The sequence below is a fragment of the Devosia sp. genome (assembly GCF_035944845.1).
In the GTDB taxonomy this organism is placed as follows: Bacteria; Pseudomonadota; Alphaproteobacteria; order Rhizobiales; family Devosiaceae; genus Devosia_A.
This window is the reverse complement of sequence record NZ_DASZAW010000071.1, coordinates 1-56,710: the sequence shown is the minus strand read 5'-3', so window position 1 is coordinate 56,710 and position 56,710 is coordinate 1. Positions and strand designations below refer to the sequence as shown.

Below are 56,710 nucleotides of genomic sequence, written 5' to 3'. Positions count from 1 at the left end.
GGTTTTCGGCCGGACGGTGGAAGAACTCGGCGATATCGACGAGTTGCTTGAGGTCCTTCGGCACGCCGAGATCATAGCCGTACTTGGCTTTGAAGTTCGCCATCTCGGTGGGATCTTCGAACCAGTCCTTGCGGTAGGCCCAGCCGACGGCATCGCCCTCGAGCGGCACCGACCAGTACGTACCCGATCCACCCGGATATTCCGAATAGAACTGCATGGTGGCCGGAGCCATCTTGGTGGTGAGGTTGTGAGTTTTGACGAACTCGGTGAGGTCGACGTAGTGGCCACCGGTCGAGCCGGCGCCCAGCCACTGACTGTCGCCGACCACGAGGTCATAGGCCGAACCCTGGGCGTTGAATTCGGTGAACGCCTTGGTCTGGAAATCGGGCCATGGCACCGTCTCGACGGTGACGGTGACGCCGGTCTCTGCCTGATAATCGTTGACCAGTTCCTGCAGGTAGTTGGCCGGATCCCATTCGGCCCAGAGTATTGTCAGTTCCTGCGCCAGCACAGATGTGCTGGACGCAAGCATCAGGCCCAAACCGGCCAGCATGCCCTTGGTAGCAGTGCGCATTATGGTCCTCCCTCTAGCGCTTCCGACGGCCGGCAGATGCGGCACCGACCGAAGCCCCTCCTCCGTGCCGGGGGCCTTCACAGCAGCGAACCGGCAAGAAGCTCTCCCAAGCTTCGACGACCGGCCGTTCTCTCGCGACGTGTGGGTATTGTCCCTCATCGCCGGCCCCACCTCGTCAGCCTCTCCCAAGGCCTCGCGCGGTTGCCGGCTTCGGCGCCCCTCAGCGCCCGTCGCACTTGATCCTCCTCCTGATCGACGTGCGTCAACACTACAATTTCAACGTTTTATCAGCTCCGTCAAGCTAACATGCTAGCATTTTTGCAAGTCGCCACCATCAGGAGGAAAATAGTTTCCCACGCTCGTTCAGGCCGAAGACTCCGCCACCGCCGCGCGGACTAGCGCGGTAGCCGCCCACGTCGCGACTTCGGCAGTTTCGTCGAACTCGAGCCCCCACAAGTCTTTGAGAACAATAAGAACTTCCAGACCGTAGACCAGCGAGAGCGCCTTGGCCAGGCGCTGAAACTTGGCTTCCGGCAGTTTATTCTTGAGTGGCGCTATCGCCATTTGCAAGAGCTCGACACGATGGCCGCGTTTGAATGGCGGCTCGGCGCCAAGCGTACCGGCGCGACGCTGCGCCCACTGCTCGAGCGACAGTTTCAGGGCCGCCTTGAAGGTCGCCTCGAACTCGGCGACCCGCGGCATGGTCAGCGCCAGAAGGTCGAGCACGCGGGTTTCGGGATCCTCGCTGGCGCTCTGCCAGTTGAGTATCGGGCCAAGCCCCTCGTTGACCACGGCATGCACCAAGGCAGCCTGGCTCGGGAAATAGCGATAGGCAGTGGCGCGCGACACCTCGGCAGCTTCGGCAACATCGCTCACCGACGGCGTCTGCCCTCGCTGCATCAGCGCGATGGCCGTTTCCAGCATGAGTTTGCGAGTGCGCGCCCGAGCGCCTTTGGGCTCCGAAACCTGCTGTTCGTGGGGCTGTGAGACGTCCATATCGAAATGATACGCACATCTCAAAATGCTTTGCAATGGCGGCGGAGCTCTGCCATGACAAGGCGATGAGAGCGTCGGCGGGGGTGACCCGAACGGCGTCGGGAGGGGTGCGATGAAGCGCATCTACGTGGTCGGGACGGCTGATACCAAGGGCGAGGAACTGGCCTTCCTTGCCGAGAAGATCCGTGCACTGGGCGCCGATCCGCTGGTGGTCGACGTCGGCATCCGCGCCCCGACCATTCCGCCAGAAGTCGACGCAGCCGACGTGGCCAAGTTCGGACCACCCGGACTGCTTGAGGGCACCGATCGCGGCGTTGCCGTCGCCGGCATGGCAGAGGCGTTCGCCCAATTTGTCATAACCCGTGATGATATCGCCGGAATGGTCGGCATCGGCGGCGGCGGCGGGACCTCGATCATCACATCAGGGATGCGGAAGCTGCCGATCGGGCTGCCCAAGGTGATGGTCTCCACCCTCGCCTCGGGCGATGTCGGGCCCTATGTCGGGGTCAGCGATATCATGATGATGCCGTCGGTGACCGACCTCGCCGGGCTCAACCGGATATCGCGTGTTATCCTCTCCAACGCGGCGCTCGCCGTGGTGGCGATGAGCGCCAACCCGACGATGGTGGAGCCGGCGACCAAGCTGGCGGTCGGGCTCACCATGTTCGGGGTGACGACGCCGGCGGTGACGCAGATCGTCGAACGCCTCACCGGGGCCGTCGAGCCGCTGGTCTTCCATGCCACCGGCACCGGCGGCAAGACCATGGAAATGCTGGTCGATTCCGGCCTGGTCGGGGCACTGATCGACGTCACCACCACCGAGGTATGCGACTACCTGCTCGGCGGCGTGCTGCCAGCCGGGCCGGAGCGCTTCGACTGCCTGTCGCGACGGCCGGTGCCCTATGTCGGATCGGTCGGGGCCTGCGACATGGTCAACTTCTGGGCACCCGAGACGGTGCCGTCGCACTATGCCGGCCGGCTGTTGTACTCACACAACGCCAACGTGACGCTGATGCGGACCACGGGCGACGAGTGCCGGGCGATCGGCGAATGGATCGGCGGCAAGCTCAATGCCGCATTGGGGCCGGTGCGGTTCCTGGTGCCGCTGCGCGGCGTGTCGGCGCTCGATATCGAGGGCGGCGCGTTCCGCGATGCCGAGGCCGACGCCGAACTGTTCGATGCGATCGAGCGGACGGTGCAATGGAACGGTGACCGACAGCTGATCCGGCTCGACTGCCACATCAACGACCCCAGGTTTGCCGAGGCGGCAGTCAGCGCCTTCCACGAAATCACGTCAAAATAACCTATTGGGAGACAGCATGGCTGCCATCGCGCGCGCCGAAATCCTCAGAAAATTCCACGACATGGTGGCTCGCGGCCAGCCGATCGTCGGCGGCGGAGCGGGCACCGGCATTTCGGCCAAGGCCGAGGAAGCCGGCGGCATCGACCTGATCATCATCTACAATTCCGGGCGCTACCGCATGGCCGGGCGCGGCTCGGCGGCCGGTTTGCTCGCCTACGGCAATGCCAACGAGATCGTCAAGGACATGGCGCGCGAGGTGCTGCCGGTGGTCAAGCGCACCCCGGTCCTGGCCGGGGTGAACGGCACCGATCCGTTCGTCTTGATGCCGCAGTTCCTCGCCGAACTCAAAGCCATGGGCTTTTCGGGGGTGCAGAACTTTCCGACCATCGGGCTGTTCGACGGGGTGATGCGGGTCAGCTTCGAGGAGACCGGCATGGGCTATGGCCTCGAGGTCGAGATGATCGCCGAAGCCCACAAGCTGGACCTCTTGACCACGCCCTACGTGTTCAACCCGGACGAAGCGGTGGCGATGACCAAGGCCGGGGCCGACATCATCGTTGCCCATATGGGGGTGACGACCGGTGGCGCGATCGGGGCAACGGCGGCGAAATCGCTGGAACAGTGCGTGACGGAGATCGAGGCGATCGCCGCGGCGGCGCGTGGGGTCCGCGACGACGTGATCGTCCTCTGCCATGGCGGGCCGATCGCGATGCCTGAAGATGCCAAGTTCATTCTCGACCGGGTGAAGGGCTGCCACGGGTTCTATGGCGCGAGCTCGATGGAACGGCTGCCGGTGGAAGTGGCGATCAAGGCACAGGTTGAGGGATTCAAGGGACTGAAGAGCGGCAGTCGGCAGTAGGCAGTCGGCAATCGGCAGTCGCAATGTTCCGGGCGATTGCCGAGTACCCGGTTCCTACTGCCTACTGCCGACCGACTGCCGACTGCCGATGAGGAAGAAACCATGACCGAGAACAATTTCGTCTATCCGCGCGATGTCAGCGCGTTCGGGTTCGATTGGGGGAAGCTGGCGCTGACGGTGGCGCCTGAGGTGAACGGAGCGAAGCGGTTTTCGGGCGGCGTGGTGGATCTGCCGCCCGGCCAGGGGCATAGCCGGCACAACCATCCGGGTGCCGAGGAGATCATCTTCGTGATCTCCGGCGAAGGTGAGCAGATGGTCGAGACGCCGGAAGGGGTGCCGGTGGTGCAGAAGGTCGGACCGGGCTGCACCGTGTTCGTGCCGGAGGACCGATTCCATTCGACCCTCAATACCGGCACCCAGCCGATGCAGCTGTTCGTGGTCTATTCGCCGGCCGGACCGGAGCTCGGATTGCGCGATCTCAAGGATTTTCGGCTCATCCCTAAAACAGAGTGAGCTTACGTTTCCACTTCCAAGTAACAACGCCACGCTTTACCCTGAGACAGGGCGTGGTGACTCCGCCTAGGAAGCGGAAATGGAACATGTTTTGTCGCGCCGCCTGGCGGCGGTGTTGTGTGCGGACGTAGCGGGATACAGCGCCCTGGTGGGTGCTGACGAATCCGGCACCGTTGCTGCGCTGAAGGGACACCAGACCGCCGTGCTCCAGCTGCTGCAGCGGCATGGCGGGCGGGTGGTCGACCTCGCCGGCGACGGCATCGTGGCAGAATTTTCCAGCACCGTGTCAGCGGTCGAGGCCGCCGTGGCCATGCAGGCGCTGATGGCCGAGCGCAACGCCGACGTGCCGGTGGGCAAGCGGCTGATCTTTCGCGTCGGCGTCAACCAGGGCGATGTGGTGCACGATGATTCCCATATCTATGGCGACGGCATCAACGTCGCAGCGCGGCTGCAGCAGATCGGCGAGCCGGGTGGCGTCTACGTGTCGGGCAAGGTGTTCGAGGAAGTCCGCGACCGGATGAAGACCGGGTTCCGCGACCTGGGGGAACGTGAGCTGAAGAACATCGCCCGGCCGGTGCGGGTGTTCGAGGTGGTGACCGGCGCCGGCCGAAGTACCAGGTCACCGGAGTTCGGTCCGGTGACGCCGCGGCGGCCGACGGTCGCCGTGCTGCCGTTCGACAATATGGGTGGCGACAGCGAGCAGGAATACTTCGCCGACGGGGTGGTGGAAGACATCATCACCGCGCTGAGCCGGTTCCGCGATTTCGCGGTGGTCGCCCGCAATTCGAGCTTCGTCTACAAGGGCCGCGCCGTCGATGTTCGGCAGGTGGGGCGCGAATTGGGGGTGCGCTACGTGCTCGAGGGCAGTGTACGAAAGGCCCGCGACCGGCTGCGGATCACCGCCCAGCTGGTGGATGCGACCACCGGCGCGCACCTGTGGGCCGACAAGTTCGACGGCAAGCTCGATGACGTGTTCGAGTTCCAGGACCAGATCACGCTCAAGGTCGCGTCGGTCGCCGAACCGACCATCCGCTGGGCCGAGATCGAGCGCTCGCGGCGCGAGCGGCCGGACAGCGTCGAGGCGTACGACCTGTACCTGCGCGCCCTGCCGATGCACCTGTCGCAGACACGCGACGCCAATGCCGATGCCATCGCGCTGCTGCTCAGGGCTATCGAGCTCGAACCGAACAACCCGACCTTCCTCGTCTATGCCGGTAACGCGATGCTGCATCGCGCCACCATGGGCTGGCCGGCGATCGGCGACGACGACACGGCACGCGGCATCGAGCTGGTGGAGCGGGCGCTGGCCAATGCGCGCGACGATGCGGTGGCGCTGTCGCTGAGCTCGATGATGCTGATCCATAACCTGCGCGATTACGATCGCGGGCTGTTGCTGACGCAGCGGGCAGTGGAGGCAAACCCCAACAACCTGACGGTGATGATCTTTGCCGGGATCACCCATCTCCATATCGGCAATGTCGACGATGCGATCGCCTTCAGCGAGCATGCCATCCGGCTCAGCCCGAGCCTCGATGGCGCCCACTGGCCGCTGACGGCCATCTCGCACGCGCAGATGATCAAGGGCAATTACGAGGAAGCGCTGGTCTGGGCCAAGCGTTCGGTGTCGGCCAACCCGAGTTATGTATGCACCTACTGGATGCTGGTCGCCGCCAATGCACACCTGGGACGGCTGGACGAGGCCAAGCGACATCTTGCGACGCTGAAGCGGCTGTCGCCGGGGGTTACCATCGCCCAGGTCTGGGCGGCGCAGCCGCAGAAGGATGCATCGCGGACGCAGGCGATCCTCGACGGACTGCGGCTGGCGGGCGTCGCCGAGACGTGATCGCTTCGCGTCGCTCACGATCGGACTGCACCAGTTGCTCCACCACCTCGATGTCATCCCTGCGAAAGCAGCGACCCAACCCGCCGCCTGCGCCAGCTGATGAATGGGTCCCTGCTTTCGCAGGGATGACAGCCGGTGGGTCGGCGAGACCGTAAGACCAGCCCTCCGACGTGTCGCAGCCGCCGTCATGGCATATGGTCACAATAGGTTCATATGGAACGGGCACCCCTCCCCGCGAGCTATCCATGGGTGCACCGATGAACGACGAACATGCCAAGGCTTCGGAAGCCAAGACCCCGGCCGAACTCGAGCGGATCAAGCAGGCGATCGCCGACGACTTCGACGAAGAGCTGGAAATGCAGATGGAGGACGACCGGCTCGACGAGCTGGTCGCCGAAGGCATGTCCGGCCCGGCGGAAGAGACGCTCGACCGGAAGGTGTACTTCCGCGAACTGTTCCGCCTGCAGCACGAGCTGGTGAAGCTGCAGGACTGGGTGCAGTACAAGAAGCTGAAGATGCTGGTGATCTTCGAAGGTCGCGATTCCGCCGGCAAGGGTGGCGCCATCAAGCGGGTGACGCAGCGGCTCAACCCGCGCACCTGCCGGGTCGTGGCGTTACCGGCTCCTACCAACAAAGAACAGGGCCAGTGGTACTTCCAGCGCTATGTGCCGCATCTTCCCTCTGCCGGTGAAATGGTGCTGTTCGACCGCTCCTGGTACAACCGCGCCGGTGTCGAGCGGGTGATGGGCTTCTGCAACCCCGAACAGTTGGAAGAATTCTTCCAGACCGTGCCGGACTTCGAGCGCATGCTGGTCCGCTCCGGCATCATCCTCGTCAAGTACTGGTTTTCGATCACTGACGAGGAGCAGGAATTCCGCTTCAAGATGCGCATCCACGACCCGCTGAAGCAGTGGAAGCTCAGCCCCATGGACCTCGAGAGCCGGGTGCACTGGGAAGACTATACCCGCGCCAAGGAAGAGATGTTCGACCGCACCCATACGGACGAAGCTCCGTGGTGGGTGGTGCAAGCGGTGGACAAGAAGCGGGCGCGACTGAACATGATCTCCCACCTCCTCAGCCAGGTGAACTACGAAGACGTGCCCAAGCAGGACGTGCAACTGCCCGACCGCGTGCGGCACGCCGACTACGTGCGGCATGCGGTGAAGCCGGAGCTCTATGTGCCGGAGGTGTATTAGCGCCTGCTCTACCAGGCGAGCGCGTCCTGGCGCCCGTCGAATTCGACGGGATTGACCAGAAGTTAGGACTCCGCCGTCAAGCTTGACCAATGAACTGGCGCTATGTCGATCGGCCGCTTGATCGGGTGGCACAGGGCTTTGGCCGAACCGCGACAGCGGAGCACTTTGCTGAAGACGAGCGAGGATACCTGCGGCCACGGGGGGCGTGGCGGGAATGGCTGCTGGAGAGACCCCACCTCGCCCGGGATGACGGTGGAGCATTCTCCTTTGTCGCGGCTTTCGAGCCGACGCAGGCCCACGCCGAGTACCGCATTGCCGGAGCCCTGCTCCTCTATGTGGATGATGATCTCATTGTCGAGCTCGGTTGGCGCGAGCATCTTGGCCTCGGGCCGCCCGTGAGCGGTTGGCGCTATGGCTTCCCGGCGAGCGATGTTCCCGAACAATTCGAAATCCTCTTGCAGCGGACCGAGCACAAGGGACGCGAATTCACGGTTCGCCGTATTCCCGAACGGGTAACGCGAAGAGTCGCAGATGCGGCACTGGAGGGATGGCCGGCCTGGCCGGCCCAGGGGAGTCGCACCATTTTCGGCTATGCCGGCGACCACCTGATCAACGAGCTGTGGTTTACGGTGCCGTACGCATTTCGGCGGCAAACCTGGCCAGAAAGAGCAGTTTCGTCCATTGATGGCTGGCTCATGAAGCCCAACTGATCAAAGGGCGCTCGACGCATCGAATGTCGAATCCCCGAACTCCTCGTCGACCATCCCGTGACAACCACAGGAGATGGTCATGGACTGGACGCGGATGGGCGTGGATCGGACTGGCGAGGACTCGATGGAGCGGCTGGCGGCGAAGCGGGCCTGGCTGCTCGGGGTCGGGACCAGGATCGAAAGCAGCGATGACGAGTTACGGCATCTCATCGCCTTGAAGCGGGCCGAGGTGAGGGGTATGCCTCTCGTTCCTGTTTTTGCGAAGGTTTTCCAATGGCTCAGGGCAACAACCCAATCGATCCGGTCAAACTCGACAAGCTCGCGGAAGTCGCGATCAAGGTGGGGCTCCAGCTCCAGCCCGGTCAGGACCTGGTCCTGACCGCCCCGATGGCGGCGCTGCCGCTGGTCCGCAAGATCGCCGAGCATGCTTACAAGGCTGGTGCCGGCATCGTGCAGCCGATCTTTTCGGACGAGGAGATTACCCTCAACCGCTACCGCTACGCCGCTGACGCCAGCTTCGACAAGGCGCCGGGCTGGCTGTTCGAGGGCATGGCCAAGGCATTCGACGGCAACGCGGCGCGACTCGCCATCTCCGGCGACAACCCGATGATGCTGGCGGGCGAAGATCCGGCCAAGGTGGCGCGTGCCAACCGCGCGACCTCGATGGCCTACAAGCCGGCGCTGGAAAAGATCACCGGCTTCGACATCAACTGGAACATCGTCTCCTACCCCAATGCCAGCTGGGCCAAGCTGGTGTTCCCCGACGATGCGGAAGAGGTGGCAGTCAAGAAGCTGGCTGACGCGATCTTTGCGGCGAGCCGGGTCGACGTCGAGGATCCGATCGGCGCCTGGAAGGCGCACAACGCCAAGCTCAAGGAGCGCTGGACCTGGCTCAACGGCCAGCAGTTCGCATCGCTCCATTATGTCGGGCCTGGCACCGATCTCACCATCGGGCTTGCCGACGAGCACCGCTGGAAGGGCGGCGCGTCCGAGGCCAAGAACGGCATTACCTGCAACCCGAACATTCCGACCGAAGAAGTGTTCACCACGCCGCACAGCAAGCGCGTCGAGGGTTATGTCCGTTCGACCAAGCCGCTCAGCCACAACGGCACGCTGATCGCCGATATCGAAGTGAAGTTCGAAGCCGGCCGGATCGTCGAGGCCAAGGCGTCGAAAGGCGAGGCGGTGCTGCAGAAGGTGCTCGATACCGATGAAGGCTCGCGCCGGCTGGGCGAAGTGGCGCTGGTGCCGCACTCGTCGCCGATCAGCAAAAGCGGTGTGCTGTTCTACAACACGCTGTTCGACGAAAATGCCGCCAGCCACATCGCGCTCGGTCAATGCTATGCCGATTGCTTCATCAACGGCACCAAGATGAGCCCCGATGAAATCGCCAGGCGCGGCGGCAACAAGAGCCTGATCCACATCGACTGGATGATCGGCTCGGACAAGATCGATATCGATGGCATCAAGGCCGACGGCTCGAAGGTGCCGGTGATGCGCAAGGGCGAGTGGGCCTGATCGAGAGGACGCCGGACCCCCGCGTTCAGCGAACCTTAACCAAAGGCGCAGTTGTCATCACGGCGGCGAAGTTTCGCCGCCGTTCAATGCGTTGCGATTAATGTTTTGGCGCGTTTCGGCTGCTTAGCATCCTCGTGAGGTTGAGGATCGCATGCGCAACACAGGCACCGTGTCGAGGGGCACACCGCCGGCCGAGGCTGCGGCAGAGACGCTGCGCCAGATCGGCAACGCCACCGGCATTTCGGTGTGGACCTGGCACGCCTTGACCGACCGGGTCTACCATTCGGCCACCATCCGCGGCGAAGCACTCGACGAGGGCGTACCGCTTGCGACGACGCTCGCCAACCTCGATGCCTCGGATCGGGCGCGGGTGCGGCGGCGGATGCAGGCAGCGGTGCGCAGCGGCAAAGCCGGTGTCTTCCGGTTCCGCAGCCTGCCGGTCGGTGGGGCGGCCCGTGAATACAGCGCCGCACACTTTCCGCTCGGGCCCAATGAAGTGCAGGTGATCGTGCAGGACGTCACGCGCACGACACTGGCCGAGCGGGCGCTGCGCGAAAGCGAGGATCATTACCGCACTGCCGTCGACCTCAACCCCGAGGTGATGTGGCTGGCCGACCCCCAAGGCAACATCATCGAGTTCGGGCCGCGCTGGCTGGAGATGGTCGAGCTCAACGCCGAGCAGACGCTCGGCCAGGGCTGGGCCAGCGTGGTGCACCCCGATGACCTCGGGCCCACCTTGGCCGAGTGGACGCGGTCGCTCGAGAGCGGCGAGCCGCTCGATATCACCTATCGGATCCGGCTCAGGAGCGGCGACTACCGCTGGATGCGGGCGCGGGCGGCGGCGCGGCGCGACCAATCGGGGGCGATCGTGCGCTGGTACGGCACGCTCGAGGATATCCATGACCGACGGGTGGCGGAGGCGGCGCTGCGCGAAAGCGAGGAATTCGCCCGTTCGATCCTCGAAGCGAGCACCATGGCGATCGAGGTGCTGGATGGCGACGGCCGGCTGATCTTCATGAACGGGCCCGGAATCCGGATCATGGAGGTCGACGACTTCGAGGCGATCCGGGGGCTGCCGTTCGAGCAGTTCTGGCCACAAGACCAGCGCGCGGTGATCCGCGGGGCGATCGCGGCGGCGCAGCAGGGCCAGACGGTGCGCCACACGTTGTTTGGGCCGACGGCCAAGGGCAAGGCCCGCTGGTGGGATATCAGCGTATCGCCGATCCTCGGCGCCAACGGCGATGTCGCGCGGCTCTTGGCGCTGTCGCGCGATGTGACCGAAGCCAAGCAGAACGAGGCCGAGGTGGTGGCCGGGGCGAAGCGGCTCGAATACCTGGCGCGGCACGACACCCTGACGGGGCTGCCCAACCGGATGCATTTCCAGGAAGGGATGGATGCGGCGCTGGTGGGGCTGGGCGGCACGTCGCTGGCAGTGCTGTCGATCGACCTCGACGACTTCAAGCTGGTCAATGATACGCTGGGGCACCTCGCCGGCGACCTGCTGCTGCGCGAAGTCGGGGGACGGCTGAACCGCTGTGCCGCGAAACGCGACCTGGTGGCTCGGCTCGGCGGTGACGAGTTTGCGCTGCTGATGCCGGTTGATCGCCCGGAAGATGCAGCAGTGACGGCACAGGCAATCCTTGCCGCGCTGGCCATTCCGTTTGAGATCGAGGGCGAAACGGTGAGTATCGGCGCCAGCATCGGCATTGCCATCGCGCCGCGCGACGGGCTCAGCACCGAGAGCCTCCTGCAATACGCCGACGTGGCGCTCTATCGGGTGAAGAGCGACAAGGGCCGCGATTTTCGTTTTTTCGAGCCGGCCATGGACCAGGCGCTGCGCGAACGGCGCGAAATGAAACGCGACCTGTCGCTGGCGCTGGGTCGAGGCGAACTGTCGGTGGTGTACCAGCCGCAGATCGACATCGGCAGCAGTAGGCTGGTCGGCTTCGAAGCGCTGCTGCGCTGGGATTGCGCGGCGCACGGATCGGTGTCGCCGATGATGTTCATTCCGCTCGCCGAAGAGAGCGGGCTGATCGACGCGATCGGTGCGTTCGTCCTGCGCCAAGCCTGTGCCGAAGCAGCGCATTGGCCTGAAACGCTATCACTGGCGGTGAACCTGTCGCCGGCGCAGTTTCGCAACCGCGCCGTGGTCCGCACGGTGGCCGATGCGCTGGAGCAGACCGGCTTCAAACCGGCGCGACTGGAACTGGAGATTACCGAGTCGGTGCTGTTCGACGAAAGCGCCGAGGCGCTGGCCTCGCTCGAGGAACTGCACCGGATGGGGATCCGGGTGGCGCTCGATGATTTCGGTACTGGCTATTCGTCGCTGAGCTACCTGCGGCGCTTCGCTTTCGACAAGATCAAGATCGACCGCTCGTTCGTCGCCGACCTGCCGGGGGCCGAGGACTCGGCGGCGATCGTGCGCGCCATCATCGGGCTTGGGCGGTCGCTGAAGACCCGGGTGACGGCCGAGGGCGTCGAAAGCTGGGAACAGTTGCTGATGCTGAGGGCGGAGGGCTGCAACGAAGCGCAGGGCTATCTGTTCAGCCGGCCATTGCCACAAGCCGAGGCCAGGAAGCTGGCCGAGAGCGGCTTGCCGACGAAGCCCGCGACGGCCCAGCGGCGGCAAAGGCGGGCCTGATACACACCAATACTTAACGGGCGCTCGGCTAGCGTTCGCCAAACACCCCTTTCTGCCCGGTCATACACCCAATGTTCGACAAGCAGTTGATCGCCACGCCATCGGAATCGCTCGCCGAGGTGGAACCGACCCCTGCCCTGACCGATGCCGAGCGCGCCCTGCAACTTTACGAAGCGCATGAGGGTTACGCCCAGTGGAAGGTGATCTTCCCCGGTACGGTGGTGATGTCGGAGCGGGTGGCCGCGATGTACGGACTTGCCGCCGAAGGCCCTGTGCCGCTGCAGGAAATGGTGAAGCTCTACCTCGCAGAAGATCGCGGCAAGCTGCTGGCGCTGATTGCGCAGGCCCTGCAGGATCGGCGCGGCTTCCGCTGCCGGCTGCGGGTCGAGCGGCGTGACGGCGGGCTCAGGATGATCGAGTCGATCGCCGACCTCAGGGTCCGCGATGGGCGGGTGATCGAACTGTTCGGCATGAGCCGCGACGTGACAGCGGAGATGGAGCGCGAGCTGCAGGTGCAGGGCCGGCTGAAACTGGTGCAGGACCTGGTCGGCGACATGCCGGCGCCGATTGCGGTGCTGGACGACAAGCTGCGGGTGCTGGACTGCTCGCTCTACTGGCTGAAGGCGCACCGGTTCGTCGAGCGGCGCGAGGTGATCGGCAAGACCATCGCGCAGCTGTTCCCCGAGACGCCGGCGGAGCAGATCGCCGAATATGAGGCGGCGCTGCGGGGCCAGACGGTCAAGACGCGACGAACCTTTGCCAGCCCGACGAGTGGTGCAGCGACGCAGTTCGCGGCGGTGCTGACGCCATGGTACGTTGCCGAGCGCAAGGTCGGGGGCGTCACGCTGGTGGTCGGCTGGTCGGAAATCGCCACCACCAAGCGGTCGGCGCCGGTCGCTGCGCCAGTCGAGGATTTCGACGGCTCGCTGCTCGATATGCTGAAGAACGTCAGCTGAGTTAAGATCGATGGGCCGGCGTGCGCCGCCCTCGCGCCGACTTGCATAGCGGCCCCAATTCACCGATTGATGCGGCATGAACCTGCCGCCGCTCCCGATCGATGAGGCCCTGCCCCGGCTGATGGCCGCACTGTCGGCCGGACCCTATGCTGTGCTGGTGGCGCCGCCGGGCGCCGGCAAGACGACGCGGGTGCCCCTGGCGCTGCTCGAGGCGCCTTGGCGAGGCGACGGCAAGATCGTCATGCTGGAGCCGCGGCGGCTGGCGGCTCGGGCCGCGGCGCGTCGGATGGCGCAATCACTCGACGACGAAGTTGGCGGGGTCGTCGGCTACCGGGTGCGGCTTGACGCCAAGGTATCGAAGCGCACACGCATCGAAGTGGTGACCGAAGGCGTATTCACCCGGATGATCCTCGACGATCCGGAGCTCAGCGGCATCGCCGCGGTGCTGTTCGACGAGTTCCATGAGCGCAGCCTCGATGCCGACCTGGGCCTGGCGCTGGCGCTCGATGCGGCAGCGCTGCGCGATGACCTCAGGGTGCTGGTGATGTCGGCGACGATCGACGGCGCACGGGTAGCGCAACTGCTCGACGGGGCGCCGGTGGTGGTCTCCGAAGGGCGGGCCTTTCCGGTGGAGACGATCTGGCGCGACCGCGACCCGTTGCAGAGGCTGGAGGACCAGGTGACGAGCGTGGTGCTCGAAGCATTGCGGGCGCAGCCGGGCTCGGCGCTGGTGTTCCTGCCCGGGCAGGCGGAGATCGGGCGGGTCGCGGAGCGGCTGACGGGGCGCGTCCCCGCCGATGTCGATATCGCGCCGCTCTACGGGCAACTGACGCCGGAGGAGCAGGACCGTGCGGTGCAGCCGGCCCGCGCCGGCCGGCGCAAGGTGGTGCTGGCCACCTCGATCGCCGAGACCTCGCTGACCATCGAGGGGGTGCGCATCGTCGTCGACAGCGGACTTCGCCGCGCGCCGGCCTATGAACCGGCCACCGGGCTGTCGGTGCTCGAAACACGAAAAGTCTCGCGCGCCTCCGCCGACCAGCGGCGCGGGCGCGCCGGCCGCGTCGAGCCGGGCGTCTGTTACCGGCTGTGGGGCGAAGGCCAGCAGGCGGCGCTGCAGGCATTCGATGCACCGGAGATACTGGAAGCCGATCTCTCGGGACTGGCACTCGACCTCGCCGGCTGGGGCGTGAGCGACCCGAACCAGCTCCGGTTTCTCGACCCGCCGCCGGGACCAGCCTGGAACGAAGCGGTCGGACTGCTCAAGGGGCTCGAAGCGCTCGACGACAGCGGGCGGATCACCAGCGAAGGCAAGGCGCTGGCGCGCTTGCCGCTGCACCCACGCCTGGGGCACATGATCCATCGCGCGGCTGACGAGGACGACGCGCTGACCGCGGCGCAGCTGGCTGTGCTGCTTGGCGAGCGCGGGCTCGGCGGCGACGGCACCGACCTGATGCACCGGCTCGAGCGGTTCGGACGCGAGCGCGGCAAGCGCGCCGACGAGGCACATGGGCTGGCGCGGCGCTGGGCCGGGATGGTCGGCAATACCGGCGCGGGCGGCGAGGTCGGACGGCACCTGGCGCGAGCCTATCCCGACCGGGTGGCGCAGCAAGCCGGGGCACGCGGCCGCTTCCGGCTGGCCAATGGGCGGCAGGCGAGCCTCGAGGACACCGATGCGCTGGCGAGTGCACCCTACCTGGTGGTGGCCGACATTACCGGCGCGGCGGCGAGCGGGCGGATCCGGGCGGCGGCGGCGATCGAGCGGGCAACGATCGAAGAGCTGTTCGCCACGGAGATCGTCGACGAAGTGGCGATGGCGTTCGACCGTGGGGCGCGCAGCGTGCGGGCGCGACGGCTGCGGCGACTGGGAGCATTGCGGCTGGACGAGGCGCCAGTTGCAATTGCCGACCCGCAGAAGGCGGCCGAGGCGCTGGCCGAGGGCATAGCCGGGCTCGGGGTCGGCGTCCTGCCCTGGACCAAGGAACAAAAGGCGTTGCGGGAGCGGGCGGGCTATCTGCGCGCAACATTGGGCGAGGATTGGCCGGACCTGTCAGATGCGGGGCTGGCGGCCGACATGGGCTGGCTGGTGCCTGTCATCGTCGGCAAGACGGCGCTGAGCGAGGTCGGCGCCGACGATCTCGGCGCGGCGCTAGAGTGGATGCTGCCCTGGGCGCGGCGCCAGGAAATCGAACGGCTGCTGCCCAGTCATTTCGATGCGCCGTCGGGATCGCACCTGCCGATCGACTATGGCGCCGAGAACGGCCCGGCGCTCGAGGTGCGGGTGCAGGAGCTGTTCGGGCTCGACCGGCATCCGAGTGTCGCCGGCGGCAAGGTACCATTGCTGCTGGTGCTGCTCAGTCCGGCGCATCGGCCGATCCAGACGACGCGCGACCTGCCCGGCTTCTGGCGCGGCAGCTGGAAGGATGTCGCCAAGGACCTGAAGGGCCGCTACCCGCGGCATTACTGGCCGGAGAACCCGCTGGAGGCGGCAGCGACGGCGCGAGCGAAGCCGCGGGGGACGTGAGGGGAACGACTGATAGAGACGGCCCCCTCCCGGCCTCCCCCATGAAGGGGGAGGTGCAGAGTCGGGGCCCGAGCTTCGATCGTGCCAATTACTCAAGGCGGCACCTCCCCCTTTATGGGGGAGGATGGGAGGGGGCCGTCTCCATCAGTCTGCCTAAGCCGGCCCCGCCGCCCGCAGCACCGCCAGGAACTCCGCGCCGTAGCGCTTTAGCTTTGACTCCCCGATGCCGTTGATCGTGCCGAGTTCGGCCATGGTCTGCGGACGTTCCAGCGCCATGGCGCGCAAGGTCGTGTCGTGGAACACGACGTAAGGCGGCACGCCCTGGGATTTGGCGAGACTGGCGCGTTCCGAACGCAGCGCCTCGAACAGCGATTGCGCGGCCGGCGGCAACTGCACGGCGTTCTGCAGGGCGCGGCGGGTTTCCGTGGCGCGGCGTGGGCGATCCCGGCGCAGGGTGATCTTGCGTTCGCCGCGGAACACTTCGCGCGAGCCTTCGCCGAGGTGCAGCGCGCCGAAGGAATGGTCGACGGTGATCAGCCCCATGGCGGTCAACTGGCGGATCACCGATTGCCAGGAGCGCTGGTCGAGATCCTTGCCCTGCCCGAACACCGGCTGATCCTGGTGGCTGAACTGGGTGACCTTGTCGGTGACCTTGCCGAGCAGCACGTCGACGATGTGCCCGGCGCCGAAGCGTTGGCCGGTGCGGTAGACGCAGGCCAGCGCCTTGATGGCGGCGTCCGACCCATCCCAGGTTTCCACCGGCGACACGCAGGTATCGCAATTGTTGCAGTTGCCGGGATGCGGCTCGCCGAAATGCGCGAGGATCGCCTTGCGGCGGCATTCCGGGGTTTCGCAGACGGCCAGCAGCGCGGTGAGTTTCAGCCGTTCGACCCGCTTCACCTCGTCAGGGGCGTTGCCCTCGTCGATCATGCGGCGGCGCTGGGCCACGTCGGCCATGCCGTAGCACATCCAGGCTTCGGCCGGCAGGCCGTCGCGGCCGGCGCGGCCGGTCTCCTGGTAATAGGCCTCGATCGAGGATGGCAGGTCCATATGGGCGACGTAGCGCACGTCGGGCTTGTCGATGCCCATGCCGAAGGCGACGGTGGCGACGAGGCAGAGCGACTCTTCCTTGAGGAAGGCATCCTGGTTGGCCGCCCGATCCCTGGCGTTCATCCCGGCATGATAGGGCAGCGCGCGGATGCCCTGCTTGTTCAGCCATTCGGCGGTCGAGTCGACCTTGGCGCGGCTCAGGCAATAGACGATGCCGGAATTGCCGGTGTGGCGCGCAAGGAAGCTCTTGAGCTGCGCCCGGGCATTGTCGCGCTCGACGATCGAGTAGCTGATATTGGGGCGATCGAAACTGGTGGTGAAGATGCGCGCATCGGTGAGACCAAGCCGCTCGACAATATCGTCGCGGGTGGTCGGGTCGGCTGTCGCGGTGAGCGCAATGCGCGGTACGCCTGGGTAGTCGGCGGCGATCGAGGCGAGTTCGCGATACTCGGGGCGAAAATCGTGGCCCCACTGGCTGACGCAATGCGCCTCGTCGATGGCGATGAGCGAGATGTCGACGCCCTGCATCATCGACTTGAAGCCAGGCAGCACCAGCCGTTCGGGAGCGACGTAGAGCAGGTCGAGCTTACCGGATTTGAGATCGCGGAACGTGCGGGAGGACTCTTCGGACGAGACCGAGGAGTTGAGCGTCGCAGCGTTGACGCCGGCCTGCTTCAGCGCCTCGACCTGGTCGCGCATCAGCGCGATGAGCGGCGAGACGACGATGCCGACCCCCTGGCGCGCCAGCGCCGGAACCTGGAAGCACATCGACTTGCCGGCGCCGGTCGGGAACAGCACCACCGCGTCGCCGCCAGCGGTAACATGGCGGACAACATCCTCCTGCTGGCCGCGAAAACTCTGGTGCCCGAAGACGGTGCGCAGGATTTCAGCGGGGTCGCGAGGCGGGGTGTCGAAGAGCGACTCAAGCATGGCGGCATAGAGCCAAGCGCCGGGGTGGTGGGTCAAGGGTTTGTTGGTGGAGGGTGCCCCACCCCACCCAGCTTCGCTAGGCGGCTTAGCCGCCAAGCTGCGCTGCCCTCCCCATCAAGGGGAGGGAGAAGATGAGCCGAGAGCTTACAGTCAGGTCTCCCTCCCCCTTGTGGGGAGGGATCAAGGGTGGGGGTGGCCCCACCCTCCGGCGATCCCTACTTCTGATCGATGAACGCCAGCGCCGTCTCGACCAGCTTGGGTGAGGTCATCATGGTGTAGTGGGTGATGCCGGGGAGGATGGCGAGGCGGTTCTGGTTCATGCCGGAGCCGTCCCACAATGCATCCTGCAGGCCGCCGCCGAGCAGTTCGAAGAACTTCGCCGAGTGGCTGGTGCGGACGGCGTCCCAATCGCCATAGACCAGTTGGGTCGGAACCTTGAGGTTCGGCACGTCGGCGGAGAAGTCATAGTCCTTGCCCATATACTGCATCTGGTCGAGCAGCTTGGGGAAGTTCACCTCCGGGTCGGGGTTCACAGCAGCAAAGCCCTGATAGAGCGGCGAGGGCTTCATCATCTCGAACTGGCTGGAATTGAGACCGCGCATACCCTGCTGGTTGTAGTCGTGCCAGCCGGAGAAGGCGAAGGGGGCCGAGGCGATGACCAGCTTGTCGACCAGTTCGGGGTGAGCGAGCGCCAGACGGAGGCCGATGGTGCCACCCATCGAATAGCCGACGACATCGACCTTCTCGAGCCCCAGCGACTTGATGACTTCGGCGACGTCGGCGGCCATGTTGTCGAACGTCATCGGCCGGTCGAGCGGCCCGGTATGGCCGTGCCCCTGGGCTTCGACGGCGATCACCTGATGGGTGGCGGCGAGGCCGGAGAGCACCGGGCCGAAGTTGTCGATGGTCATCAGGCCGCCATGCAGCAGGACGAGCGGGGCGCCCTCGCCATAGGTGGCGTAGTAGACTTTGCCGCCGGTGACGGGGACGTAGCCGGATGTGGTTGCGGTGAGCATGGGAGCAGTTCCTTGTTGAGCGATTGCATTGAGGACCGGCATGGCGGAAGCAAAGCCGGTGAGAATGGCGAGGGCAAGGACGGTACGACGTAGCATTGGAGGTCTCCTTGGGTTGGGTATGGCTCCGCCGGGCCCGCGAGATGGCGGGTTGGCGAAGGTTGATTGGATCGTGTGCTTGGCGCCCCTCACCCGGCCCGGCGGTGCCGGGCCACCCTCTCCCCAGCGGGGCGAGGGGAAGAGAGGCCGGTGACTAACTGGTTAGCACTTCGATGGCCTTCTGGACGCGGCGCAACCTCGTCTCCGGGGCCTTGGCGCCTTCGATGGCGGTGACCTGCGCCTTCTTGAGGCTGGGGGCGAGTTTGTTCCAGGCGGCCAAAGCAACAGGATCGGCGTCCAGCGCGGCCTGCAGGTCGCCGGGCGCTTCGACGACGCGGGGCTGATCGTCGAGGGTGAGTTCGACCTCGTGCGTCTCGTTACCCTTGACCCCGGTGATGCCGCGGATCTCGGCGCTGACGCCGACCAGCAGGTATTCCCCCATGGTGGCCACTTTGCTGCGCCAGGTGTGGCCGGCGAGGGTGACGACGACCAGCGGGTTCTTGCCGCCATTCAGCGCGTCGCGCACCGCCGGCGGCACGATGATGCCGGTATTGTTGCCGGAGAGGAGGATGGCGGTGGTGAACTTCATCTCGATGCTCCAGTCGCAAGGTGGGCGGCGAGCTTGTCGAAGCTCTCCAGCACACCCTCGCGGAAGCCGCGGCGGACGATGGCGTCCTTGTTGGCGGCGGTGTCGAAATAGGCATCCAGCGTCAGCCGGGTGCGACCGTTACCGAGGTCGGTGAGGGTGATGACCCGCAGAAAGCTCGGCGGCGGATTGCTGCCGAAGGCTTCCGCCTCCAGCTGGCGGTTGCGATAGACGATGCGCTCGGGCGGGCTCACCTCGATGAACTCGCTGTCGGCGGGGTAGTCCCTGCCGTCGGGGCCGCGCATCACGTGGTACCAGCGGCCACCGGGGCGAAGGTCGAGCTCCACCACCGGGTTGGTGAAGCCCTTAGGACCCCACCACTGGCTGAGGTGGTACGGGTCGGCGAACATCATCCAGACCAGGTCGCGCGGGGCATCGAACTCGCGTTCGATCTCGAGCCGACGGTCGCTGGGGATGCTGGTGGGGTCGGGGAGCATGGTTCAGGCTTCTTGAGCGAGTTCGGCGAGGAGCTGGTCCATGACGGCGAAGCCATGGCGCATGCCCTTCTCCATCCCGGAGGCGACCATTCCGTCGCGATCCTCGATACTGTCGTAGTTCGAGACTGACTTGTAGTGCGTGACGGCGCCGTCTTCTTCGAAGGTGTGGGTCTCGACCAGGGTCTTGCCGAAGAACATGTTCTCCATGCCGAAGGTCCAGACGAACTTCTCGGGTTCGCTCACCTCGCGGTACTCGCCCACGAAGATGTAGACATTGCCATCGGCCGCGTGGGACTCGATGCGCCACTTGCCGCCGGGGCGGACGTCGAGGGCGGTGATGACGTTCTTCTGTCCCTCCGTGCCCCACCAGCGTGCAACATGCTCACGCTGGGTCATGACCTTCCAGACCAGGGCGCGCGGGGCAGCAAAATCACGGGTGGCGATGACGATGGGTTCGTTCGCCGGGGCGTCGATCTTCAGGTTGTCGAGTGCCATCTTCAGCTCCTTGAGTTTCGTCAGGTAGGCGTCGAGGCGATCGAGGCTTTCGGCCCAATACCGCCAGTAAAGTACGAACCAGTGTTCCGTTCCGGCAGCCTGCCCCAGCTTGGGGTGCAAGGCTTCGCCGTCGCGCTGCCGGCGGTAATCCGAGAGCGCTATGACCTTGGGTCGCTGCATCTGGTTTCAGGCCCCAGGGCCCCGGGAAAGTCCCTAGTTGGTCGCGCGATCGAACCGCAAAAGTCTGCAACTTTTGCTGATCACGCTCCCCTAGTTCCGGGAGCCGCCGGGGTCTCCCTTCTGCAGTTCGGCCAGGTAGTCGCCGAGGCGATCGAGGCTCTCATCCCAGAAGCGGCGGTAGTTCTCGACCCAGTCCGCGACCTCGGCCATCGGGGCGGCCTCGAGCCGGCAGGGACGCCACTGGGCCTCCTTGCCGCGGGAGATCAGCCCGGCCTTTTCCAGCACCTTGAGGTGCTTGGAGACGGCCGCCATCGACATGTCGTAGGGCTCGGCCAGTTCGCTGACCGTCGCCTCGCCCAGCGCCAGGCGGGCCAGGATGCCGCGACGGGTGGGGTCGGCGAGGGCAGATAGCGTGGTGGACAGATGGTCGGTCATTTCTCGGTCCTCAGGCGGCGAAGCGAACGGCGTCGGCGCCGGTGAAGAAGTCGATCAGTACGGGGGCGACGAGCTCGGCTGCCGCGTCGTGGCTCTGGCCGGGCAGCGAGGCGAAGCGTGCACCGGGAATGGTCTCACGGGCGAGGCGTACCGGCTCCTTCAACTGCTTGAAGGTCTTGTCGCCGCTCATGACGATGGTGGGGACGCGGATCGAGCGGGCGGCAGCCGTCGGAAAGCCGTAGCCTTCCATCACCGCGGTGTCGTGCGGCAGGCTCGGAGCGTTGTGCAGCATGGCCTTCCAGTGCGGGTTGAGACGCATCAACGGCATCATGATCGAGGGCATGCCGATCATCTTGACCATGAAGTACTTGGCGAGATCGGCGCGCCGGTCTTCGGCGACGAGGCGCTCGACTTCGGCCTGATAGCCCCTCGGCATCGGCTTGCCGCCCGGCACATCGGTGAAGGGCATCTCGAAGAGGGCCAGCCGATCGACGGGCAGGCCGCGGGCGGCGGCGAACAGCGCCAGCGCGCCGCCGGACGAGGTGCCGTAAAGGCTGGCGGAGCCGCCGGCGATGTCGATCAGCGCGGCGAGATCCTCGTATTCGCGGTCGGGCGAATAATCGGTCGACAGGTCGCTGTCGCCGCGGCTGCGCCGATCGTAGTTGTAGACGGTGAAATGCGGGGCGAGCAGCGGGGCGAGCTTGGGCATCGGGCCCATGTTGCGGCCGCACCAGGCGCCATCGATAAGGATAACGGCCGGGCCGGAACCGCGCACGTCGTAGACGATTCTGGTGCCGTCGCGAGAGGTGAAGGTGTGCATGACGCTTACTCCTGGCTGAACGCCGCGGTGGCGCTGAGAGTGAAAAGGTAGAGATCGAGCTTGTCGCTGCCCTCGCTGACCGTGGCGGCGAAGCCCCGGCTGATGGCCTGGTCGCGGGCAGCGAGCGAGGTGAAGCGCACGGTGATATGGACGCTGGTAAGCCCGCCCTGCTCGGTGAGGGTCATTTCGGTGACCATCTCGGCCGGCGGCAACTCGTCGCCGAAGCGATAGCCCTCCGGCGCATCGCGCCAGACCAGCCGTTCTACCGCGGAGATTTCGAGATAGGCGCTGGTATAGCCATACTCGTTACCGGAGGCGAAACGCATGACCTGGTGCCAGGCGCCGCCGACCCTGAGGTCGACTTCGCTCACCGGATTGGTGGCGCCCTTGGGTCCCCAGAAATGCACCAGGTGGCGAGGCTCGGTGTAGCAGCGCCAGACCAGGGCGCGCGGCGCCTCGAAGCTGCGGGCGATGAGAATAACGGGATCGTTGGCCGGCGTGGTGACGGCGGAGGTGCGCGTCGGCGCGCTGGCGGTGAGTTCGATGCAGTCCATTTCTCAACCCTTCAGTTGATAACTTATTGGTTGAATACATCTCCCAACGAGGGTTGTCAACCGATCGGTTAAGGAAACTGTCTGGCGGTTGGCTGGAACATCGCGAGGCAGGTGGCTGTGGACCCCACCCCTGTCCCCTCCCCGCAAGGGGGAGGGAGACTAAAACACTGGCCTTAGTGGGAGCGTCTCCCCCCCCTGGCAGGGGGGGTCAGCCCGGACCGGCCTCGCGGTGGTCCTCCACCATGAAGCGGGGATCAGGCAGGGAGAAGCGCGGCCGAGAGCAGCTTGATCGAGCGCAGGCGGTTATCCGGATCGGTCGGGCCCATCTGCACCGCATCGGGGAAGCGCAGCTCGAGTTCGAGCCTGCCGTCGGCGGGGGCCGGGAGCGGCAGCGAGACCTGCTGCGGCGTGGGTTGGTCGAGCGTGACGGTATCAAGCAGCGTGCCGTTGGCGACGATCTCGACGCGCTGCGGCACGGTCGCACCGCCCTTCTGGATCGCGACCATCGCGAGCTGCAATGTCAGTGCCGTTGCAGGTTTGGCATAAACGAAGCGCAGGCGGGCGCTGGTGCCGACGGCGTGGTTGCCGTCGCCGGCCGGACCTTCCCAACCGCAGACCCGGATCAGCTTGGCGGCGTCCCTGTCCTCCGGGGTAAACCGCACCGTGGTGCCGAGCGCATATTGGCCGCTCACCGGCTGGTTGAGGCAGGTCGTGGTCTTGTCGATGTAGTAGGCCCGATAGTCAGGCGGCACCTGGGGGTGCAGCATCAGCCAGACCACGCCGAGCTCGAACAGCGCAACGAGGCCGACCAGCAGGTAGGCGCCGAGGCGGAGCGGGCTAGACAAGGCTCAAATACCCCGTCAGCCAGCCGATGGTGGTGACGTAGCCACCGACGAGCAGGACCAGCAGTGCCGTCGCGAACAGCCAACGGCGGCTCGCGAGCAGCTCGGTCAGCAGCAGCGGCATCGGCGCGAGCGCGGCGGTGAAGCGGAGCACCGAAGCCATGCCGGCAAACAGCGGCAGGGTGAGGCAGATCAGCGAATAGACCGCCATGCCATAGCGCCGCTGCACCAGCAGGACGATCGACAAGGCGTAGCCGACGAGCACGGCCACCGCGAGCTGCTGCGACGGCGTCGGCGCCCAGCCTTGCTTGGGGAAGCTGGTCAGCGCATTCCAGACGAACACCAGTGGGTTGCCCGTCGGGCGGGCCCAGGCGCGCTGCACGTGGCTGAAGGCCAGGGCGTCCCCGATATGAAAATGCAGGTACGCCATGTAGGCGAAGAGGCCGAGCGGCGCGATGCAGAGGGCCAGCAGGTAGTTGGGTCGCCGCAGCACGGCCGGCACGAAATCACGCCAGCTGCCGCCATTGGCGCGGTGCGCCTGCCAGATCTCGATGAGGATGGCGAAGACGATGAACACGCCGACGATACGGGTGGCCGAGAGCAGCGCGGCAAACAGGCCGGCGAGGAGAAACTGCTGCTTCTGCAAGGCGGCGAAGACGCAGAGCGTCAGGAACAGGAACAGCACCTCGGTATAAAAGGTGGTGAACCAGATCGAGAACGGACCGGCCGCGAGGAAGACCGAAAACAGCGTGTAGGCGCGGAGGTCTTTGCCGAGCAGCGGCCAGGCGACACGAGCCGAGGCGATTGCGATGAGGAGCGACAGGCCGGTGGCGGCGACGATGGTCTCGAGGCCCGTCAGGGTGCGGACGATGGCAACGAGGATCGGGTAGAGCGGGAAGAAGGCCCAGTTGCCGGCGTTGATCATCGTCGGCACCGGGAACGGATCATAACCGCTCTCGGACAGCTTCACGTACCACGGGCAATCCCAGCGGCACATGCCTTGGGCGAAACTGGCGATCGAAGCGTCGGGCACCGTGGCGGCGAACGCCAGGTAGCGGATCGCCAGCCCGACGACCGCCGAGGCCAGCGGGATGAGGATCAGGACAAGGCCAAGCGGCAGGGTTCGTGGGTGACGCAGTACGGCGGCGTCGCTCATGCAAGGATTCCGGGTGCGGAAACAGCCAGAACTCGTAACGCATTACGGCGAAATCATATCCATTCCGCCCGTGCATAGCTCCCATGCGACAACTTTCGACGCTCAACGGCGTTGCGGAATTCGTGTTTGGTGTCCCGATCTCTCCATAGCGATAGTGCATGTTTTCTGTTCCTCACCATCGGCTCGATCGGCGAGCCTTTCTTCGAGCCGCTGCGGCCACTGCGGCGCTCCTCACCACCACCTCACTCACCCGCGTCGCCCTCGCTCAGGAGAGCGAAGCGGAAGCGTTTGACTATGACGTGCTGACCGAGCGTATGCGCGCGCGGGCGACCGAGCCGTTCGATGCGACCGTGCCGGAGCTGCCGAAACTGTTCGCGGGCCTCGACTACGACGGCTACCGCAAGATCCAGTTCGACGGGCAGCACGCGCGCTGGATCGACAACAATTCCGGCTTCCAGGTGCACGCCTTCCCGATGGGCTGGCTGTTCAAGGAGCCGGTGGGCGTATTTGAGGTGGTCGAAGGCAAAGCCACGCCGTTCGGCTTCTCCAATGCCGATTTCATGTTCTACGATAAGGCGATGGGTGAGGAGGCTGCGGCCGAGGCGTTCCCCGGCATCGCCGGCGTGCGCATCAATTATCCGGTGAACGTAGCCGACAAGATGGACGAGCTGGTCTCGTTCCTCGGCTCGAGCTACTTCCGGGCCCTGGGGCGCAACAACATCTATGGGCTCAGTGCCCGCGGCCTCGCCATCAATTCCTGGCAATCCGGGCCGGAAGAGTTCCCGCGTTTTTCGGCGTTCTGGCTGGAACGCCCGAGCGAGGGCAAGCCGCTGGTCGCCTATGCCAGCCTCGAGGGCCCGAGCGTCACCGGCGCCTACCGCTTCGAGATCACCCCGGCGAGCGACGCGGCCCAGGAGACGGTGATCGACATCACGGCGCGGCTGTTCTTCCGCGCCGATATCGGCGAGATCGGCATCGCGCCGCTCACCTCGATGTTCCTGTTCGCCGAAACGAACCGATCGAGCTTCGACGACTACCGGCCGCAGGTGCATGACAGCAACGGGCTGATCGTCGAACGGGATGGCGGCGAGGTGTTCTGGCGGCCGCTCAACAATACGCCTGGTATCGGCAACTCCTACCTGTGGGAGAACAACCCGCGAGCTTTCGGGCTCTATCAGCGCGACCGCAGCTTTGAGACGTACCAGGATGCCGGGGCGCATTACGAGCGCCGCCCCTCGGCACGGGTCGAGCCGGTGGGCGATTGGGGCCAGGGCAGCGTGCGGCTGATCGAAGCGCCGTCGCGGCTCGAAGCCGAAGATAATATCGTGGCGTTCTGGATCCCGTCCGAGCCGGTCAAGGCCGGCGACGCGCGCGAATTCCGCTATCGGTTGATCTGGGGCGACCTGTTGCCCAAGGACGAAGCGCCGCTGGCCCATGTGGTCGAGACCCGCGCCGGCCAGGGCGGCGTCTCGGGCGTCGCCAATGACGCAAAGCTCAGGAAGTTCGTCATCGACTTCGCCGGCGGCGAACTCAGCGCCATGCCGACCGAAGCCAAGCTCGATGTGGTCGCCACGGCCAGCGCCGGCGAGATCGTTTCGACGGCACTATCGAAGGTCGACGCCAACGGGGTGTGGCGGCTGGCACTCGACGTGCTGATCGAAAGCACCGAGCCGGTCGAACTCAAGGCCAACATCGTCAGCACCGGCCGGACCATCAGCGAAACCTGGCTCTATCAGTGGAGGGCACTGGCATGAAGCACGACCGTTCCGACGTTTTCTCGGGCGCGCTTCCCGATGCTCCCATGGCGATGCCCAAGCAGGTGCTGGAGCGGCGGCGCAGCTCGCTGTTCCTGACGCTGCGCGCCGCCTTCGCCGCGGCGTTGCCGCGGTTCTGACGCAGGGAGTCCCAGCCCATGTCGTCCGCGGGCCCCCGAGCCCAAATCGCTCGAGCGCACTTGACCCGAGCCGTGGCTTTGGGCGCGGCAGCGCTGCTGAGCCTCGGCGGCGGCTGGCTGTACATGCGGTTCATCGGCAATGACGGTACCAGCCCGCTCGACGTGCTGCGCACCACGCTGTTCACGCTGGTGGGGTTCTGGCTGGTGTGGGGCGGCGTGGCCGGGGTGCTGGGCATCCTGGCGCCACCCATGCGGGCCAAGCAGAGCACTGGCCGCCCCCGCGGCATGACGGCGATCCTGATGCCGGTCTATAACGAGGACGCGGCGGCCAGTTTTTCGCGTGTTGCGGCAATGAACCGGAGCATCGTCGACCTGGGGCTGGCCGACCGGTTCCACTTCGCCATCCTGTCGGACACCAATCGCGACGAGGTCGCGGCCGAGGAAATCGTCTGGTTCAAGCAGTTGCTGGCCGAACCGATGGCCGAAGGACGGGTGTTCTATCGCCGGCGCGAGCGGAATATCGGCAAGAAGGCCGGCAATATCGAGGATTTCATCTCGCGCTCGGGCGGCGCCTACGACTATGCGCTGATCCTCGATGCCGACAGCCTGATGGACGGCGCGACGATCGCCGCGATGGCGAAGCGGATGGATGACGATCCGCGGCTGGGGCTGCTGCAGACAGTGCCCGAGGTGATCCACGCGCACAGCCTGTTCGGCCGAGTGATGCAGTTCTCGGCAGCCTATCTTTCCCCCTATTTCGCCCGCGGCACGGCGCTGATGCAGGGCGAGGAAGGGCCGTATTGGGGGCACAATGCCATCGTGCGGGTGCCGGCCTTCGCCGCGAGCTGCGGGTTGCCGGTGCTGTCCGGCAAGCCGCCGCATGGCGGGCATATCCTCAGCCACGACTATGTCGAGGCAGCGCTGTTGTCGCGGGCCGGGTGGAAGGTCGAGGTCGATCCCTATTTGGGCGGTTCCTACGAGGAAGGCCCGGAGAACCTGATCGAGTATGCCAAGCGCGACCGGCGCTGGTGCCAGGGCAACCTGCAGCACCGCCGGGTGCTGGGCGCGCCGGAGCTGAAGATCTGGAGCCGGTTCACCTTCATCCAGGGCATCATGGCCTATGCCGCCTCGCCGCTATGGCTGGCGCTCATGGCGGCAAGCATTCTCGCTGCGGCGCTGCCGAGCAAATACTGGTGGCGCGACAACGAGACCGGCATCTGGGTGCTGGCGGTGGCGGTCGGCGTGGCGCTGCTGCTGCCGAAGTTCCTGATTCTCGTGCGCTCGAGCCTCGGCGGTCGCAACAAGGGTTTTGGCGGGACCATCCGGGCGGCGTTGTCGGTTATGGCCGAGATCGTGATTTCGACGCTGCTGGCGCCGATCATGCTGTGTTTCCAGAGCAAGGCGGTGATCGAGATCCTGTTGGGGCTCGACGGCGGCTGGCCGGCGACCAACCGTGACGAGGGTCGGGTGAGCCTCGCCACGGCGTTTGCGGCGAGCTGGTGGGTGACGGTGGCGGGCGCCGCGGTCCTGGCGATCTCGACGGCGTTCGCCAGCGACCTGGTGCCCTGGCTGCTGCCGGTCGCACTGCCGGCGATCGCTGCGCCGCTGTTGATCGCGGCGACCTCGTACGGCAGTTCGAACGGCCGGAAGCGGGTCCTCTTCACCACGACAAGCGAGACTGCGCCGGCGCCGATCATTGTCGAGCAGCAGCGCATCTTCCTCAGTTGGACACAGCAGGGTTCTGCACTCGCCGACCCAACCATTGCCGGAACGGCCACCGCCCATGCCTGAGACTGTCGCGACGCTGAAGCGCGCTCCGCTGCTGGAGCGCCTCAAGTCCTTTGCCGGCTTCGCCATGGCGGACGCCGGCACGGCCGCACCGCGAGCCGGGCGCGATGCGCGGCTCGACATGTTCCGTGGACTGGCACTGGTGATGATCTTCATCAACCACGTGCCGGGGACGTTCTACGAGAACCTGACCAGCCGGAATTTCGGCTTCTCTGACGCCGCCGAGGCGTTCGTGTTCATGTCCGGCCTCGCCGCCGGACTCGCCTATTCCGGCCGCTTCGTCAGCGGGCCGCTGTGGCCGGCAATTGCCAAGGTGTGGGCGCGGGCGCGGCAGCTCTATTTCGTGCACCTCAGTATCACCATGATCGCGCTCGCCATCTTTGCCGGCGCCGCCTGGTGGTTCGGGCTCGACGAGCTGCTCGACAAGAACAACATCGCGCCGATCTTCGGCTTTCCCTTGCAGACGATGATCGGCCTGCCGCTGCTGACGCATCAGTTGGGCTATCTCAACATCCTGCCGCTCTACATGACGCTGCTGCTGGCGACGCCGCTGGTGATTGTGGTCGGGTTGCGCTGGCCGGTGCAGACGCTGCTCGGCTCGATCCTCGTCTGGGCGATTGCCGGGCAATTCCGCCTCAACCTGCCGAACTTCCCCACCCAGGGCGGCTGGTTCTTCAATCCGTTCTCCTGGCAGATCCTGTTCGTCATCGGGCTGCTGTCGGGCATGGCGATGAAACAGGGGCGGCGCTTCGTGCCGAAAAGCCCGGTGCTGTTCGGGCTCGCCGCGGCGTTCCTGCTGTTGGTGCTGCTGTGGGTGAAAATCCCGCCGCTCGGCGATCTCGGGCGGCAGGGACTGGGCTTTCTCAGCAAGCTCGGGCTGCCGTTCTACGTCACCTGGTTCGACAAGACCTTCCTCGCCCTGCCCCGGCTGCTGCACGCACTGGCGCTGTTCTATGTCGTCGCCTCGCTCGGCGTGATGTACCGGATCGCCGAGTCGCGGCTCGCGACGCCGTTGCGGCTGATGGGGCGGCAGGGGCTGGCAGTGTTCGCGACCGGAACGGTGCTGAGCCTGCTCCTGCAGGCAATCAAGACCGGCGTCAAAGGCGGTTTGTTGCTCGACACACTGCTGCTCGGCGGCGGTCTGCTGCTGCTGGCCGGGCTGGCCTATGTGCTGACCCGCACACAGGAAATGACGCGAAGCTCGGCGCGCCCGGCCGGTTGACACAACTCTCACATTTCAGAGAGCAACCACAGCTGATGCCACCTTGCGCCTTGCTGCGAGGTTCAGCGCGGGACTAGCCTGCTGATCGAGGGGGAGGAGACTGCCTGTACTCGAGCGCGGGAGCGTTTGGTGACCCGACGGCGACCACTCTATAGCCGGTCACAAAGGCCGCGTACCACGGCCGGTTCCGCTTGGGTGGCGCGCGACGGGGTCAGCCCGGTCTACCTCGATGGTCCGGAAGAGCTTACCAAACAAACATTGCGGATTCGTGTCAGCGCCTGGTGGAGCACGCTCTACCAGCGCCACCAGGGCCCGGTTCTGGTCGGCGCCGGGGCGCTGGTGACCCTGCTGCTGATCGGCGCCTACGACCTTATCACCCCCGATCCGCAGCGGATCAGCGACTGGCAGTTCATGACGGCGGTCAACAAGGTGGTGGACGAACGGCCGCGCGGCCCCTCGATCGAGTCGGTGGCCTACGCCACGGTAATCAGGTCGGTGGTGCGGGTCGACGGCTACGAAGACGCCGCTGACGGTCCACCTGCCGCCAGCCCCGAGGGACAGGCGGAGATACCGGCGGAGGGCAAGGTGGAAGAGGATTTCCACGAGCGCTTCACTGCCGTCGGCACCGGCGTCGTCATCGATGACCAGGGTACCATTCTCACCAATCTCCATGTGGCGGGAGCGGCCAAGAAGCTCCGGGTGCAGTTCTGGGACGGCAGCGAGTCTGAGGCGATGATCATCGGCGCCCGGCCGGAGAGCGACCTGGCGATCATCCGGCCGCTGAAGCTGCCCGACGAGCTGGAGCCGGCGACGCTGGCGACCAGCGCCGGGCTCAACCCCGGCGACGAGGTGGTGGCGGTCGGCTTCCCGTTCGGCATCGGACCATCGGCCTCAGCCGGCGTGGTCTCGGGACTGGGGCGGGCGCTCGCCGAGGACGGCCAGCCCAAACTGCAGAACCTCATCCAGTTCGACGCGGCGGCAAACCCGGGCAATTCCGGCGGGCCGCTGGTCAATGGCGACGGCGAGGTCGTGGGGATCGTCACCGCCATTCTCAACCCGTCCGGACTACGCACCTTTGCCGGCATCGGTTTCGCCGTGCCGATCGAGAACGCCGCCGCGGCGGCAGGAGAGAACCCGCTCTAGTTCACGCTAACCCCGACGGAGAAAATGGTCGACACATCGAAAGACTCCGGCACCGCCGTCGCTTCACTGATGGAGCAGGTGCTGTACGAGGTGAAGAAAGTCGTGGTCGGGCAGGACCATTTTCTCGAACGCGTGCTGGTGGCGCTGCTCGCCAAGGGGCACCTGTTGGTCGAGGGCGTGCCCGGGCTGGCCAAGACCCTGACGGTCAACACGCTGGCCGACGTGATCCAGGGCAAGTTCAAGCGGGTACAGTTCACCCCCGACCTGGTGCCGTCGGATCTGGTAGGGACCCGCATCTACAACCAGAAGACCGGCGACTTCTCGACGACGCTGGGGCCGGTGTTCTGCAACCTGCTGCTGGCCGACGAAATCAACCGCGCTCCGGCCAAGGTGCAGAGCGCCCTGCTCGAGGTGATGCAGGAACGGCAGGTCACTATTGCGGGCGAGACGCACAAAGTGCCGAACCCGTTCGTCGTCATGGCGACGCAAAACCCGATCGAGACCGAAGGCACCTACCCGCTGCCCGAGGCGCAGGTCGACCGGTTCATGATGAAGGTCCTCGTCGGCTATCCGAGCGAAGAGGAGGAGTTCGTCATCGTCTCGCGCGTCACCGGCCTCATGCAGGCGGTGACGCGAGTGGCGACCACCGAGCAGTTGGTGGCGCTGCAGGCCAAATGCCACAGCCTGTTCGTCGACCCATCGCTGATCCAGTTCGCGGTGAAGGTCGTGGGCGCGACGCGCAACCCGGCAGCCGCGGGCCTCGGCGACATGCAGCGCTTCCTCACCTACGGCGCGAGCCCCCGCGCCTCGATCAACATGATCGAAGCGGGGCGCGCGCTGGCGTTTCTGCGCGGCCGCGAATACGTGCTGCCCGAGGACGTGCTCGACGTCACCCCGGACGTGCTGCGGCACCGGATCGTCCTCTCCTACGAGGCGATCTCGGAGTCGATCACTGCCGACCAGATCATCGGCCAGGTGCTGAAGGCCATTCCCGCACCCGAAAAACCCCTGGAGGCGCATGTCCGCATCGCCGCAGCAGGCTGAGAGACTGCTTGGCCGCCTCGAGTGGACAGTGATCCGCAAGCTCGACGGGTTGCTGCAGGGGGATTATCGCACGCTGTTCCGCGGCTTCGGCCTCGATTTCGCGGATCTGCGCGAATACCAGACCTATGACGATGTGCGGCACATCGACTGGAACGTCACGGCGCGCACCCAGGTGCCGCATGTGAGGATCTACAACGAGGACCGGGACGTCACCGCCTGGTTCCTGCTCGACCTCAGCCCGTCGGTGGATTTCGGCTCCGACCAGGTGACCAAGCGGCAGATGCTCACCGAGTTCGCCGCGGTGCTGACGCGGCTGTTGACCCGGCAGGGCAACAAGGTCGGGGCGATCCTCTTCAACGGGCAATCGGACTATGTGATCCCGCCGCATACCGGGCGGCGGCACGTGCTGCATCTGATCGACAAGGTGCTCGCCAACCCGCGGCTGTTGCGCTCGCCCGAAACCGATCTCAACGCCTTTATCGGCAGGGCGATGGCGGTGATGCGGCGGCGCTCGATCTGCTTCGTGGTGTCCGATTTCATCTCGCAGCCAGGCTGGGAGCGCGGCTTGTTCCGGCTGAGCCAGCGGCACGAGGCGGTGGCGGTGCGGCTGCTCGATCCGCTCGACATGGCGCTGCCCGATGTCGGCATGCTGCTGTTCCAGGATGCGGAAACCGGCGAACAGCTGTTCGTCGACACGGTGGACAAGGGCTTCCGGCGGCGCTTCGTCGCCGCGGCGGCAGCTAATGAGGAAGCACAGATGGAAGCCTTCGCGGCGGCGGGGCTCGACGTGCTGGAACTTTCGACTTCAGACGACCTGGTCGATGCGGTGCTGCGCTTTGCCAATATGCGCAAGGTGCAATCGCGGCTGGGCGGTGGCGGCAACCTGCCAGAGATGGTGAGTTTAGCGAACGGGTGATGCAATGACCTTCATCTGGATGGACATGCTCTGGCTGCTGCTTCTGGTGCCGCTGCTGATCGGCGCCTACATCTGGTTGCTGCGGCGCCGCAAGAAGGCCGCCTTGCGCTACGCCAATCTCGCCATCGTCAAGCAGGCGATGGGCAAGGGAGTTGGATGGCGCCGGCATGTGCCGCCGCTGCTGCTGCTGGCGGCGGTCACGGTGCTGATCGTCGCCGTGGCCCGGCCGGCCGCCGTGGTGGAGCTCGCTTCGTCGCGGGCGACGGTGATCCTCTCGATGGATGTGTCGGGCTCGATGCGGGCCCGCGACGTCGAGCCGTCGCGCATGGTTGCGGCGCAGGAAGCGGCCAAGGAATTCATCCGCAAGCAACCGGCCGATGTGCAGGTCGGCATCGTCGCCTTTGCCTCGGCGGCCGTATTGGTGCAGGCGCCGACCATCGACCGCGAGGCGCTGTATCAGGCGATCAACAGTTTCGACCTGCGGCGCGGCACCGCGGTCGGCTCGGGCGTGCTGGTCGCGCTCGCCACCATTTTCCCGGACCAGAACTTCGACCTCGATGGCAGCGGCAACCAACGCGACCAGCTCGGCCTGCCGAGTTTCGGCGGCGAGCGCTTCGGCGCACCGGGCAGCGCTGCCGACGGACTGCTGAGCGGAACGCCGACCATGCCGGCCGAAAAGCACATGCCCGTGGAACCCGGCTCCTATGACAGCGCCGTGGTGATCCTGCTCACCGACGGGGCCACCACCACCGGCCCCGATCCGGTGGCCGCCGGACGGCTTGCCGGGGACTACGGGGTGAAGGTGTTCACGGTGGGGTTCGGTTCGGCCTCGGGCGACGTGGTGGATTTCGGCGGACGCTCGATGCGGGCGCAACTCGATGCCACGACGCTGCAGGCGATCGCCGATGCCACCGAGGGCGAGTATTACGAGGCGACCAGCGCCTCCGACCTTGCCGGAGTGTACGACTCGCTCTCCACCCGGCTGATCAGCGAAAGGAAGCTGACCGAGATCGCCTTCATTTTCGCCGGGGTCGGGGCGCTGCTGGCGATGGCTGCTGCGGGTCTGTCGATGCTGTGGTTCGGGCGGATCGCCTGAGCCACCGCCGCGCCGCCGACGGCGAGCGCATGTCGGTGCCGAGCGAGTTGCAGAAGTCGATCGGCAGGCCGCGCGGCTGCGCGCCTGAGCCAATAACGGACGGGGCCGAAACTGGCAGCGGCGAAGGCCATCTCAGGCCGCCAGCCGGGCCAGCAGCGCCTTTACCGCAATGGCATATCCGGCTGCCCCGAACCCGGCCATCACCGAGGTCGCGACCATCGATACGTAGGAGCGGTGATAGATCGGCTCACGCCGGTGGATGTTTGAGATGTGGAGCTCGATGATCGGGCCGGGAAACATCTTCAGCGCATCGAGCAGCGCCAGCGAGGTGAACGTGAAGGCTGCGGGGTTGATGATGATCGCGGCGCCTTCGTCGATCGCCTCATGCACGAGCTCGATCAGCTTTTCCTCGCTGTTGGTCTGGTGGAAGGCGACGGGGGTCGCCCCTGCCGCCTCGCGGCACATCGCCTCCACCTCGGCCAGCGTGGTGGTGCCGTAGATCTCCGGCTCGCGCTTGCCCAACCGATTGAGGTTGGGACCGTTGAGGACATAGATGGGTTTGCTCATGGTGATGCACTCGCAGGAACGTAGCCGAACAGCTTGGGCAGCCACAGCACCGTGTCGGGCACAAAGGTGAAGACGAGCAGCGCGAGCATGAGGCCGATGAGGAACGGCGCCACGTCGGCAACCAGCGCGCGCATCGGGGTATTGGCGATGCGGGTCATGATGAAGAGCAGCAGCCCATAGGGCGGCGTGATCAGCCCCAGCATGATGTTGACGACGACCACCACGCCGAAATGCACCATGTCGATTCCCAGCGCCTGTGCGGTGGGGATCAACACCGGCACGATGACGAGCAGGATCGTCGTTCCCTCGAGGATGCAACCGAGCAACAGCAGCAGGATGTTGACGGCGATGAGGAACATCACCGGATCGAGGTCCCAGGCGAGCAGCGTGGCGCTGATGGTGCGCGGGATGTTCTCGATGGTGACCACGTAGTTGAACACCAGCGCCCCGGCGATCAGCATGCCGATCGAGGCGGTGGTCTTGGCGCTGGCCAGCACCGAGCTGTAAAGGTCGGGCAGCCTGACCGCCCGATAGATGACCACCGAGACGATCAGCGCATAGAAGGCGGCGACGGCGGCAGCCTCGGTCGGCGTGGTGACGCCACCATAGATGCCGAACATCAGCACCGCCGGCATCAGCAGCACCGGCAGCGCGTCCCAGGTCTTCCTGGGCAGCTGGCGGAGCGGCACGGCGTCTTCGACCGGAAAGTTCCTGATGCGGGCGGTGACGGCGACCTGAACCATCATCACGCCAGCCATCAGCAGCCCCGGCACGACGCCGCCGAGGAACAGGTAGCCGATCGAGGTATCGGCAACGAGCGCGTAGAGCACCATCGGGATCGACGGCGGGACGATCGGGCCGATGACCGCCGTGGCCGCTGTGAGGGCCGCTGCGTAGCTCGGCGGGTACTTGCCGTCCTTGGTCATCATGAATTGCATCATCTTGCCCGAGCCGGCGGCATCCGCGATGGCCGAACCGCTCATGCCGGCAAAGACGATCGATTGCAGGATGTTGACCTGCGCGAGGCCGCCGCGGAACCGGCCGACCACTGCATTGCACCAGTTGAGCAGCCGCTCGCTGAGCGAGCCCGAGTTCATGATCTCGGCGGCGAGGATGAACAGCGGCACCGCCAGCATGATGTAGTTGGTGTACATGCCGTTGAGCAGCTGCTCGGCGGCGATGCCCATGTCCTGGCCGCGCATCAGCAGGTAGAGGATCGAGCCGGTGATCATCGAGGCGCCCATGGGCAACCCCATGAAGGCAAGTGCGGTGATCAGCCCGAGCGAGAGGGCGAAGGCAAGCGACATCAAATCCCCGACTTGATTCTGGTGACGTCGATCGCGTCGCCCGGCTTGCCCCATATTGCCTGGTAGCCGAGCCAGAGCTGGCGCACGATCATGGCGATCGCGAAGAGCCCATAGATCGAATAGAGCCAGTCGAAGCGGATCTTGAGGTAGGCCGTCTTCTCGACCTTCATGAAACCGATGTAGTCGAGTACCGCCGGCAGCGAGATGGCGAAGAAGAACACCACCGTCACCGCGCAGATCACCACCATGATCCGGCGCGTCCGCTCGCTCACCGTCGAGTAAAGCAGGTCGAAGCGGATCTCCTCATGGTCGCGCACCACGAAGGCGGTGCCGAACAGCACCAGCCACACCCACATGATGACGCTGATCTCGTGGGTCCAGCCGATGGGCAGGTTCAGCAGGTAGCGGAAGACGATCTGGACGATGAAGACGGCGAACATTGTCGCCAGCATTGCGGCGAGCAGGTTCTCCGCGCGGGCATGAAGCCAGACGCCGATCCGCAAGAGTAAGGACATCTGCCGCTCCGGTTCGAGGACGGGTGGCGCAACGTGTGCTGCGCCACCCTGAGGAGGAGGCTAGAGCGCGTTGATCCTGTCCAGCACGCCTTCCGGCCAGCTCTTGGCCAGCTCGGACTCGAGATAAAGCTTCTGCGCGTTGGCGCGGAACGCCTCGACATCGGGCGCATAGATCTTGAGGCCATCGACCTCGAACTTCTTGAGCAGCTCGGCCTCGCGCTCGACGTGCTTGGCCTGGCTGAAGTCGATGGCGGCAGTGGCCGCCGCCTGCAGCGCTTCCTGGTCCGCCGCCGAGAGTTTGTCCCAGGCCGCCTTCGAGATCACCAGCAGATCATAGCCGACCAGATGCGAGGTGAGGACGATCTGCTTCATCACTTCGTAGAACTTCATGTTCTCGACGTTGGGCAGCGGGTTGTCCTGGCCGTCGATCGCACCGGTCTGGAGGCCCGTATAGACTTCGGCGTAGGCCATCGGCGTCGGGTTGGCACCGAGCGCCGTGCCGAGGAACTGCCAGGCGTCGCCGCCGGGCATGCGCAGCTTCACGCCGGCCATGTCGGCGGGAGTCTTGATTTCCTTGTCAATGCGCAGGCCCACCTGCCGGATACCGAAATAGGTCGGCCCGAGAATGCGGATGCCGAGCTGGTCTTCGGCCATCTTCTTGAACTCGGCCCCCGTTTCGCTGTCGAAGAAGGCCCGCAGGTGCGCGGCGTCGCGGAACAGGTAGCCCGAGGTCAGAACCGACCAGGCGGGGATCTGGTTCGAGACGTCCTGGGGGGCAATATTGCCCATCTCGAGGTTGCCACGCTGCAGGGCGACCAACTCGGTACCCTGCTTGAACAGGTTGCCGCCATAGTACGGCTCGAGCGTCGCGAAGCCGGCGACGCCCTCGCCGAACTGCTTCATCATCTCGGCGCGGATATCCTGCTCCGAGAACACCGCCGAAAAGCGCAGCACGGGCTTATCCTGCGCGAGGACCGGCGTCATCACGGTAGCCGCCAGAAGTGCGACTGCGCCGAACAGGGTCGCTCGCCGCCGAATATGGAAACTCATGTCATCCTCCCAATTGGAAGCGTCGCTTCCTTCCACCCGCGTCGCGGGCAATCCCTCGATCAGCCCGCGACGGCGGACTCCCTCGCCTTCCGGATCTTGCTGTCCGTCGGCGTCCGTCACTTTGTACGAAATGGTTCGTACATGTCAATCGACGGCATTGCCTGTCGGCCGCTCGCCATCCCCGGGACACTGGACCCCCGACTTGTCATTCGTCAATATCCATTTTATCGGATGATTGTGGTATCATCCGATATCGAACGGAGCAGGTATGGACGACGCGGCGGACAGTATCGGCGAGGTGACGTTCAGGGCCATTCGGAGCGACATCATCCATGGCGTGCTCCGCCCGGGCGACAAGCTGACGCTCGACCGCCTCAGGCAGCGCTACGAAGTCAGCGTCGGCACCTTGCGCGAGGTGTTGACCCGGCTCGCCAGCGAGGCTTTCGTCGTTGCCGAGGGGCAGAAAGGCTTTGCGGTCGCGCCGGCGTCGGAAGCCGACCTGCGGGAGCTGGGCGCCCTGCGCCTCTTGCTCGAGAACCACGCCCTGGCGCTGTCGCTCGCCACCGGCGATCTCGAATGGGAGGGGCGCGTGGTTGCAGCGCACCACAAGCTGGCGGCCATCGAAAAGCGGCTGCTCGCCGGCGAGAGCAACCGCACCCCCGAATGGATCCGCTATGATCGCAGCTTCCACGAGTCTCTGATCTCGGCCTGCGGCTCCCGCTCGCTGATGGCGATGCACACCTCGGTGTTCGATCGCTTCGTGCGTTACCACATGCTGGCCGGCAGCTTCCGCGGCAAGCCGGTCGCCGACGATCATCTCGCTTTGCTCGAAGCCGCCCTCGCCCGCGACGGCAAGACCGCGCAGAGGCTGCTCGAGGCACACGTCAACAAAGGCATCGAGCATGTGGTGCGGAGCCGCGCGATCGGCCGGTAGTGCCTCGAACGCGCAGTCGGGAACCCCTCTCCCTGCGGGCGGAGGGCGGCCCGGACTGAGGATTCAGCGACTCTCCGCCTCGAAATGCGCCAGCATCGCGGCTCGATCCGGTGCCGTCCCCGTGAACAGCTCGAAGGCCTTCACCGCCTGGTAGACCGCCATGCCGGTGCCTCCCAGCGTGCGGCAGCCCAGCCGGCGCGCCGCCTGCAGCAGCGCCGTATCGGCGGGGAAGTAGATGATCTCGGCAACCCAGTGCGAGGCGCGCAGCAGTTCGCCTGGAAACGCCAGTCCCGGGTACTTGGCCATTCCCACCGGCGTGGTGTTGACCACCCCGGTGGCACCGGCGAGGCCTATCGCCGGGTCGTCCGTTACCTCCACCTCGGCACCGAAGCGCTCGCCCAGCCGCTCGGCGAGGCGCTTGGCGCGATCGAGCTCGGTCTCGCACAGCGTCAGTTTGCGCCCGCCCAGCGACAGCAGCGCGTGCCCCACTGCCGCACCGGCGCCCCCGGCACCGAACTGCACGATGGCCTCCATCGACGCGCCGGCGAGCCCCTCGCGAAAACTCTCGGCAAAGCCCCAGCTGTCGGTGTTATGGCCGAGGCGGCGGCCGGTGCCGAACACCACGGTGTTCACCGCGCCGATCGCTGCGGCTTCCGGGGCAAGGTCGTCCAGCAACGGCAGCACGGCCTGCTTGAACGGGTGGGTGACGTTGAGGCCGGCAAAGCCCAGTGCCTCGGCCAGTTCGATCATTGCCCCCAGGTCATGATCGGCCAGCCCGAGCGTATCGAAATCGATCAGCACATAGGTGTAGTCGAACCCGATGCGGCGGCCTTCGAGCTCGTGCATGCGGGGCGTCTTCGAGGCCTGGATGCCGCGCCCCAGCAGCCCGACGACGAATTGACGACCACCCGCCGATGGTGCCTTGCGGCGCGTCGCGACCAGGTCGCCCAGTTGCCTCCGGGCCTCGTCGACAACGGCTGAAATCAACTTCGTCTCCACCAGCCGCCCCGGGGCGCCGTCGCCCGGATCGGACGTCGCACCCTTGTCATTCGGCCCGCCCGACCGATAATGGTCTGGCTACGTACGCGCAGTGATGTACGAACTGGTTAGTTTAGTCAATCTCTCCGCCGGGAGGGACGGAGGAACGGCTTACATGGCGCCCAAGGCCGCAAAACCCGAAGCTCAGAGCGGGGTCCGCACGCAAGACCCCGAGGGGACGCGGCACAACATCATCGAAGTCGCCTCTGAGGAGTTTGCCCTCAACGGCCTGTCGGGCGCCCGAATCGACGAGATCGCGGCACGCACCCGATCGTCCAAGCGGATGATCTACTACTACTTCGCCGACAAGGAAGGCCTCTACCTGGCCGTGCTGGAGAACGCCTACCGCAAGGTCCGCGAGGGCGAGGCCAAGCTCGACATCGGCGGGCTGTCGCCGCTCGATGCGCTGCGCCGGCTGGTGGAGTTCACCTTCGAGCATCACCACAAGCATGAGGATTTCATCCGCATGGTGATGATCGAAAACATCCACCACGCCGAGTACCTGGAGAAATCCAAGGTGATCCGACAGCTCAACGTCACCGCCATCGGCACCATCGAGACGCTCTATGAGCGTGGCGTGGCGGAAGGACTGTTCCGCCCCGGGCTCGACCCGATCGAACTGCACTGGCAGATCAGCGCCCTGTGCTTCTTCAACGTCTCCAACCGGGCGACGTTCTCGAAGCTCTTCGGCCGCGACCTGAGCACCGCCAAGGCGCAGGCCGCGTTGATGCGCAACTCGGTGGACATGGTGCTCCGCTACATCGTCCGCCCCGAGAAACTGCCGGCCGAATAGCCATGCTGCCGGCAACTTGACCGCAACCAGATCAGTCTCTACCGATTATGTACGAACTAGTTCGTTTATTGGAGGAGACGATGCGGACCTCGATTGCCACGGTCTCGATCAGTGGCGAACTCCCCGACAAGCTGGCTGCTATCGCCGCTGCCGGCTTTGACGGGGTCGAGATTTTCGAGAACGACTTTCTCGCCTTCGATGGCAGCCCGGCAGATGTTGGCCGGATGGTGCGCGACCACGGCCTCGAGATCAGCCTGTTTCAGCCGTTCCGCGACTTCGAAGGCATGCCGCCATCGCACCGGCAACGCACCTTCGATCGCGCCGAGCGCAAGTTCGACATCATGCAGGAGCTCGGAACGGACCTGCTGCTTGTCTGCTCCAATGTCTCGACCCTGGCGCTGGGCGGCATCGACCGGGCGGCCGACGACTTTCGTGAACTGGGGGAACGTGCCAAGAGGCGCGGGCTGCGTGTCGGCTATGAGGCGCTGGCCTGGGGCAAGCACATCAACGACCACCGCGATGCCTGGGAAATCGTGCGGCGAGCCAGCCATCCCAATATCGGGCTGGTGCTCGACAGCTTCCACAGCCTGTCCCGCCGCATCGAGATCAACTCGATCCGCTCGATCCCCAGGGAGAAGCTGTTCATCGTTCAGTTGGCCGATGCGCCGCAGATCGACATGGACCTGCTGTACTGGAGCCGCCACTTCCGCAACATGCCCGGCGAAGGTGACCTGCCGGTGGCCGAGTTCACCGCGGCAGTGGTAGATACCGGCTATGACGGCTACTTCTCGCTGGAAATCTTCAACGATCAGTTTCGCGGCGGTTCTGCGAGATCGATCGCCGCAGACGGCCACCGCTCCCTGATTTACCTCGGCGATCGAGTGCGCCGCTCGACCGGGTCGGAGACGTTGCGGCTCGAGCCGATTCCCGACCGCATCGAGGTCAAGGGCGTGGCTTTCGTCGAGTTTTCAGCCGATGCGGCAGACGCCCTCAACCTTGGCGCCCTGCTGACCACGCTGGGCTTCACGAGGATCGCCGAGCACCGCTCCAAGCAGGTGACGCTCTACCAGCAGGGCGAAATCCGGATCATCATAAACACCGAGGGTTCCGGCTATGCCCACACCGCCTTCAAGCTGCAGGGAACGTCGGCCTATGCACTGGCCCTCATCGTCGACGACGCCAGCGCTGCCATGGCGCGGGCGCTTGCCCTGGGCGCCGAGCAATTCCAGCAAGCCGTGGCGCCGGGTGAACTCGAGATTCCGGCCATCCGCGGCATCGGCGGAAGCCTGCTCTATCTCGTCGACGAGGCCAGCAAGCTGGGCCGGTTTCAGCAGATCGATTTCGAACCGGCCGGTCTCGATTTCGAGGAACTGCCGCGACCAGCCGGTCTCAACAGCATCGACCACCTGGCGCAAACCGTTCCCTATGACGAGATGCCGACCTGGCTGCTGTTCTACAGCTCGATCTTTCTGGCCGACAAAACCCCGGTGGTGGATATCGTCGACCCCTCAGGGGTGGTCCGCAGCCAGGTGATCGAGAGCAGCTCGGGAGCGCTCCGCATCACCATGAACGGCGCCGAAAACAGCGCGACCCTCGCCGGCCACTTCCTCGCCGACAAGCTCGGCTCGGCCATCCAGCATATCGCCTTTGCAACGAGCGACATCTTCGCCAGCGCCGCTGCGCTCGATGCCAATGGCTTCCGCTCGCTGCAGATCTCGCCGAATTACTACGACGACGTGGAAGCCCGTTTCGGCCTCGAGCCCGAGTTCACCGGCCGGCTGCGCAAGCACAACATCCTCTACGACCGCGATGAGTGGGGCGAATACCTGCAGCTTTACAGCACCACCTTCGGCCAGGGCTTTTTCTTCGAAGTGGTGGAGCGCCGTGGCTATCGCGGCTACGGCGCCGCCAACGCCATCTTTCGGATCGCCGCGCTGAAGAAGGCGATCCGCCGGCTGGCAAGCTAGGGGACCGCGTCGTCGCGCCGCGCGCTGGCTCTTCGGGGCCGGGGCCTCCCCTCGCTATGGCCCGTGCCACCCCTCCCCCGCCGACCGAGCGACATTGTGGCGCTTGCGCGTCGGCGTAATTCTGATAATCACACTCATGTTTTAAACTTACGGCAGGCGGTCGGGGTGACCAGGGTGCGACTTGAGGATCTAGAGGACATGACGGCGCTGCCGGAGGCGACGGCGAAAACCGACACGCAGGCGAACCTGCCGAGCTTCACCACCGAAGAACTGTTCGGTGGCGCCACCGAAATCGGCATTGCGCACCAGGGCCTCACCTATCGGCTGCGGATCACCCGGCAGGGCAAACTCGTCCTCAACAAATAGGAGCGCCCATGCGCCTCACCCATCTCTTGTTGCTGGCGACGCTGTGCGCCGCCCCGGCCCTCGCGCAGGAGGCCCCGCCGGCTCCCGGCCTGGCGCTCGAACTCAATGCGCTGACCCCGAGTGAAACCGGCTGCCGCGTCACCTTCCTCGCCACCAACAGGCTTGGCACCGAGCTGACGCGTTCGGCCTTCGAGATCGCGCTGTTCGGTGCGGGCGGCGGCATCGAGCGGCTGGTGTCGCTGGATTTCAAGGCGATGCCGGAGGGCAAGACCCGGGTGTTGCAGTTCGATATCGGCGAGCTCGGCTGCGACAAGGTGAGCCGGGTGCTGATCAACGACGTCGTGGCCTGCGAGGGCACCGGACTCGACCCGAAAGTCTGCCTCAGTGGCCTCAGTACCGCATCGCGCCTCGATGGCGTGGAGTTCGGCATCTGATGGAAACGGTGATCGAAGCGGTGGAGCCGGTGGCGGCGGCACATGACATGTCGATGTTCGCCCTGTTCATGCAGGCGGATTGGGTGGTGAAGTCGGTGATGCTGGGGCTGCTGTTCGCCTCGATCGCCTGCTGGGCGGTGATCTTCGCCAAGGCCGCCGCCTATGCCAAAGCGAAACGCGAGATGAAGGCCTTCGACAGGATCTTCGCCTCAGGCGAGCCGCTGACGCAGATCTATGCCCGGCTGAAGGACGGCCCGCGCTCTGGGCTCGGCGCGCTGTTCGCAGCGGCGATGGAAGAATGGAACGGCAGCCACGCCGACAATGCCGCCAGTTCCGGCGGCTTGCAGGCGCGGCTGCGCATCGTGCTGGACACCACCGTGGCGGCCGAAAGCGAGAAGCTCGACCGCAGCCTGTCGCTCCTCGCAACCGTGGGGAGTGCGGCGCCGTTCGTCGGGCTGTTCGGCACGGTGTGGGGTATCATGAATGCCTTCACCTCGATTGCGGCGGCCAAATCCACCAGCCTCGCAGTGGTGGCGCCAGGCATTGCGGAGGCGCTGTTCGCCACGGCGCTCGGGCTGCTCGCCGCCATTCCGGCGGTGATCGCCTACAACAAGCTTTCGGGCGACGCGGGCCGGCTGATCGGCCGGCTCGAGGCGTTTGCCGACCGGGTTTCGGTGCTGCTGTCGCGGCAGCTCGACGCGCGGGGGAACGCCTGATGAGCATGTCGCTGCAAAGCGCGCGCGGTCGACGGGGCCGACGGGGGGCGATCAGCGAGATCAACATGACGCCGCTGGTCGACGTGATGCTGGTGCTGCTGATCGTCTTCATGGTGACGGCGCCGCTGCTCACCTCGGGCGTGCCGATCGACCTGCCGCAGACCAACGCGCCGGAGATGAAGGTCGAGGGCTCGAAACCGCTGACCATTTCGGTGACCCCTGAGGGCCAGGTCTATCTCGGCGAAGACGAGATCTCGCTCGAGACGCTGCTTGGCGCCGTCGGCGCCGCGGCCGGAGAGGCCGGCACGCAGCAACGGCTCTATATCCGGGGCGACGCCACCGCCGATTACGGGCTGATCATGCAGGTGATGGGCGATCTGAGCCGTGCCGGCTACGCCCGCATCGGCCTGATCACGCAGCAGCGCGAGCAATGAGATGAAGAAGGCCGCCCTCGCCTCCGCCGGTATCCACATCGGGCTGATCGCCGGGGCGTTCGTGTTCCTCAACCTTGAGCCGGCAATCGACGAAACGGCGGCGGAGTCGGTTGCCGTCGAGATCATCTCGGTCGACACGGCGACGAGCAACCCGACCGAAGAGATCAGCGAAGCGACAGAGACGCTGGTTTCGGCAGGCGCCGAAGTCGAGGCGGAAGACATACCTGAGACCGCCGAGGCCGAGGTGGTCGAAGTGGCGGAGGCCGAGCCGGCCGAGGCCGTCGAAGCGGTGGCAGCGCCGGTCGAGGTCGCCGAAGTCACACCGACCGAAAGTGAAGAGATCGCTTCGGCCGAGGTGCTGACTGCCGCCGCCGATCCCATCGCCCCGGTCGAAGCGGTGATGCCGCAGATGGTCGATGCCGCGGCCGCGGAGGTTGCCGACAGCGTCGCGCCGTCGCAATCGGACCCGCTCGAGGTGGTGCGCACCGCGACACTCGCTCAGCTGACGCCCGAGCCGCCGACCCAGCAGATTCCGCCGGCACTGGTGAGACCCCTCGAGGTGGTAAAGCCGCTCGAGACGGCCAGCCTCGCGCCGGTGGTCGAAGAAGAACTGGAGGTGGCGCCGATCCCCAAGCCGCGTATCGTCCGCAAGCCGGTCGCCAAGGCCGTCGAGCCGACCAGGGAGCAGCCGAAGGAACAGCCGCCGGAAAAGCCGAAGAAAGCTGAAAAGCCCGCCGAGAAAAAACCGCAGAAGAAGCCGCCATCGAAGCAGGCCAGCCTCGGCAACGGCGGCAACGCGGCAGCAGACAGCGCCGCGAAGAAATCGGGCGGCGGCGCCGGCAAGAAGAATGATGGCGGCAGCGCCGCTGCGAGCAAGTATCCCGGTCTGGTGCAGGCCAAGGTCACCCGCGCCGCCAAGTACCCCTCGAAAGCTCGAGGCGATGCGGGCGAAGCTTTGGTGAGCTTTACCGTCGGCGCCAGTGGTACAGTCACGAAAGTCGCGCTGGCCCGCAGTTCCGGGAACGCCGCGCTCGACACTGCCGCGCTGGCGGCGGTTGACCGCGCCGCGCCCTTCCCCCCGATACCCGAGGCAGCGGGACGATCGAGCTGGTCGTTCACGGTGCCGGTCTATTTCAAGAAGTGAGTGCGACGATGACCGAAGAAAAAAAGAAGGACGTGCTGCTCGAGACCACCGCCGAGGCGGTGCGCGAAGCCAAGACGCTGATCCGGACGGCGCGATCGGGCGCGATCGCGACGCTCGAGCCGGGCACCGGCTGGCCGATCGCCACACGCGTCGGTGTCTCGACCGACTATGACGGAGCGCCGATCATCCTGATCTCGAAGCTCGCCGCCCATACCGGGGCGCTGCTCGCCGACTCGCGCTGCTCGCTGCTGCTCGGCCATCCGGGCAAGGGCGACCCGCTGGCACATGCCCGCGTCACCATCGCCTGTGAGGCACGCCAGGTGGAGCGCGACAGCGCGGAGCATGTTCGCCTCGACACGCGCTACCTGATCCACCAGCAGAAGGCCAAGCTCTACTCCGGCCTCGGCGATTTCCGCTACTTCCGGCTGGAGCCGAAAAGCGCCTCCTACAATGGCGGGTTCGGTCGTGCCTACGCGCTGACGCGCGAGCATCTGTTGAACGCCAACCCGGCCAACCCGGAGCTGGCAGCAAGCGAGCCGGATGCGATCGAGCATATGAACGACGACCATGGCGAGGCGGTGGGGCTCTATGCCGAGCACTTCGCCAAGGCGGCGCCGGGCAAGTGGCGGCTGATCGGCGTCGACGCCGAAGGCATGGACCTCATCGACGGCGACGATGTCCGCCGCATCTGGTTCGAGAGCGAGCTCACCTCGTCCAAGGACATGCACATGACGCTGGTGAAAATGGCCGGCGAAGCGCGCCGGGCGCTCAACCGGCCGCTGAAGGACGCGAGGGTCGCGTCGTGAAGGCTCCGCTCTTCACCGCGCTGCTGCTGATCTCTTCAGCCCTGCCGCTGCTGACAGCGCCGGTTTTGGCGCAGCAGGCGACGCTGCCGGGTGGCGCCTCGGCGCTCAACGAGGCGCATGGCAGCTGGACGGTGAACTGCACCCTGGTCGAAGCCGGTAAGGACTGCGCCTTCTGGCAGACCGCCGGCAACCCGCAGACCGGCAGCGCGCTGGTGGCGGTCGAGCTTGCAGCCCCCACCGGCAACAAGGCCGAGGGCATGCTGCTGACGGCGTTCGGGCTGAGGCTGGACGCCGGCATCCAGCTCGGCATCGATGGCCAGCAGTTGGGTCAGGCCCTGCCCTTCCTCACCTGCGTGCAGACCGGGTGCCTCGTGCCACTCGATCTCGACGAGGTGGCGCTCAGCGCCATGAAGGTCGGCACGACGCTGGAAGTTACTGGCGTCAAGGTCGACGACGGGCAGCCGGTGACGGTGCCACTGTCACTTGCCGGCTTCACTGCCGCCTACAACCGCACGGCGGAACTGGCGCAATAGCATTTAAACTTGACTCTGAAACTCAGCTTTAATAGAGCGTGAACACCGGTCCAGGGACGGGCCGTGAAACAGCAAGCCACGCGGCGTGCGGCGCGCCGACAGCCAGCCAACATCTTGGTTTCTTTTGGGGGCAGGCATGTCTTATCGGCCGCATGTCGCGCGTGCATCCGCACGCGTGAATATCTCACCTTGGTATCTGGTCGGCATCAGCGCCGCGGCGCTGCTCTGCGCGGTTCCGCAGCCGGTCGCGGCACAGGAACTGACCGAGGCGCAGACGACGATCCTCAAGCGCATCACGGTCACGGCGACACGCAGCGCCAAGAGCGTGCTGGATGTGCCGGCGACGGTGACCGTCATCGACAGCGAAACGCTGGAAAAGCGGATGGTCCGCGATATCCAGGACCTGGTGCGGCTGGAGCCGGGCGTGCAGGTCGATCGCTCCTCCTCCGCCACGCAGCCCTGGGCACAACTGGGCGGCTTCACCATCCGTGGCGTCAGCGGCAACCGGGTGAAGATGCAGGTCGATGGTTCGCGCACCATCGAGAGCATCATCGACGGCGGTCGCGATGTGATCGATCCGTGGAATATGAAGCAGGTCGAGATCATCAAAGGCCCGGCCGGCGTGCTGTGGGGCGCCGATGCGTTGGGCGGCGTGGTGTCGTTCCAGACGCTCGATCCTGAAGACCTGCTCTATGACAGCGACAAGCCCTGGGCGGTGGAAATCAAGACCGCCTTCGACAGCTACGACCGCAGCTTCCGCCAGCAGATCAACGCCGCCTATGATTTCGGCAATGGGCTGCAGGTGCTGGGCTCGCTCGGGCACGTCTCATCCCACGAGGCGACGCTGTCCAATGCTCGCGCCGATGGCGGCATCTGGGGTTGCGCGCGCGCGCCGAACTGGTCGTGCGACAAGTTCTTCCCGACCGATGCCGAGGCTTACAACGCCATGGCCAAGGCAGTGTGGACGCCCAATGACGATCACCGCGTCGAAGTCACGGCGGAATGGAACAACCGCAAGACCGATGTCCAGCAGGTGGACACTTCGGCCAACGCCGTGACCGGCACGCCGACCACTACCAGCCAGTACAATGTCGATGAGTGGACCCGCTCGGTGATTGTCGAGCGGCCGCGCTTTGCCGTCGAACACGAATGGCAGATCGACAACGGCTTCATCGACAGCCTGAAGTGGAACGTCAGCTACTCGCCACAGCGTCGCGGCACGGACAGCTTCAAGAAGCAGAGCTACGCGCTGCCGGTGTCCTACTATACCACCAACCATGCGGTGCGTGACTATCGCGAGGCCTTCCTCGAGGCCGAAATCCAGGCGATCTCCAGCTTCGAGCTCGGCGGCAGCAGCCATACGCTGACCTACGGCTTCGATGGCGACATCGCCAATACGCTCTATGACGACTACACCGACACCTACAACTCACGGACCGGCGTATCCGGGCACACAGAGTATAACGGCTTCAGCTTCCCCGACGTCGAAACGGTGCGCGCCGACCTCTATGTCCAGGACGAGATCAAGCTCTTCGACGAGAAGCTGACGATCACTCCCGGCCTGCGCTACGCGACTTACTCGATCGACCCGACCAAGGGCAAGGCGCCGACCTATCTGCCGGGCTTCAAGCCGGAAAAGATCGACTCGCGGACGCTGATCAAGAGCCTGTCGGCCAAGTACCAGTTCACCGACGCCGTTTCGGCCTACGTTGCCTACAACGAAGGCTACAAGATGCCGACCAGCCAGCAGCTGTTCGTGTCGAGCCTCGATCCATTCTCCGGCGGCGAAGTCATCCCCAACCCGAACCTGCGTCCGGAGACGGTAAAGAGCTACGAAGTCGGCGTGCGTGGCGAATTCGAGAAGGGCTGGCTCAGCGCCACGGCCTTCCATTCGGACTATACCGACTTCATCGAACGCCTGCAGGAAGTGGCGCCGGACACCTACACCTCGATCAACCTGTCGAAAGTGAAACTTTCGGGTATCGAGCTTGCCGGCGAACTGGAGGTCTACGAGAACCTGTTCGTCAACGCCGCCATCACCTACCAGTATGGCCGCCAGCAGACGACGCCCACCGCAGCCGAAAACTGGTACGAGCGGGCAACGCCGCTGACTGCGGTGCTGGGTCTGCGTTACGAGTTGCCCGAGAACAACCTCGAGTTCGAAGTGTTCGGCACCTTTGCCGATGGCGTAGAGCACCGCAACGACCCGAACGCCTTCAAGCCGGGCGGCTATGCGATCTTCGACGCCTTCACCAAATGGAAGCCGACCGAGGACATCGAGATCACGGCTGGCGTCCAGAACATCTTCGACACCCGGTACTTCCCCAACACCATCGGCAGCTACAACCTGCCGGGGTTCCCGGGTGGCACCAATGCCGGAAACGCTCCGCCGGAGCTGCAGACCGGCCCGGGCCGCACCTTCAAGGTCGGTGCCTCAGTGAAGTTCTAACCACACCCACTCCGCGGGCGGGCCTCGTCCATGGCTCTCCCGCTTTTTTTGCTTTTGGAGATCCACGTCATGATCCGCGTGCTCGGCCAGTTCTGGCGGCTGCTCAAGCTCTGCATCAGCGGACGCGGTGGCAAACTGGGGCTGCTGCTGTTCGTTGCCGTGGTGGCGCTGAAGCTCGGCGGTGTCTACGCGACGCTCCGCATCATCTCATGGACCAAGGAGTTCTATTCGGCGCTCGAGGCGGTGGACGCCCAGGCGGCGCTGACGCAGATCGGCGTGTTCGGCATCATCGTGCTGCTCAACTCGATGCGCGAGCTCAGCGCGCAATACCTCAACAAGCTGGTGCTGATCCGCTGGCGGCGCTCCCTGACCGAAGCGGTGCGCGACAAGTGGCTCCGCAACAAGGCTTACCTAGGCCTCGGCGGCAATGGCGGTGGGGTGGATAACCCCGACCAGCGCATCGCCGACGATTGCCGGCTGTTCGTCAGCGGCATGCTGAGTGAAGCGCTGGACCTCATCACCAATATCGTCGCGATCTTTTCCTACGTGGCGCTGCTGTGGCAGCTCTCGTCGTTCCCGCTGTCGCTCGCCTTTATCGGCCTCGACTTCGAGATCCCGCGCTACATGCTGGTCGCCGCCTTCGTCTATGTGGCGCTCTGTTCGCTCCTGACGCACGTGCTCGGCAGCCCGCTGAAGAAGCTCTATGTCGAGCAGCAGCGCCGCGAGGCGGATTTCCGCTTCGCGCTGGCCCGCATGCGCTCCAATGTCGACGAGATCGCCCTGCTCGGGGGCGAGGAAGCCGAACGTCGCACGCTCGACCAGCGCTTCGGCGGGATCATGGGCAACTGGCGCCGGCTGATCAACCGCGAGTTGATCCTCAGTTGCTTCACCTATCCCTACCAGCACACGGTGCTGCGCATCCCGCTATTCGTCGCCCTGCCCGCCTTCCTCGCCGGCAGCGTCAATTTCGGCGGGTTGATGGAGGTGAGCACGGCGTTCTCGAGCGTCGTCACGACGCTTTCGTGGTTCATCTTCTCGTATCGCGACCTCGCCGACCTCGTCGCCGCATCGTCCCGTCTCGATGGCTTCATCAGCGCGGCTGGGCGCGGCCAGGCGGCCGGCGTCACGCAGCCCGGAAGGGGCCAGCTCGATATTGCCGGCCTCGCCCTCAGTCTGCCCGACGGCAAGCCGCTGCTCGATGTGGCGGCACTCAGGGTGGCGCCAGGCGAGGCCGTGTGGATCGCCGGGCCATCCGGGTTGGGGAAGACCACCCTGCTCAAGGCTATCGCCGGGCTCTGGCCGCATGCCGAAGGGCGCATCAGCCTGCCCGCCGGCCCGGCGCTGTTCCTGCCGCAGCAACCCTATGTGCCGCTCGGCCCGATCGTCGACGCGGTGGCCTACCCCTCCGGCCCCGATGCCTTCACGCTGGAACAGCGCCAGGCGGCACTTGAGGCCGTGGGGCTGGGGCACCGGCTCGATGTGATGTTCATCGATGACGAAACGGCGAGCGGCGACCTCTCCGGCGGCGAACTGCAGCGCCTGGCGCTGGCCCGGCTGTTGCTGCAGCGGCCGGCCTTTGCCTATCTCGACGAGCCGACGAGCGCCATCGACGTGGCCTCGGAGACTGAGCTGTTCACGCTGCTGCGTCGCGAACTGCCGGACACCGCCTTCGTCATCGTCGCCCATCGCAGGCCGCAGGGCCTAACCCCGCTCACCACTGTGGAACTGGGCACTGCTCCGGCAGCGCCCACCGCGCCACTCGAACCCGCACTCGCCTAAGGAACCACCAATGCTCGATAAGCCCACCACCCTGCCCCGCGCCCGCCTCGATGCCAGCGCCAAGGACGTCCTCGCCACCCTTCCCGCCATCGGCAGGCTCATGGTGACGGCGCGGCACCTCGGCGCAACGCATGAGCGGATCGGCACGGTCGAGAGCGTCAGCTTCGAGAACGGCTGGGCGGTGATCGGCGGGGCCGAGCACGAGAGCCGGATCGAGCTTGCCAGCATCGCCGAGATCATTGTCGACCGCACCAGCGTGATGAAGGACAAGGCCTATCCGCGTATCGACCTCAACCGCGCCGATGGCAGCTATATCTGCGGCATTGTCGGCTTTGACGGTATCGATCCATTCGATGCAGCCGTGGCGCCGCTCGGCGCGGGCACGGCGATCGAGGCGAAGCCCGACACCCCGCCAGGCGAGCGGATCGAGGCAAGCGAAACCGATCCCGGCCGCCTGCCGCTCGAGGATGCGCAGGCGGCGCAGTCCCCCGTGGTGATCGGCTTCCGACGTCCCGGCTTCCAGCAGTTCTGGCGCGGCACCATCGAGACGGTGAAGCCGGCAATGGGCTTCATCAATGTGATGCGCGCCGATTTCCACCTGCACCTGAAGGCGGGTGCGGTGGCCGAATGGCATCGCGACTCGGTAACCGGCGAGCGCGAAGCGTTCAACGCCGACGGCGAACCGCTAGGGCTGACGCTGCTCAGGGCGAACTGAGGGGCTCACGGACGAAATAGCCACCGTCCGTGTCACAGAACAGCGGTGGTGGTAGCGAGCGGTCCGGCTGACCCGCTGCAAGCCCCCCAGCCACGGTGTCATCCCAGCGAAAGCTGGGACCCAGTTGTCCACTTGCGCAGGCTGCGAGTTGGGTCCCCCCCAGCTTTCGCTGGGATGACAGCCGGTGGGTGTTTCAGGATCGAGCGCAGCCACGTGCTTTGGGGCAAGCTCACCCCATCATCCCAAAGCGCAATTGCCGCTTCAGCCCAGATATTATAATAGCATTGGCGCGGGGCTGGAGGAGTCGTGCCGATGCAGGTTGAGTTGAACGGGCGGGTGGCCCTGGTCACCGGCGCGGCGGGTGCGATTGGCCAGGCCATCGCAAGGCGGCTGAGCGACAACGGCGCCAAAGTCGTCATCGCCGACATCAACCGCGAGGGCGCGGAGGCTTACGCCGCCACCCTGCCCGATGCCATGCCGGCGGTGATCGATATTTCGAGCCGCGACTCGGCCGAGGCCGGCGTTGCCGAGACCATCGCCCGCTATGGCCGGATCGACATCCTGGTCAACAATGCCGGGGTCAACAGCTTCGTCCACCGGGTGAACATCGACAAGTTCCCGCTCGAGGAGTGGGAACGGATCACCCGCATCGACCTCGATGGGCTCTACCTGATGAGCCACGCGGCGCTGCAGCCCATGGTCAGGCAGGGCGACGGCGGGCGGATCATCAACATTGCCTCGGTGGTGGGGCTCGCGGCGATGCGGCTGCAGAGCCCGTTCGTCGCGGCCAAGGCCGGCATCATCCACATGACGCGCTCGATGGCGCTGGAACTGGGGCCGCAAGGCATCCTCACCAATGCCATCGCGCCGGGCTCGATCATGACCGAGGGCACGCGTTCGCTGTTCTATGGCGCCGACGGCAAGTTCGCCGGACGCACCGCGGAATTCATGCAGCACTTGCCGCTCGGACGTCCCGGCACGCCCGAGGAAATCGCCGAGGCGGTACTGTTCCTGAGCTCGCCAGGCGCCGGCTACATCAACGGCCAGGTGCTGGCTGTCGATGGCGGCTGGACCGCCGGCTACATGATGTGAGGCGCAGCATGCGGATCGAACTTGAGAACACATTCGTCGAGTTGCGCGGCGAGCAGAACGCGATAGCGATGGCAGTGCTCGATGCGCTGCGCGCCAGCGGGGCAACAGTCGACGCCGTGGCGCCGGTGCCCGATATCCTCATCGTATCGCTGCCGCTGCTGCCCGATGCCGAATTTGATCCGGCGATGCAGCTGGCGTCGGCGCGAGCCAGCGGCGCGGCGATGTTTTCGCGCGGCAGCGGGCGCATCCTGTTCCTCGTGTCGGCCGCGGCCGGCATGCCGATGCGGCGGCACGCGGAGTTTTCCGTCTCCATGGCCGGGGTGATGGCCACGGTGCGCACCATGGCGATGCAGCTCGGGCCAAGAGTGCTGGTGAACGCGCTGGGGGTCGGCGCGGTGGGCGAGCCGCTGCTGGCAGGCGACGCGGCAATGCTCGGGCATGCCTCGGTGAAGCGGCCCGGCACGGTGGCGGAGGTCGCCGACACGGCGCTGTTCTTCTGCGATCCGCTCAACAGCTACACCACCGGGCAATTGCTGTCGGTCGATGGCGGATGGAGCGCCGGCTATGGTCGCAATTTCTGAACACCTCGAACTCAGGGCCGGGCAGCTGGCGGTCGAGCTCGCGCCGGCGATCGGCGGCAGCATAGCGCGCTTCCAGATCGAGGGTATCGACGTGATGCGGCCGCTGTCCGACGCCAATCGGGCCAGCGGCAATGTGCTGGGCGTGGCATCATTCCCGATGATCCCGTTCGCCAACCGGATCGGCGGCAATGCCTTCACCTTCGAAGGGCAGCACTACAACTTTGCCGCGAACAACCCGCCGGAAATCTACCACGTGCACGGCACCGCCTGGCATCGGCCATGGAGCGCCGAGCAGACCGGGCCGACGGACGCAGTGCTGCGCCTCGAGGTGGCAGACCCATCGTCCTACTCCTATCGGGCAGAACAGCAGTTCACTCTCAGCGAGGCCGGGCTCACGCTGCTGACGCGGGTGACCAATACCGGCGCGCGCCGCATGCCCTTCGGCTTCGGGCACCATCCCTGGTTCGAGCGCGACGCCGATACGACGGTAGAGTTCGGCGCGACCAGCTTCCACCTCAACGAGCCCGAGGGCATGATCGGGCAGCGGGTGTCGCTGCCGCCGGAGGTTTCTTTCAACACGGCCGCGCCGCTGCCGATCTACTGGCGCTGCAGCGACTATGGCGGCTGGGACGGCAGCGCCACGCTGCGCTTCCCAAGCCGCGGCGCCGGCATCACCATGACGGGCGACGCGCCCTACAAGCACGTGATGTTCTACGCCGATCCGGCGCTCAAGGTGTTCTGCGTCGAGCCGCAGACCAATGCGTCGGGGGCATTCAACCGGCCGGACGGGTTTGGCGATGCGGAGGATGGAGTGATCATGCTGGCGCCGGGCGAGAGTGCCGAGGGCACGCTGACGTTCGAGGCGTTTCGGATTTAGGCTCTCGATGGTGCAGCAATCGCCTTCTCCCCTTGCGGGAGAAGGCGCCACCCTAGACGCTGGTTAAGTCGCCGCCCGCACCGTCTCCGCCTGCGCCGCCGCCACGGCCCGCAGCACGCGATCTTCACCGCCTTCGCCACGCTTGAACGCATCGACGATGCGACCATCGGCGATGGTCAGGCAGCGGTCGCAGAGGCCGAGCACTTCTTCGAGCTCCGAGGAGACGACGACCAAAGCCACGCCCTTGCTCGCGAGCTCGACGACGAGCCGGTAGATTTCCTGCCGGGTCGCGGCATCGACGCCCTTGGTCGGCTCGTCGAGCAGCAGAACTTTCGGGGCGCGCATCAGCACCCGGGCAAACAGCAGCTTCTGCTGGTTGCCGCCCGAGAGGTGGGCGACCGAAGCCTGCGGTGAGGAGGCCTTGACGTTGAGCTGGCGCATCGCCTCGAGAATGGCGCTGCGCTCGCGATCGCCGCGCACCATGCCGCGGGCCGAAAGCGGGTCGAGATTGCCGATGGTGATATTGGCGCCGACGGGCAGATTGAACAGCAGGCCGTCGCGCTTCCGGTCCTCGGTGAGAAGCGCGATGCCGGCGTCGCGCGCATCGCGCGGCGAACGGATGGCGATGGCTTGCCCATCGACCTTCACCGTGCCATCGGCGGGGACGCGGCCGAATATGCCGTGGAGAATCTCGCTGCGGCCCGAACCGAGCAACCCGGCAAGGCCGACGATCTCGCCTGCGGCCACCGAGAAGCTGACATCGCGCGCCCCGTAGATGGCGCCGGGCTTGCCGGCGACGCTCAAGTGCTCGACGCTCAGCATGGGGCGGGCGTCGACCGGCGCCTCGTGCGGCGGGAACAGCTTTTGCAGCCGCTGGCCGGACATGGCGAAGATGAAGCGGTCTTCCTCGAATTCCTCGCGGCCCAGCTCCGCCGCAACGCGCCCGTCGCGCAGCACGGTGGCGCGGTCGCAGACGGCGAGCACCTCGGGCAGGCGATGAGTGATGTAGATCATGGTGACGCCCTGTCGCTTCAGACGGCGCAGCACTTCGAGCAACGCTTCGACCTCGGTGCCGGAAAGCGACGCGGTCGGCTCATCGAGCATCAGAACGCGCGGCTTCAAGGCCAGGGCGCGGGCGATCATCACCAGATGGCGCTGGGCCGAGGTGAGTGAAGCGACGATGGCCCTGGGGTCGATCGTGAGGCCAAGGTCATCGAGGATGGCGCGGGTCCGATCCTCGAGCTTGTGCCGGTAGATCAACACGCCCTCGCCAAGCCCGGTATGGCCGGCAAAGACGTTCTCGGCCACCGAGAGCTGCTCCAGCACCTCGATTTCCTGCGGCACGTAGCCGACACCGGCGGCGCGCGCCGCGGCGGGCGAGGCGAAGCTCACCGGCTGGCCAGCCAGCGTGATCTCGCCGGTATAGGAGCCGGCGGGATGGACGCCGTTGAGGATCTTCACCAGCGTCGATTTGCCGGCGCCGTTCTGGCCGAGCAGCGCATGGATTTCACCGGGCAGCACGTTGAAATCGACGCCGCGCAGGGCCTGCACGCCGGCGAAGGCCTTGACGATGCCGCGGGCGGAAAAGATCGGGTCCATGGGTGCTGCCTCGGCGACAAATCAAGAAAGGAAGAACCGCGTCGACCTCCGGGTCAGGGGAGGCCGGCGCGGCGGGAGCCGGTTTACTGGCCGGCGCTTTCGAGCATAGCGTAATAGGGGTCGAGATCGGTCGCAGTGATGACCTTACTGGGCAGGACGTTCATATAGGTGACGGTCTCGCCCTTGGCCAAAGCGCCGAGCAGTTCGGCGACCTTGGCGCTTTCCTCGTAGAGCGGCTGCGCCACGATGCCGTAGGCGGCACCCGACTTCACCAGGTCGAGGTTCTGCCGAATATAGTCCATGCCGATGATCACCACGTCGCGACCGGTCTTGCGGGCCGCGCCCGACCAGGTCTGGATCGAGTTGCCGGTGGTGCCGAAGGCGGCGGTGACATCAGGGTTGCCCTGGAGGATGGCGATGGCCTTGCCCTCGGCAGCGGAGGGCTCAAAGCCTTCCATCTGAGTCTCGAGCACTTTGATGTCCGGGTACTTTTCCGCAATGGTCTTGCGGAAGGCATCGGACATGGCATTTTCGGTATCGTTCGAAGCGCCCTGGGTGAGGGCGACAGTGCCCTTGCCGCCTAGCTTGTCGCCAATGGCGATGGCGGCATTGGTGCCGGCGGCCGCGATATCCTGCGCGGCGGCGGCCTTCAGGCCATCGACCGTGCCCTCGGGCGGCAGCACGTGCCAGGTGACGACGGGCAGGCCTTCCTTACTGAGCTTGGTGATGTAGGAGTAGATCGCCGGATCGGGGCCGTAGACGCCGACGGCGTTGAATTTGGTACGCGACAGGGCCGCCTCGGCGAGTGGCAGGGTGGCCGGGATATCCCAGTTGGTGGCGCTGGGATCGCCCACCACTTCGCAGCTGTAGCCGAGCTCCTTGCACTTATCGAGGAAGCCCGCCTGCATCAGCCGATGCACCGGGTGATCCTTCATCGCCTGCACCCAGAGCAGGTTGACCTCCTGGGCATAGCTGGCGCCGGCGGTGCCGAAGCTTGCCAGCAGCGCCGTGGCGCCGAGCAAGCCCTTCACCAGTGTCCTCTTCGAGATGTTCATGGTTCCTCTCCTCCATTGGCCCGCGGGTTGCCGCGTGGCGTTGAACGGTTGTGCGGAAGCCCCCTCAGGCGCCCGATGTCTTGCTGTCGGATTTTTTGGCTGCTGCGGTTTTGGCGCCGGCGCCGACCGTGAAGTAGCGGCGGCGCAGGATATCGAGGCCGACCGCCAGCACCATGATCACGCCCACCGCAATCTGCTGCCAGTTGGAGTTGACGCCGATGACCACGAGGCCCGACTGCACCACCTTGAGCATCAGGATGCCGACCACGCCGCCGGCAATGGTGCCGGCGCCACCGAACAGGCTCACGCCGCCAACCACCACGCCGGCGATGACGATGAGCTCCCAGCCCGAGCCGATCGAGGTGGTGCCGGACTGCAGGTCCGCCATGACGAACATGCCGGCCAAGGCCGAGAGCGCGCCGACTGTGATGAAGGCGCCGATCTTGTAGATGGTGGTGTTGATGCCGACGAGGCGCGCCACTTCGGGGTTGCCGCCGGTGGCATAGAGGTTGCGGCCGAGCACGGTGCGGCGCAGCACGAAATCGGCGACGATGGCGGCGACGATGAAG

General features: G+C 65.8%; 54 protein-coding genes (1 of these 54 cut by a window edge). 34 read left to right on the top strand and 20 right to left on the bottom strand.

The window, feature by feature from the left end:
* On the bottom strand, window positions 1-574 hold the 5' portion of the coding sequence (locus tag VGV07_RS13935; protein ID WP_326869315.1) for an ABC transporter substrate-binding protein. The gene continues 740 nt to the left of window position 1, outside the view; only the first 574 of its 1,314 coding nucleotides appear in the window; its start codon is at window positions 572-574; the stop codon falls past the left edge of the window.
* Window positions 575-937: 363 nt separating this feature from the next.
* Window positions 938-1,570, bottom strand: a complete 633-nt coding sequence (locus VGV07_RS13930) for a TetR/AcrR family transcriptional regulator (RefSeq protein ID WP_326869368.1) — start codon at window positions 1,568-1,570, stop codon at window positions 938-940.
* Between the two features lie 112 nt (window positions 1,571-1,682).
* Here VGV07_RS13930 and VGV07_RS13925 point away from each other — a divergent pair, with 112 nt between their 5' ends.
* The 10 genes from VGV07_RS13925 (at window position 1,683) to hrpB (ending at window position 15,630) form a co-directional block, all read left to right on the top strand.
* On the top strand, window positions 1,683-2,873 hold the full coding sequence (locus VGV07_RS13925; RefSeq protein ID WP_326869314.1) for a Tm-1-like ATP-binding domain-containing protein: 1,191 nt from the start codon (window positions 1,683-1,685) through the stop codon (window positions 2,871-2,873).
* A 16-nt stretch (window positions 2,874-2,889) separates the two neighbouring features.
* Window positions 2,890-3,732 (top strand): phosphoenolpyruvate hydrolase family protein, encoded by an 843-nt coding sequence (locus VGV07_RS13920; RefSeq protein ID WP_326869313.1) that lies wholly within the window; start codon window positions 2,890-2,892, stop codon window positions 3,730-3,732.
* Window positions 3,733-3,834: 102 nt separating this feature from the next.
* Complete coding sequence (locus VGV07_RS13915; protein ID WP_326869312.1) at window positions 3,835-4,245, top strand: cupin domain-containing protein; 411 nt, start codon at window positions 3,835-3,837, stop codon at window positions 4,243-4,245.
* Between the two features lie 79 nt (window positions 4,246-4,324).
* Complete coding sequence (locus tag VGV07_RS13910) at window positions 4,325-6,088, top strand: adenylate/guanylate cyclase domain-containing protein (RefSeq protein WP_326869311.1); 1,764 nt, start codon at window positions 4,325-4,327, stop codon at window positions 6,086-6,088.
* A gap of 257 nt (window positions 6,089-6,345) precedes the next feature.
* Window positions 6,346-7,284: a polyphosphate kinase 2 gene (gene ppk2 / locus VGV07_RS13905; RefSeq protein ID WP_326869310.1), complete on the top strand. Its 939-nt coding sequence runs from the start codon at window positions 6,346-6,348 to the stop codon at window positions 7,282-7,284.
* Between the two features lie 89 nt (window positions 7,285-7,373).
* On the top strand, window positions 7,374-7,994 hold the full coding sequence (locus tag VGV07_RS13900) for a hypothetical protein (protein ID WP_326869308.1): 621 nt from the start codon (window positions 7,374-7,376) through the stop codon (window positions 7,992-7,994).
* 273 nt (window positions 7,995-8,267) lie between these two features.
* Window positions 8,268-9,512, top strand: coding sequence for an aminopeptidase (locus VGV07_RS13895; RefSeq protein ID WP_326869307.1), 1,245 nt, complete (start codon window positions 8,268-8,270; stop codon window positions 9,510-9,512).
* A gap of 151 nt (window positions 9,513-9,663) precedes the next feature.
* Window positions 9,664-12,153: a putative bifunctional diguanylate cyclase/phosphodiesterase gene (locus VGV07_RS13890; protein WP_326869306.1), complete on the top strand. Its 2,490-nt coding sequence runs from the start codon at window positions 9,664-9,666 to the stop codon at window positions 12,151-12,153.
* A 71-nt stretch (window positions 12,154-12,224) separates the two neighbouring features.
* Window positions 12,225-13,109 (top strand): PAS domain-containing protein, encoded by an 885-nt coding sequence (locus VGV07_RS13885; RefSeq protein WP_326869305.1) that lies wholly within the window; start codon window positions 12,225-12,227, stop codon window positions 13,107-13,109.
* 76 nt (window positions 13,110-13,185) lie between these two features.
* Entirely contained in the window at window positions 13,186-15,630 is a 2,445-nt protein-coding gene (hrpB, locus tag VGV07_RS13880; RefSeq protein ID WP_326869304.1) for an ATP-dependent helicase HrpB, read from the top strand.
* 153 nt (window positions 15,631-15,783) lie between these two features.
* On the opposite strand, the gene recQ is transcribed toward hrpB, so the two are convergent.
* The 10 genes from recQ to VGV07_RS13830 form a co-directional block, all read right to left on the bottom strand.
* Entirely contained in the window at window positions 15,784-17,610 is a 1,827-nt protein-coding gene (recQ, locus tag VGV07_RS13875; RefSeq protein WP_326869303.1) for a DNA helicase RecQ, read from the bottom strand.
* A gap of 215 nt (window positions 17,611-17,825) precedes the next feature.
* Entirely contained in the window at window positions 17,826-18,722 is an 897-nt protein-coding gene (locus tag VGV07_RS13870) for an alpha/beta hydrolase (protein WP_326869302.1), read from the bottom strand.
* Window positions 18,723-18,876: 154 nt separating this feature from the next.
* A complete protein-coding gene (locus VGV07_RS13865) occupies window positions 18,877-19,311 on the bottom strand; it encodes a YdeI/OmpD-associated family protein (protein WP_326869301.1) in 435 nt (144 codons plus the stop codon).
* Complete coding sequence (locus VGV07_RS13860; protein WP_326869300.1) at window positions 19,308-19,805, bottom strand: SRPBCC domain-containing protein; 498 nt, start codon at window positions 19,803-19,805, stop codon at window positions 19,308-19,310. The genes VGV07_RS13865 and VGV07_RS13860 overlap by 4 nt, the downstream gene beginning before the upstream one ends.
* Before the next feature lie 3 nt (window positions 19,806-19,808).
* Window positions 19,809-20,480 carry an SRPBCC family protein gene (locus tag VGV07_RS13855; protein ID WP_326869299.1) on the bottom strand — a complete coding sequence of 224 codons (672 nt, stop codon included), beginning with the start codon at window positions 20,478-20,480 and terminating at the stop codon, window positions 19,809-19,811.
* Window positions 20,481-20,570: 90 nt separating this feature from the next.
* Window positions 20,571-20,915 carry an ArsR/SmtB family transcription factor gene (locus VGV07_RS13850; protein WP_055885411.1) on the bottom strand — a complete coding sequence of 115 codons (345 nt, stop codon included), beginning with the start codon at window positions 20,913-20,915 and terminating at the stop codon, window positions 20,571-20,573.
* 10 nt (window positions 20,916-20,925) lie between these two features.
* Complete coding sequence (locus VGV07_RS13845; RefSeq protein WP_326869298.1) at window positions 20,926-21,735, bottom strand: alpha/beta hydrolase; 810 nt, start codon at window positions 21,733-21,735, stop codon at window positions 20,926-20,928.
* A 5-nt stretch (window positions 21,736-21,740) separates the two neighbouring features.
* Entirely contained in the window at window positions 21,741-22,289 is a 549-nt protein-coding gene (locus tag VGV07_RS13840; RefSeq protein WP_326869297.1) for an SRPBCC domain-containing protein, read from the bottom strand.
* 254 nt (window positions 22,290-22,543) lie between these two features.
* Window positions 22,544-23,134, bottom strand: a complete 591-nt coding sequence (locus tag VGV07_RS13835; RefSeq protein ID WP_326869296.1) for a hypothetical protein — start codon at window positions 23,132-23,134, stop codon at window positions 22,544-22,546.
* Window positions 23,127-24,287, bottom strand: a complete 1,161-nt coding sequence (locus tag VGV07_RS13830) for a hypothetical protein (RefSeq protein ID WP_326869295.1) — start codon at window positions 24,285-24,287, stop codon at window positions 23,127-23,129. Before VGV07_RS13830 ends, VGV07_RS13835 begins: the two co-directional genes overlap by 8 nt.
* A gap of 158 nt (window positions 24,288-24,445) precedes the next feature.
* Between VGV07_RS13830 and VGV07_RS13825 the strand changes: the two genes are divergently transcribed.
* The 8 genes from VGV07_RS13825 (at window position 24,446) to VGV07_RS13790 (ending at window position 33,390) form a co-directional block, all read left to right on the top strand.
* Window positions 24,446-26,041 (top strand): glucan biosynthesis protein G, encoded by a 1,596-nt coding sequence (locus VGV07_RS13825; RefSeq protein ID WP_326869294.1) that lies wholly within the window; start codon window positions 24,446-24,448, stop codon window positions 26,039-26,041.
* Complete coding sequence (locus VGV07_RS13820) at window positions 26,038-26,181, top strand: hypothetical protein (RefSeq protein ID WP_326869293.1); 144 nt, start codon at window positions 26,038-26,040, stop codon at window positions 26,179-26,181. Before VGV07_RS13825 ends, VGV07_RS13820 begins: the two co-directional genes overlap by 4 nt.
* A gap of 18 nt (window positions 26,182-26,199) precedes the next feature.
* On the top strand, window positions 26,200-27,972 hold the full coding sequence (gene mdoH / locus VGV07_RS13815; protein WP_326869292.1) for a glucans biosynthesis glucosyltransferase MdoH: 1,773 nt from the start codon (window positions 26,200-26,202) through the stop codon (window positions 27,970-27,972).
* Window positions 27,965-29,191, top strand: a complete 1,227-nt coding sequence (locus VGV07_RS13810; RefSeq protein WP_326869291.1) for an OpgC domain-containing protein — start codon at window positions 27,965-27,967, stop codon at window positions 29,189-29,191. The genes mdoH and VGV07_RS13810 overlap by 8 nt, the downstream gene beginning before the upstream one ends.
* A gap of 195 nt (window positions 29,192-29,386) precedes the next feature.
* Window positions 29,387-30,334 (top strand): S1C family serine protease, encoded by a 948-nt coding sequence (locus VGV07_RS13805; RefSeq protein ID WP_326869290.1) that lies wholly within the window; start codon window positions 29,387-29,389, stop codon window positions 30,332-30,334.
* Between the two features lie 24 nt (window positions 30,335-30,358).
* Window positions 30,359-31,378, top strand: coding sequence for a MoxR family ATPase (locus VGV07_RS13800; protein WP_326869289.1), 1,020 nt, complete (start codon window positions 30,359-30,361; stop codon window positions 31,376-31,378).
* On the top strand, window positions 31,353-32,294 hold the full coding sequence (locus VGV07_RS13795) for a DUF58 domain-containing protein (RefSeq protein ID WP_326869288.1): 942 nt from the start codon (window positions 31,353-31,355) through the stop codon (window positions 32,292-32,294). The genes VGV07_RS13800 and VGV07_RS13795 overlap by 26 nt, the downstream gene beginning before the upstream one ends.
* A 4-nt stretch (window positions 32,295-32,298) precedes the next feature.
* Window positions 32,299-33,390: a VWA domain-containing protein gene (locus VGV07_RS13790; RefSeq protein ID WP_326869287.1), complete on the top strand. Its 1,092-nt coding sequence runs from the start codon at window positions 32,299-32,301 to the stop codon at window positions 33,388-33,390.
* A 132-nt stretch (window positions 33,391-33,522) separates the two neighbouring features.
* Here VGV07_RS13790 and VGV07_RS13785 read toward each other — a convergent pair whose 3' ends face one another.
* The 4 genes from VGV07_RS13785 to dctP are packed head-to-tail and all read right to left on the bottom strand — an operon-like array spanning window position 33,523 to window position 36,829.
* Window positions 33,523-33,957 carry a type II 3-dehydroquinate dehydratase gene (locus tag VGV07_RS13785; RefSeq protein ID WP_326869286.1) on the bottom strand — a complete coding sequence of 145 codons (435 nt, stop codon included), beginning with the start codon at window positions 33,955-33,957 and terminating at the stop codon, window positions 33,523-33,525.
* On the bottom strand, window positions 33,954-35,264 hold the full coding sequence (locus VGV07_RS13780; RefSeq protein ID WP_326869285.1) for a TRAP transporter large permease: 1,311 nt from the start codon (window positions 35,262-35,264) through the stop codon (window positions 33,954-33,956). The genes VGV07_RS13785 and VGV07_RS13780 overlap by 4 nt, the downstream gene beginning before the upstream one ends.
* Window positions 35,264-35,779: a TRAP transporter small permease gene (locus VGV07_RS13775; protein WP_326869284.1), complete on the bottom strand. Its 516-nt coding sequence runs from the start codon at window positions 35,777-35,779 to the stop codon at window positions 35,264-35,266. Before VGV07_RS13775 ends, VGV07_RS13780 begins: the two co-directional genes overlap by 1 nt.
* A gap of 60 nt (window positions 35,780-35,839) precedes the next feature.
* A complete protein-coding gene (gene dctP / locus VGV07_RS13770) occupies window positions 35,840-36,829 on the bottom strand; it encodes a TRAP transporter substrate-binding protein DctP (protein ID WP_326869283.1) in 990 nt (329 codons plus the stop codon).
* Between the two features lie 268 nt (window positions 36,830-37,097).
* Between dctP and VGV07_RS13765 the strand changes: the two genes are divergently transcribed.
* Window positions 37,098-37,763 (top strand): GntR family transcriptional regulator, encoded by a 666-nt coding sequence (locus VGV07_RS13765; protein ID WP_326869282.1) that lies wholly within the window; start codon window positions 37,098-37,100, stop codon window positions 37,761-37,763.
* A gap of 63 nt (window positions 37,764-37,826) precedes the next feature.
* On the opposite strand, the gene VGV07_RS13760 is transcribed toward VGV07_RS13765, so the two are convergent.
* Entirely contained in the window at window positions 37,827-38,750 is a 924-nt protein-coding gene (locus tag VGV07_RS13760; protein ID WP_326869281.1) for a shikimate dehydrogenase, read from the bottom strand.
* 166 nt (window positions 38,751-38,916) lie between these two features.
* Between VGV07_RS13760 and VGV07_RS13755 the strand changes: the two genes are divergently transcribed.
* From VGV07_RS13755 to VGV07_RS13685, 15 genes are all read left to right on the top strand, one after another.
* A complete protein-coding gene (locus VGV07_RS13755) occupies window positions 38,917-39,594 on the top strand; it encodes a TetR family transcriptional regulator (protein ID WP_326869280.1) in 678 nt (225 codons plus the stop codon).
* Window positions 39,595-39,674: 80 nt separating this feature from the next.
* A complete protein-coding gene (locus VGV07_RS13750; protein WP_326869279.1) occupies window positions 39,675-41,561 on the top strand; it encodes a bifunctional sugar phosphate isomerase/epimerase/4-hydroxyphenylpyruvate dioxygenase family protein in 1,887 nt (628 codons plus the stop codon).
* Between the two features lie 198 nt (window positions 41,562-41,759).
* Window positions 41,760-41,927, top strand: coding sequence for a hemin uptake protein HemP (gene hemP, locus VGV07_RS13745; protein ID WP_326869278.1), 168 nt, complete (start codon window positions 41,760-41,762; stop codon window positions 41,925-41,927).
* Between the two features lie 8 nt (window positions 41,928-41,935).
* A complete protein-coding gene (locus tag VGV07_RS13740) occupies window positions 41,936-42,361 on the top strand; it encodes a hypothetical protein (protein ID WP_326869277.1) in 426 nt (141 codons plus the stop codon).
* Between the two features lie 11 nt (window positions 42,362-42,372).
* Window positions 42,373-43,077, top strand: a complete 705-nt coding sequence (gene tolQ, locus VGV07_RS13735) for a protein TolQ (protein ID WP_414649953.1) — start codon at window positions 42,373-42,375, stop codon at window positions 43,075-43,077.
* A complete protein-coding gene (locus tag VGV07_RS13730; RefSeq protein WP_326869275.1) occupies window positions 43,077-43,511 on the top strand; it encodes an ExbD/TolR family protein in 435 nt (144 codons plus the stop codon). The genes tolQ and VGV07_RS13730 overlap by 1 nt, the downstream gene beginning before the upstream one ends.
* Before the next feature lies 1 nt (window position 43,512).
* The gene (locus VGV07_RS13725) at window positions 43,513-44,655 is read left to right on the top strand and encodes a TonB family protein (protein ID WP_326869274.1); all 1,143 of its coding nucleotides are present in this window, start codon (window positions 43,513-43,515) and stop codon (window positions 44,653-44,655) included.
* 8 nt (window positions 44,656-44,663) lie between these two features.
* Window positions 44,664-45,461, top strand: a complete 798-nt coding sequence (locus VGV07_RS13720; RefSeq protein ID WP_326869273.1) for a HugZ family protein — start codon at window positions 44,664-44,666, stop codon at window positions 45,459-45,461.
* On the top strand, window positions 45,458-45,994 hold the full coding sequence (locus tag VGV07_RS13715; protein ID WP_326869272.1) for an invasion associated locus B family protein: 537 nt from the start codon (window positions 45,458-45,460) through the stop codon (window positions 45,992-45,994). The genes VGV07_RS13720 and VGV07_RS13715 overlap by 4 nt, the downstream gene beginning before the upstream one ends.
* Window positions 45,995-46,169: 175 nt before the next feature.
* Complete coding sequence (locus VGV07_RS13710) at window positions 46,170-48,443, top strand: TonB-dependent receptor (protein ID WP_326869271.1); 2,274 nt, start codon at window positions 46,170-46,172, stop codon at window positions 48,441-48,443.
* A 69-nt stretch (window positions 48,444-48,512) separates the two neighbouring features.
* Window positions 48,513-50,222: an ABC transporter ATP-binding protein/permease gene (locus tag VGV07_RS13705; protein ID WP_326869270.1), complete on the top strand. Its 1,710-nt coding sequence runs from the start codon at window positions 48,513-48,515 to the stop codon at window positions 50,220-50,222.
* 10 nt (window positions 50,223-50,232) lie between these two features.
* Entirely contained in the window at window positions 50,233-50,937 is a 705-nt protein-coding gene (locus VGV07_RS13700) for a hypothetical protein (protein ID WP_326869269.1), read from the top strand.
* A gap of 312 nt (window positions 50,938-51,249) precedes the next feature.
* On the top strand, window positions 51,250-52,029 hold the full coding sequence (locus tag VGV07_RS13695) for an SDR family NAD(P)-dependent oxidoreductase (RefSeq protein ID WP_326869268.1): 780 nt from the start codon (window positions 51,250-51,252) through the stop codon (window positions 52,027-52,029).
* An 8-nt stretch (window positions 52,030-52,037) separates the two neighbouring features.
* Entirely contained in the window at window positions 52,038-52,610 is a 573-nt protein-coding gene (locus tag VGV07_RS13690) for an SDR family NAD(P)-dependent oxidoreductase (RefSeq protein WP_326869267.1), read from the top strand.
* Window positions 52,594-53,487 carry an aldose 1-epimerase gene (locus VGV07_RS13685; RefSeq protein WP_326869266.1) on the top strand — a complete coding sequence of 298 codons (894 nt, stop codon included), beginning with the start codon at window positions 52,594-52,596 and terminating at the stop codon, window positions 53,485-53,487. Before VGV07_RS13690 ends, VGV07_RS13685 begins: the two co-directional genes overlap by 17 nt.
* Before the next feature lie 63 nt (window positions 53,488-53,550).
* On the opposite strand, the gene VGV07_RS13680 is transcribed toward VGV07_RS13685, so the two are convergent.
* From VGV07_RS13680 to VGV07_RS13670, 3 genes are all read right to left on the bottom strand, one after another.
* A complete protein-coding gene (locus VGV07_RS13680; RefSeq protein WP_326869265.1) occupies window positions 53,551-55,086 on the bottom strand; it encodes a sugar ABC transporter ATP-binding protein in 1,536 nt (511 codons plus the stop codon).
* 83 nt (window positions 55,087-55,169) lie between these two features.
* Window positions 55,170-56,141, bottom strand: a complete 972-nt coding sequence (locus VGV07_RS13675) for a sugar ABC transporter substrate-binding protein (protein ID WP_326869264.1) — start codon at window positions 56,139-56,141, stop codon at window positions 55,170-55,172.
* Window positions 56,142-56,205: 64 nt separating this feature from the next.
* Window positions 56,206-56,710, bottom strand: a 505-nt coding sequence (locus VGV07_RS13670; RefSeq protein WP_414649950.1) for an ABC transporter permease, incomplete at its 5' end; no start/stop codon positions are given.

What these genes read in the sequence shown, in the direction of transcription:
- VGV07_RS13930 (WP_326869368.1), bottom strand. Translation starts at nt 1,570, where the DNA reads ATGGACGTCTCACAGCCCCACGAACAGCAGGTTTCGGAGCCCAAAGGC.
- VGV07_RS13925 (WP_326869314.1), top strand. Translation starts at nt 1,683, where the DNA reads ATGAAGCGCATCTACGTGGTCGGGACGGCTGATACCAAGGGCGAGGAA.
- VGV07_RS13920 (WP_326869313.1), top strand. Translation starts at nt 2,890, where the DNA reads ATGGCTGCCATCGCGCGCGCCGAAATCCTCAGAAAATTCCACGACATG.
- VGV07_RS13915 (WP_326869312.1), top strand. Translation starts at nt 3,835, where the DNA reads ATGACCGAGAACAATTTCGTCTATCCGCGCGATGTCAGCGCGTTCGGG.
- VGV07_RS13910 (WP_326869311.1), top strand. Translation starts at nt 4,325, where the DNA reads ATGGAACATGTTTTGTCGCGCCGCCTGGCGGCGGTGTTGTGTGCGGAC.
- ppk2 (WP_326869310.1), top strand. Translation starts at nt 6,346, where the DNA reads ATGAACGACGAACATGCCAAGGCTTCGGAAGCCAAGACCCCGGCCGAA.
- VGV07_RS13900 (WP_326869308.1), top strand. Translation starts at nt 7,374, where the DNA reads ATGAACTGGCGCTATGTCGATCGGCCGCTTGATCGGGTGGCACAGGGC.
- VGV07_RS13895 (WP_326869307.1), top strand. Translation starts at nt 8,268, where the DNA reads ATGGCTCAGGGCAACAACCCAATCGATCCGGTCAAACTCGACAAGCTC.
- VGV07_RS13890 (WP_326869306.1), top strand. Translation starts at nt 9,664, where the DNA reads ATGCGCAACACAGGCACCGTGTCGAGGGGCACACCGCCGGCCGAGGCT.
- VGV07_RS13885 (WP_326869305.1), top strand. Translation starts at nt 12,225, where the DNA reads ATGTTCGACAAGCAGTTGATCGCCACGCCATCGGAATCGCTCGCCGAG.
- hrpB (WP_326869304.1), top strand. Translation starts at nt 13,186, where the DNA reads ATGAACCTGCCGCCGCTCCCGATCGATGAGGCCCTGCCCCGGCTGATG.
- recQ (WP_326869303.1), bottom strand. Translation starts at nt 17,610, where the DNA reads ATGCTTGAGTCGCTCTTCGACACCCCGCCTCGCGACCCCGCTGAAATC.
- VGV07_RS13870 (WP_326869302.1), bottom strand. Translation starts at nt 18,722, where the DNA reads ATGCTACGTCGTACCGTCCTTGCCCTCGCCATTCTCACCGGCTTTGCT.
- VGV07_RS13865 (WP_326869301.1), bottom strand. Translation starts at nt 19,311, where the DNA reads ATGAAGTTCACCACCGCCATCCTCCTCTCCGGCAACAATACCGGCATC.
- VGV07_RS13860 (WP_326869300.1), bottom strand. Translation starts at nt 19,805, where the DNA reads ATGCTCCCCGACCCCACCAGCATCCCCAGCGACCGTCGGCTCGAGATC.
- VGV07_RS13855 (WP_326869299.1), bottom strand. Translation starts at nt 20,480, where the DNA reads ATGCAGCGACCCAAGGTCATAGCGCTCTCGGATTACCGCCGGCAGCGC.
- VGV07_RS13850 (WP_055885411.1), bottom strand. Translation starts at nt 20,915, where the DNA reads ATGACCGACCATCTGTCCACCACGCTATCTGCCCTCGCCGACCCCACC.
- VGV07_RS13845 (WP_326869298.1), bottom strand. Translation starts at nt 21,735, where the DNA reads ATGCACACCTTCACCTCTCGCGACGGCACCAGAATCGTCTACGACGTG.
- VGV07_RS13840 (WP_326869297.1), bottom strand. Translation starts at nt 22,289, where the DNA reads ATGGACTGCATCGAACTCACCGCCAGCGCGCCGACGCGCACCTCCGCC.
- VGV07_RS13830 (WP_326869295.1), bottom strand. Translation starts at nt 24,287, where the DNA reads ATGAGCGACGCCGCCGTACTGCGTCACCCACGAACCCTGCCGCTTGGC.
- VGV07_RS13825 (WP_326869294.1), top strand. Translation starts at nt 24,446, where the DNA reads ATGTTTTCTGTTCCTCACCATCGGCTCGATCGGCGAGCCTTTCTTCGA.
- VGV07_RS13820 (WP_326869293.1), top strand. Translation starts at nt 26,038, where the DNA reads ATGAAGCACGACCGTTCCGACGTTTTCTCGGGCGCGCTTCCCGATGCT.
- mdoH (WP_326869292.1), top strand. Translation starts at nt 26,200, where the DNA reads ATGTCGTCCGCGGGCCCCCGAGCCCAAATCGCTCGAGCGCACTTGACC.
- VGV07_RS13810 (WP_326869291.1), top strand. Translation starts at nt 27,965, where the DNA reads ATGCCTGAGACTGTCGCGACGCTGAAGCGCGCTCCGCTGCTGGAGCGC.
- VGV07_RS13800 (WP_326869289.1), top strand. Translation starts at nt 30,359, where the DNA reads ATGGTCGACACATCGAAAGACTCCGGCACCGCCGTCGCTTCACTGATG.
- VGV07_RS13795 (WP_326869288.1), top strand. Translation starts at nt 31,353, where the DNA reads ATGTCCGCATCGCCGCAGCAGGCTGAGAGACTGCTTGGCCGCCTCGAG.
- VGV07_RS13790 (WP_326869287.1), top strand. Translation starts at nt 32,299, where the DNA reads ATGACCTTCATCTGGATGGACATGCTCTGGCTGCTGCTTCTGGTGCCG.
- VGV07_RS13785 (WP_326869286.1), bottom strand. Translation starts at nt 33,957, where the DNA reads ATGAGCAAACCCATCTATGTCCTCAACGGTCCCAACCTCAATCGGTTG.
- VGV07_RS13780 (WP_326869285.1), bottom strand. Translation starts at nt 35,264, where the DNA reads ATGTCGCTTGCCTTCGCCCTCTCGCTCGGGCTGATCACCGCACTTGCC.
- VGV07_RS13775 (WP_326869284.1), bottom strand. Translation starts at nt 35,779, where the DNA reads ATGTCCTTACTCTTGCGGATCGGCGTCTGGCTTCATGCCCGCGCGGAG.
- dctP (WP_326869283.1), bottom strand. Translation starts at nt 36,829, where the DNA reads ATGAGTTTCCATATTCGGCGGCGAGCGACCCTGTTCGGCGCAGTCGCA.
- VGV07_RS13765 (WP_326869282.1), top strand. Translation starts at nt 37,098, where the DNA reads ATGGACGACGCGGCGGACAGTATCGGCGAGGTGACGTTCAGGGCCATT.
- VGV07_RS13755 (WP_326869280.1), top strand. Translation starts at nt 38,917, where the DNA reads ATGGCGCCCAAGGCCGCAAAACCCGAAGCTCAGAGCGGGGTCCGCACG.
- VGV07_RS13750 (WP_326869279.1), top strand. Translation starts at nt 39,675, where the DNA reads ATGCGGACCTCGATTGCCACGGTCTCGATCAGTGGCGAACTCCCCGAC.
- hemP (WP_326869278.1), top strand. Translation starts at nt 41,760, where the DNA reads ATGACGGCGCTGCCGGAGGCGACGGCGAAAACCGACACGCAGGCGAAC.
- VGV07_RS13740 (WP_326869277.1), top strand. Translation starts at nt 41,936, where the DNA reads ATGCGCCTCACCCATCTCTTGTTGCTGGCGACGCTGTGCGCCGCCCCG.
- VGV07_RS13730 (WP_326869275.1), top strand. Translation starts at nt 43,077, where the DNA reads ATGAGCATGTCGCTGCAAAGCGCGCGCGGTCGACGGGGCCGACGGGGG.
- VGV07_RS13725 (WP_326869274.1), top strand. Translation starts at nt 43,513, where the DNA reads ATGAAGAAGGCCGCCCTCGCCTCCGCCGGTATCCACATCGGGCTGATC.
- VGV07_RS13720 (WP_326869273.1), top strand. Translation starts at nt 44,664, where the DNA reads ATGACCGAAGAAAAAAAGAAGGACGTGCTGCTCGAGACCACCGCCGAG.
- VGV07_RS13705 (WP_326869270.1), top strand. Translation starts at nt 48,513, where the DNA reads ATGATCCGCGTGCTCGGCCAGTTCTGGCGGCTGCTCAAGCTCTGCATC.
- VGV07_RS13700 (WP_326869269.1), top strand. Translation starts at nt 50,233, where the DNA reads ATGCTCGATAAGCCCACCACCCTGCCCCGCGCCCGCCTCGATGCCAGC.
- VGV07_RS13695 (WP_326869268.1), top strand. Translation starts at nt 51,250, where the DNA reads ATGCAGGTTGAGTTGAACGGGCGGGTGGCCCTGGTCACCGGCGCGGCG.
- VGV07_RS13690 (WP_326869267.1), top strand. Translation starts at nt 52,038, where the DNA reads ATGCGGATCGAACTTGAGAACACATTCGTCGAGTTGCGCGGCGAGCAG.
- VGV07_RS13685 (WP_326869266.1), top strand. Translation starts at nt 52,594, where the DNA reads ATGGTCGCAATTTCTGAACACCTCGAACTCAGGGCCGGGCAGCTGGCG.
- VGV07_RS13680 (WP_326869265.1), bottom strand. Translation starts at nt 55,086, where the DNA reads ATGGACCCGATCTTTTCCGCCCGCGGCATCGTCAAGGCCTTCGCCGGC.
- VGV07_RS13675 (WP_326869264.1), bottom strand. Translation starts at nt 56,141, where the DNA reads ATGAACATCTCGAAGAGGACACTGGTGAAGGGCTTGCTCGGCGCCACG.